Below are 46,883 nucleotides of genomic sequence, written 5' to 3'. Positions count from 1 at the left end.
GAGCCTTCTCTTTTCCGGCGACAGAGAAGCCTCGTCGATCCGTTACCCGCGCCACATCGCTATGGCTTCAGAGCCGAGATTGAAGAATTGTCGGATATGCCGCCATGATCGCAGGGGTCGAGAGGCTTGCGCGCGAATGGGTGTAACGCAACTGGCCTCCGGCCACGGCCCGGAGGTGTTGAACTCACGGGCCGCAGCATATTCCATCCGCCGCGTGGCCGCCTCGTTCCAATGGGCTGCGCATACACCTTGAGTGGACAAGGGTAACTGCCTACCTCGAATATTCACCATGGCATATTGGTGGTTGACGAAAACGTGATCGACCCCCTTAATTTCACTGGTTTGAATGCGCCCTTCAGCTGGGGGCTCCAAGAAAATACCCTGCTTACTCCGGAGCTCTTGGCCCTGGACTAACTGGCCCGCCTCTTGATCCACCGAGAGGCGGGTCTTTTCATACCACTTGCGTTTGCCTTTGCATTAGATGTCGTAGGGCTTAGCGGTTGGGACTGCGAAATACGACAGTTACAGTATTCCGACCGCTCGGCAGAGATCACCCAGAACATGCGGGATCACGCCGAGGACAATGGCAGAGAGAAGTGCTCCGATGGCGTAAGGTGTCAAGTCTTCCGGCATTCGGGCTCTCTAACTTACCGATTGATGGCCTCAATCACAATCCAGACCGGGACGGCGACGGTACCTACGGCGATAGCAAACGCTGCTGACATCTTGATCATGGAGGCTCTGCGAGCTTTCCGCGTATCCCACTCGTACAGCAACAGCCGCTCCTCACTCCGGTTGTGTCGAGCAGTGAAGCGTGCCTTGGGGAAGGAGTCGAGTGCATATTTGCAACAATGCTGAATTAGAAGATGCGAGAGGTCGGCGCGAATGGGCGAAGCAAACCGGGGCTCCGACTACGGCTCATGAAGGGCAGCCTCATCCAACCACTGCGTAATCGCGCCGTTGCTTCGAAATCGGAGACATCGATGAAAACGACCGTGCAGGATCTGCAGCGGCGCTTGATCGCGCTCGGCTTTCCGCTTCCCAAATTCGGACCGGACGGCGATTTCGGAGCCGAGAGCATCGCCGCCATCAACAATGCCCTCGATGAACTTGCCATGTGGCGGGACGTGGGGGAAAAGGAGGCTGCCAAGGAGCACCCTGGCCATTCTCGACATCGCAGGTACCGGATCCACAACCGTGGCCGGCGCTAGGGCAAACCTCGATCTTGGCCAGCCCATTCCCGCAGACTGGATGCCCGACGCGAAGATATCCCGCATCATCTTCCACTGGACGGCCGGCCAGAACAAGGCGAGCGATCTGGATCGTGAGCATTACCATATCCTCATCGAGGGTGACGGGAAGCTCGTCCGCGGCAAGCCCTCGATCGCACTCAACAGCGAGCCGAAGACGAAGGCCGGATATGCCGCCCACACGCTGAACTGCAACACCGGCTCCATCGGCGTATCGCTCTGCGGCATGGCAGGAGCGGTGGAAAGCCCGTTCAATCCCGGCAAGCAGCCAATCACCCGCATGCAATGGGAGGCTCTGACGAGCGTCCTGGCGCAGCTCTGCAAGCGCTACTCCATCCCGGTCGACCGTAAGACGGTCCTCAGCCACGCCGAAGTCCAGCCGACGCTCAAGATCACCCAGAAGGGCAAATGGGACATTTCCCGGCTTCCCTTCGATCCCTCCATCCAGGGCGCAATCGCCATCGGCGATCAGATGCGCGCCATGGTGAAATCCCGCCTCTAACCTCACGACAAGGAACGACCTTATGAAACGCACTGCGATCCTCGCAGCGGCGGCCGTCGCGCTGTCCGCATGCACCACCACCGGCTCGATCGATACCGCGATCAAGAACAACCTGCCGAAGACCTGTGCCCTGATCCAGACGGCGCACGCGGCATTCGTCGCCGCATCCGCCTCCGGCAACATCAAGGCCCCGACCATCCGCAGGAGGCTGCCGCCTACGAAGGCGTGCAGGTGATCTGCGACGATCCCGAAAGCGTCACGGCCGCAAACGCTCTTGTCGTCGCGGCCACGGCATACGCGACCGTCTCTCTCGCCCTCAAGGAAGCCCGTGCGGCTCAGTAAAGGAGAACCACCCATGCAGAAGGTTTCGAAAGCTATCGCGGCTGCCGCCGGCGGCGCACTCACCGGTACGGCCGGTATCCCGTTCATGCCGGATGATACGCCCTGGTACGGCTATCTGGCGCTCTATGCGCTGACGATCGGCCTGCCGGCACTGCTGACCTACTTCGCACCGAAGAACGCGTCGTAATGCGGCTGGCGCTCGACCTTTCCCTCTCCGGGCTCCCCGTCGTCCTCAACGGCGGCGGGGCGCCCTACGATCCGATCGCCGCGCTCGGGGCCAATCTCCTGTGCTGGTGGGATGCGGATCATGCGGATCTGATCACACGGGCTGGTGGTTTCGTCTCCTCCTGGGCCGACCGGGTCACCGGCTTTGCATTGACCGCGGCCGGAGCGATGCAGCCGCAGTATCTGCCTACCGCCTTCAACGGGCGTCCGTCCGTCGTCTTCGATGGTGTGGATGATGTCTTGACCGGATCAGGCTTGCCGCCCGGCGTTCCGAGCGGTTCGAACCCTGTCCGCATGTTCGTGCTCATCGATCAGCAGGCCCTTGCGACGGACACGACGCAGAACCCGCGCCTTGCATTTGCCTATGGTGGCAATGTCGCGAATAGCCGCCGATTGCAGCGTCTTGCCAATACCGGCGTGAACCGGGGCGAGGCATCGCAGGGGAACGGAACGTCAGGCGTGTCGGCCCTCAACCGGGATGTCGATCTCACCGGCCGCCACGTCATGCAGGCGATTATTGCGGCCGATAGCGTCAGCGTTATCGTCGACAATGCGCCTGTCGTCACGACCGCTGTCACCCCAGCAACAAACACGGACCGGACCCGCATCGGTGGCTCGACCGCCAGCCCCACGAGTTCAAACTACTGGCTCGGTGGCGTTGCCGCTGTCCTCATCTGTGCTTTCAACACGCCGCAGGTTCAGCTCGACGGGCTGCACGCGTGGCTCATGTCACGGAGGTAAAAGTGGCGAACAAAGTCGTTATCTTCCCCGAGGGGAAAGAGGCCGAAGCCCGCGCCTATGCGGCCTGGACCGATCAGCACAATCCTTGGACGCCGGAGCCACCCGCCGACCCGACAGGATCATGGTCTTACGTGCGCAACGATGCGTTCGGGCAGTGGGTCGTTCCGTTCCTCGGCGACCCCTTCGAGTTTCCGGTTGGAACTCCATTCCCGGAGCCGGAAGGCGGCGAGGCCATGCGAGCGGATGGTGTCTTGCACGACTATGCGATTTGGCCGCCGGAAGAGCTTTAGGGAACTTGCCTCAGTTCAGCCATCGAAGGGTTCGCCGCGTCACGAGGACGGTGATCTTAAAATTCGGCGTCTCTTAATGCTCGATCGAGTGATGACCAAGTGCATTCATGTTTCAGGGTAGAAAATACCAAAGTAGCGTGGCCACAATCATCCCGGCGACGAAGCCTTGCAGACGATGAATGTGAGGTGCCCATTTCATGGCATCCTCATACTGGCTGATAGTCGTTGCCAACCTCGCCACGTCATCTTCGAAGCGCTTCTCCACATCCAAGTTCTTCATATCGATCTCGTTGATAACGTCTCGCGAGTGCTAACGAAGTAGAGACGGACGACAATGTCGCGCTATTATAATTTCCGAACTATACTGCCATATATTTGCGCCTCGGTCGATATTTCATTTGGTCCATGAGACAGGAACATCCGACCTCATCCCGAAAACAGAGCGGCCGGGCTCACACTAGCCCCGGCCGCCAGAACTCCGATACCTGCGGCTTCGATGGCTGGCGGCAGAAAAGCTCGTTAGTCGTTTGATCACAACTCCCAGTCAACAGAGAAAATAAAGTATCAATCCGGAGGGGACTTTGGGTGATCCGCCAGTCGTCTCCGGATCACCCAAAGCGTTTGAACCTCTCCAATAGGGTCGGAAACAAAGGAGAGGGGCGAATTCTACGCTGCCGTCGGCTGGGTTCAACTTGTCCGAAAGCAGTAGCTGAGGTGCCGCGAGAGCTGCGGATTTAGGATGGGCACATGTTCTGGAGAGAACATTGCTCTCGCGGCTCGTCTCGAACTCTGAATGGAGCATCTGGTTCCCGCCACTTGATGCGAGCGGTGGCTTTTCTCCGAGCCGGGCAATGCGTTTGACGATTCTGCCACCAATGCTTAATTTTTTAGAATGATCTAATAAACTGGGAACCGAAAAGAACGAGCGCCGAACGAATCATCTACAAAGGCTAATGTAACTAGCAATTTCAATTGGTTCTTATACATCTTTTTGTATGTGATAATTAGGTAGTCACTTCAACCGCATCGATGCACTTGCCGGCGCGAGGCAATGGCCTTCAAATCCAGGCCTACAGGTGCTTTCCATCGATGTCGTCATCCCAACCACTGTCGCGTTGCAGATATGGGGATGAATCGTTGCCGCCTGGAGAAAGCGGCCGGAGCTCCACGTTCCGGCCGCTGCGCTTACAAACATGTATCTCACCACGTGCAGGCAAGCGGCTTCAATTTATGGGCAAGGGAGAAGACGTCAACGGGTCCGGCAGCCCGCAATGATTGCCGTCCACGCTTTTTGAATTTCTCGAATGCTGAAAGGGCATGGGGACTGATGGCAGGGAATGACGACATGGCAAACGGAAACGACCACCGCGTTTATACAGATGCCGTCACGGCACAGCTCGGGGAGCGGGTCACCAACCTTGGCCGCCGGCAGACCGACATGGAATCGGAGATGCGGGCAGGCTTCAAGGCGATGGAAGCTGCGGTCACCTCATTGGCGAATGAGACGAGGGCGTCGATCGCGGCCCTGTCCACGAACCTTGCCGAGAGGAACAAGCCGCAATGGCAGGCGCTCGGCGTGGCCCTGACCTTTGCCGCCATGCTCGGCGGCCTTGCATATCTGCCGATCCGGGAAGCCACCAGCGATCTAAAGGCGAGCGTATCAGCGTTGGGGAGCAGGGTAGTCACCCGCGACGAGATGGAATGGCGCACCGCGCGCGCGGCGGAGGATCGGGCGAGAACCGATGCCGGTGTGAAAGAGCTTCGCGATGCCCAGGTGCCCCGCGCGGAGCTCGACCGCATCCTGCTTTATCTGGGAGAGCGAATTGACCGGATCGAGCGTCAGCGGCTGTCGCAGGCGGTTGAATGAACGGCGTTACCATCGGTAAAGGCTCCGTCTTTCCCGTTAGGTGTACATCCCAGCATCGACATCAATTGATGTTCGTCACGGACGCCCATCTGGATAAGGTCGAAGATGTGGGATGCGACAGAGACTGCTGCGGCAGTGTTCTTTTCTAAGCCCCGTTGACGACATGCTGCATCGAAAACGAGTTGCAGCAGCGCCAATTCCTCCGGTTCAAAGACGGCCGTAGACGTGAGATGACGCGTAAACATGGTATCTCGACCCCCGAAAAGTACTCAACATCAGCGTCTTACGAGATTTTTGCGGAACGGCAATATCAAATGATATTTCCCGAGGTCAGTGAATTATTGGGATAGTGATTGGAGCAGGACGGAAGGAAACGCTTGAGGGTAACGGGAAGTTCGTCAGAGAGATGCCCCGAGCTCCCGGCAGTTCCAATCAACGGGGAGTGAGCCGTTCATAGGCGGGGTAAGAAAAGCCCCGCCGGAGCGGGGCTGATACGTCAATGGAAGTTCTGACGACCATACCAGTCGTCAACATCCTTGCGGGTGCGATCCTTCTCATAGCCGTATCGTTCCTGGATCTTGCCCTCAAGCTGATCGCGCTTGCCGGCGATCTGGTCAAGGTCGTCATCGGTGAGTTTACCCCACTGTTCCTTGACCTTGCCCTTCATCTGCTTCCAGTTACCTTCAACTTGATTCCAGTCCATGGCTAGTGTCTCCTCCTATTGTTCAAGGAATAAGCTCCTAACCATCAATTCGCGGAAATGTTCTCACGATGCTATTCCAGCTTCCGCTTCATCGCCTTCAGCAGCGCGTCGAGTTCCGCATTATTGACGTTCACCAGCATGAGGTTGTCCGCGACCTCGATGATTGCCGCCAGGACTTCCGTTTCGTCCCAGCCGACCTGCACTGCTTCTTCGATCAGATCCTGCAACGGTATCTCCACTGCCATCTGGCAGAGCAGGTGGCGGTTCTCTTCGTCAGGGGGAGGTGGGGGAGGGATGTCGCTCATCCAGTAGAGGATAGAGCGTGCCGATCAGTTATCTAGGCATGGGCGGGCGATTGCAAAGCCCCGCCGGAGCAGGACACTCAGCGGGGCCTCTGGAGCGCTGCGAAAGCTTCCCAAGACTAAGCGCGCGCGTCCTGGTTACCCGAACCCGCCGATCCGACAGATGTTCCGTTCGGCGGGTCTCACGCTCTGATGAACAGGCATCCAGCCAATAGAAAAAGCGCGCTCGCCTGCATGATCCACATCGGCCATTCTTGAGCCATTGTTTCCTCCCTTTTGGGGGGGAAAGGCTCAGGGAAAAGGATCGTTCCAAATGTCTGGCGGAACAATGCCGCGACTGCGGGCTTGTGAGTGATTGGAAGTTTGGCAGAGACTTTGCAAATGTTTGGCAAAAAGAAACCCGCCGGAGCCGGCTCAGGTTTTAGTAAGATTTCGATTAAGCGGCTTTCCGGTAGTCTTCCAATGAAGCCTTGGCGGCAACAACACTATCGGCGGATGACGACAGGATTTGTCGCATCGGGGCATCTGTCCTGTCATAATCAGAAAGAACGATAACCGTTCTCGGTCTGTCGAACATAGCAGAGATATCGCCAATCTTCATATGAGCGAAGGCTATCGAGGGCGGGGCGGGGGTCACAAATTCGAATACCGCTTCAACTCTGTTAGCAGCGATAACTGCAGCGTCAACTTCCCATTCCTTGGATGATCCGCGAACCGCAGCGTCAAAAACAGCCCTGTCGCCGAACGCCTCGGTGATCCGATTCACGAACAGTTCTCTCGATGCTTTTATTTTTAGTCGTTCCATCGCCTGAATAGTTCTGTCAACCGCCGATGAGGAGGCATTCGCGATTATGGCGACAGCGGCCGGCAATTGATTACGGCGAACCTGGAGAATGAAGAAAGAGCGCTGATCATACTCGACGGAAAACCGCTTTGCGACCTCGGACGCTATCCTGGCAAATACATGAAGGCCGCCGAACAACTCGGCATTTAGATTGGCTTGGCCATCATCAGACACGAAGAAATATTCTCCATCGTGATCGATCCTGACTACGACCGACGAACCATTAGGATAATTCACTGCCGTGGTGATGAACGCCGACCGCCCCTCAATCATGGCATACGAAAGGGATCGCGCTACCTCATCGGCAATCGATTGCAGATCATCGGCGTTTAGACCAATCGACGCGACCATGGCGGCGGTGGTACCTTTTCAACATCAGGGCATTTCCATATTGCCCCGCAGAAATGAAGATAGTCTGAAAAGGAATCGATGTCATCCGGTAACGGCACAGCCGCGCCGGCAGATCCCTGCAAGAATATAGTGACGCCTCTTTCTTTATTCAAATCAAAAGGATGCCACCGGTCTTTGTACGTCGCTAAAGAGTGCGGGGCCGGAACCCACATTTGATTTCGATGGTCGCTTCGAGGTCTCCACTCCGCAGGATTTAACCTCAGCCGTCGCGGGCCAAGCGCCGGTATAGCCACCTCGATATGCCCGTACACATCAAGTTCCCATACATCTGCCGGCGTCGCAAACCGGATAGAAACGCCGCCGCCTAGGATGCCGTTCAGCCTGACTGCGGCGGTCCAGTACAATTTTCCTGACGGGCGGCTCGTGACCAGAGCCCATTCTGGCAAGCTATCGAGAGTTTTCGGAGCTGCATCGATTTCGGTCAGCCGCTCCATAACTGCTTCTTCGTCCGATGCTGACAATGCCATTAATGCGATGCGCCCCCACGCTGACTATTCGCCGCCGCCTTGTTTTACCCGCTCCCATTCTTCCGCCGATAGCGCGGCCTCAAGGATGACATCCACCTCCGGCAGATAGCTTTCCCACATCGGCCGGCCTTCGAACATGGTATTCTCCGGAACGCCGTTGAAGCGGCAGAGCGCGCGGGCGGCACGTTCGCGGGGAGGCTTCGTCTTCACTGCAGCGCCTCCCCATCAGATTCCTGATCCCCCGAGTTCAGCAAATCCACCACCGCGTCGGCCTTGTCGAGCTTGAGGCCCGCGCGCGGCTTCCCGCCGATTGATACCGTGCACCCGGTCTCAGTGTCGAATATCTCCCAGTGTCGTATCCGTCCTTGCGGAGGTCGAAGCGATGGTTCCGGGAAGGTATCATGTTGGTTTGGTGTTCAGCGTGCTGGCCAGCTTGTCGGCTTCCATCATCGTAAGCCCTGTTGTGGCTATTCCGTCGATGACCGCAAGCTTGCAGGTCGCGACGTCAAAGACGGACCATTTACCGCTACCGGCGCGACGTAACGCAAAGATGCTCCCTTGAGGCGTAGTCATGAATCTCCTCCACGGTAGCCGCCGTCTAGTTCACGTCGGTTCATCAGGTGAAGGTGACAGGATGCACCCGGGAGTCAAGCTTCCGCTTGATCCTCGAAGGCAATGACATCAACCGCGCGTACTCTTAACAGCTTCCCTCCAACCTTGAAGGCAGGAAGGTGACCATTGCGGATAAGGTTGCGGACATGCCGCTCCGAACACTGCCAGCGATGGGCCAGCATCTGCGGGCTGAACACCTTAGGCTGAGAACTATTGTTTTCCATATACCCTCGCATCGAAGACAGGCGGTCAAAGGTGCACGCCTAGGTCAAGCTACAGAGCAAAATCGTCGGGAAGGGGCTTTCTTCGTGCTTTCCATCTCGCTAGAGCCGCCTCTGCTTCTTCTTCCCGTGATAGCTTCGGGACGATCATCTTTGGCGGTCTGAATGGCATCACGCGCATAATTGTGCCATCGCGTTCGAGTTCGACGGTTACGCCTTCAGAGTTCGCCACTTGGGCCATGCGCTTGAGTTCGCCTGCGGAGATCATCGGCTTTCTGGTCATGAACACAAGCTGCCAAAGCTCCGGTTCGAAAGCAATATCTCACTTGGAGGGGGCCTGCTCCGGCGACATGAAGCGGCAGCGGGTGGGGTTACCGTCGTTCAATTTTTCTTAGCAGGTTCAATGCTTCTCGGGTGTCGCTGCCCTTCGAGCGCACCCGTGATTTGCCGGTAACCATCCCGATCGATGATCCGGAGCGCCATCGGCTTGCCTCCAGGATCGCGTCCACATCCTCCGCCGTCAGGACCATACGATTGCCGAGGACCCGGCAGGCGCCTATCTCCCGCGCCTTTGCCCGCAACCGTCGAGGCGACCAACCGAAGTGGGCCGCGACTTCCTCCGGGCTGAACACTGCAGGTAGCTCGCGTTCTTTGTCCTTCATCTGTTCAGACTAGCAGTTGGCGCGGTTCATTTAGCACCGCTTCTCGTCTCCCTTGGATGTCTCCGGCGAGATCCTGCATGTGGTTTCCTCTTTAGCGTTGACCAGACTTGCAACGTGTGCAGCCCATCCACTCAGGGCAACTCGTTTTTCATCTGCATAGTCGTACCGATTATAAACCGCCGCGACCCCTTTGATCGATCCCGATCGGTGGTTAAGTACGGCTTCCACTACATGGACAGGAACGTTAAGGCGAGCCATGCCGCTGGCCGCGGTACGTCGAAGGTCGTGGAATGTCCAAGCGTCCACCTCGACGCCCTCCGGGTCATTACCACGCTTTGTTGCCTCCCGTTGGGCAATCGACAGCATTTCCTTATCGAGCAGCGCTTTGGCTTTTGAGAAACCTGACACAGGCGTCTTGCCGCTCGTCGTGAACAGGAAGATGGGCTTTGCCTTGTCGTCTTCAGATGGCTTGATGCGCGGCAACGCATGGACCAACTCCAGCGCTAGAGAGGCGAGGGGGACGAAATGTTCCTTTCGGTTCTTCGATCTCTCCGGCGGAATAACCCATAGCTGATCATTCCCCTCGATTTCCATCTCTACCCATTGCGCGCCGGCTACCTCGCTGCGCCGCTGGCCGGTCAGGAGCAGCAGCTTGACCATGGGGCCGAACGGATATCCAAGATTTTCAGCCGCAAGCCATATCAGGCGGATTTCCTCGTCTGTTAGAATGCGGTCGCGGCTCTTCTCTTCCGATGGAGCCTTGATCGAAACAACTGGAGAGGCCGCGACGATATCGCGTTCAACAGCCCAAGCGAAGAACTTGCTCAGCAGCGCTCTCACGCGGTTCGCCATGGTGGGTGCGCCTCGGTCAACAATCTCGTCCAGCAGATTGAGAATGTCCCGCTTGGTCACAGTTTTGATGAGCTTCTGTTTCCATCGCGGCTTCAGGTCGGCCTCAATGATCCTCTTCGTCTCGTCGATGTAGGATTGGCGGTTCTTCACCTCGACATACCGGGTAACAAACTCGTCCAGGACGGCGGGCATTAGGTCCATATGCGCCGGCCGCTCTTTTTCCCGCTCCGTCTTCTCGGTTGCCGGGTCTCTCCCCTCCGTCACCATGCGCAGAGCTTTCTGCGCTTCTTTCCTCGCGTCAGCCAAGCCGATCGCAGGATAACCTCCTATCGTCATCTTCCGGGGTTTCCCCGCATGGCGATATCGGACGGCCCAGCTCTTCAAGCCTGATGGCTGGACGATCAGGTAAAGCCCCTGCAACCCTCCATCGGCTATTTCCTTCCGGGAGCTTTCGGCTTTGGCGGCTTCGACTGATTTGACGGTGAGAGGGGCTGGCATTCGGGGTAACACCGGGGTAACAGAATTGCGTGACAGGTGATGAAAGGTCACGCTATCTTATGGCGGTGCGATTTGCCAATAAGCTCTTGTTCTCAGGGCCTTTCAGCGCTGTGGATGAATCGCTATGAAATGCCGCGCAAGGTTCGGTTTCCTGATTTGTAATCAGGGGGTCGCGGGTTCGAACCCTGCCGGGGGCACCACTTCCACGCTGCAGCAGACAGCTTTTCCGCGGTTTCGAAATCGACAGGCCCATGGTGTTGGGCAGGCGCAGAGCTTTGCCCCGCGCCCCGCTTTCGTCATCCGGCCTTGCCTACGCCCGTATAGGTGAAGCCGTGGGCCTCCACTTCGGGCCTGCGGTAGACGTTGCGCAAATCGACGAGGACCGGCGCCTTCATGACGGACTTCAGGCGTTCGAGATCGAGTGCGCGGAGCTCGTTCCATTCCGTGACGAGGACGGCGACATCGGCGCCCTCGGCCGCCTGGTAAGGCCCGCTTGCAAATTCGATCTCCATGAGCTGCCTGGCGTTTTCCATGCCTTCCGGATCGTAGCCGGAAACGATCGCCCCGGCATCCTTCAGCGTCTGGACGACGGCGATCGCGGGGCTGTCGCGCATGTCGTCCGTGTTCGGCTTGAAGGTGAGGCCGAGGACGGCGACCTTCTTGCCGCGCACGTCCCCGCCGGCGGCGGCGATCACCTTGCGGCCCATGGCGCGCTTGCGGTTGTCGTTGATGGCGATGGTCGTCTCGATCAGGCGAACCGGGCTGTCATGGTCCTGCGCGGTCTTGGCAAGTGCCAGCGTGTCCTTCGGAAAGCACGAGCCGCCGTAACCGGGACCGGCATGCAGGAATTTCGAGCCGATGCGGCCGTCGAGGCCGATGCCGCGCGAAACGTCCTGCACGTCGGCGCCGACGCGCTCGCACAGATCGGCCATCTCGTTGATGAAGGTGATCTTCATCGCCAGGAAGCCGTTCGCGGCATATTTGATGAGCTCCGACGTGCGGCGGCTGGTGAAGAGAAGCGGCGACTGGTTGAGATAAAGCGGGCGGTAGACCTCGGTCATGACGCCGCGGGCGCGTTCGTCGGAAAGGCCGACGACGATGCGGTCCGGCCGCTTGAAGTCCTCGATCGCCGCACCCTCCCGCAGGAATTCCGGATTGGAGACCACGGCGAAATCCGCATCCGGATTGGTTTCCCGGATGATCCGCTCCACTTCGTCGCCGGTGCCCACCGGAACGGTGGATTTGGTGACCACGACGGTGAAGCCCTTCATCGCCGCGGCGATCTCGCGGGACGCGGCATAGACGTAGCCGAGGTCGGCATGACCGTCGCCGCGGCGGGACGGCGTGCCGACCGCGATGAAGACGACATCGGCGTCCGCGACCGCGCTGCCGAGATCGGTGGTGAAGGAAAGACGTCCGGCCTTGACGTTCGATTCGACCAGCGCGTCCAGTCCCGGCTCGAAGATCGGGATGACGCCCTTCTTCAGCGCCTCGATCTTTTCCACCGCCTTGTCCACGCAGATCACGTCATGTCCGAAATCCGCAAAGCAGGCTCCCGAAACCAGGCCAACGTAACCCGATCCAACCATTACAATACGCATCAGCAATCCCCGTCATGGTTAAGCAGAACGTCTACTCTCATCTGCAATTTTTCCTATTCGTATCGAGTTTTTATTGCAACGCATCATCCGAGATTACGATTAATTCGAGCGGCATTTGCGTGGGAGAACCTCAGATCTATGCGATTCGGTGAAGTTGGCGTCGTGGGCCCGAAAATCGGCGGTCTCTGTGACCATGGTATGACCGGCTGCGATCCGTTGGCCTGTGACCTCAGGCCGGGTCCGCACGCCGTCCCCAGGCGATGAAATCGGGATTGACGAAATCCACCATGCCGGTCCGCCCGGAAGCTTGCCGTAGCGGAGTGGTCCGCCGTCAAGCTGGAGCGTCGCGCCGCCCGCCGCACGCAGCACCGCGTCGCCGGCCGCCGTATCCCATTCCATCGTCCGCCCGAAACGGGGATAGAGGTCGGCCGCCCCTTCCGCCAGCAGGCAGAATTTCAGGGACGAGCCGATGCAGCGGATGTCCGACGCCCCCGATGTCTTGAGAAAGGCTTCGGTCTCGGCTGAGCTATGGGAGCGGCTGGCTACCGCGACCGGCGGCGTCTCGACCGGTCTGGCCGAGATCGCTTCCCGGCTGGATACCGCCATGTCCTCATCGATGACGAGCTTCACCGCTTCCCCGCCGCCGCCGAGATAGGCGACATGTAGGGCAGGGGCGTAAACGACGCCGAGCACCGGTACGCCGTCCTCGATCAGGGCGATGTTGACCGTGAAGTCGGGATATCCGCTGATGAACTCCTTGGTGCCGTCGAGCGGATCGACAAGGATGAAGGAGCGCCCTTCGATCGCGGGAATGCGTCCGATCGCAACCGCCTCCTCGGCGACCACCGGGATATCCGGACACGCCCGGGCGAGCTCGGCCAGAATGATCGCCTCGGCCTGCTCGTCTGCCTCCGTCACCGGCGAACGGTCGGCTTTGTAGCTGGTATTCGGCCCGGCTTTTTGGACATCCAGAATGGCCTTGCCCGCGACAAGCGCGGCTTTTTCGAACGTGGCGAGCATGGAATTCATGGTGGGCGGTCACATCGATTTGCGAAGGACCTGCAATGACATGTTTGCGCGCCGCTTGGGAGTCTTAAAAACTAGCGGACCCCGCGATTCGGCCTTCGCCAGGCATCGATGTCGATGTTCAGGAGATCGGCCGCATTCCTGCATGTCTCCAGAAGGATCATGCCCAGGATTTCCACCAGCCGCGTGAGCAATTCCCGCATCCCGACCCTCTCGGATCGAGGCGCATGGGACGGCGGCAGATCCCAGGAAATGACAGGACCGGATATCCGCCTTTCCTCGAAGACATCTGCTTGTGGGACAGGTGGCGCCGCGCCGGTATAGGCCGGTTCGAAATGCTCCTGGAGATCATGGCTGAGGCTGGGAAACAGGCTCCATTGGGCGTCCAGGAAGGTTTCCGGCTGAACGTGGTACCCCGCATCCAAAGCCGCCTCTATGAAGTCGGCGCGTGCCAGGCCCGCTATGGCTCTCCCGGTCAGGACATCGCGGCAGGTCGTCACCGCCGTCATGTGTGCCTCGCTCCGCTTTGCGGGCCAGGCGCCGAGAAGCATCAGAGCAGCCTCCAGCGTATCGGAAACGGTCACCAGACCGGGCCGTCCATACATTTCCAGAACGACGGGCTTTCTCCAGGTTCCGCGATCCATCCCCATCTCCCAGCAAGAACATTAGGAAGATTTCATATAAAGCTTGCGCGAAGATGGATTTCGACCGGCAGTTGAGATGAAGGATTATCCCAACTTCAGTCGTGATGCTTTGCGTCGAACACCTGGTGGGAATCAAATGTCAAGTTCGCTCCGCCAGATGCTGCCGAGTGGCATAAAGCGCCACGGCGGCCGCATTCGAGACGTTGAGCGATTTGATCGCGCCCGGCATGTCGAGCCTTGCCAGCGCGGTTACGGTTTCGCGGGTCTTCTGCCGCAGGCCCTTGCCCTCGGACCCGAGCACCAGCGCGATCCGGTCGCCGGCGAACGTGCCTTCCAGCGGCGCCGGTCCCTCCGAATCGAGCCCGATCGTCTGGAAGCCGAGCCGGTGCAACTCGCCGAGCGCATCGGCGAGATTGGTGATCTGTATATAAGGTATGAGCTCGAGCGCGCCGGAGGCCGATTTGGCAAGCACGCCGGACTCCGTCGGGCTGTGTCTCTGGGTGGTGATGATCGCTCCCGCGCCGAAGGCGACGGCCGAACGCATGATCGCCCCGACATTGTGCGGGTCGGTCACCTGGTCGAGGACGAGGAGCAGCGGGCTTTCCTTCAGCGCCTCCAGCCGGCGCACTGGAAGTGGCCGGGTCTCAAGCATGACGCCCTGGTGGATGGCCTCGGGGCCGAGCACCCTGTCGATATCCTGGGGTGATACGAATTCCACCGGGAAAGAAAGGGCGGATGCCTCGCCGGCATCGAGCCGCGCAAAGGCGTTCTGTGTCACCGACAGCTTGATCAGCTTGCGCTCGGGGTTGTCGAGCGCGGCGCGTACGGTGTGCAGGCCATAGAGAAAGACCTGATCCGGCTGAAGCTGCGGCGGCTTCCAGTCCTTGTTGGATTTCGGCCGCTTCTGCGGCGGCGTCGGAATTTCGCCGCGCTCGCGCTTGGCGTCGCGCACGGCACGGCGCAGCGAGGCGTAATGGCTGTCGCGGCCGGATTTGTCCTGTCGGTCTTCCTTGCTCATGGCGCCTTATAGCGGTGCCGGGCCGTTCGGCAAAGCCCTCCCGCGGCCGGGAGGCGCAGGTCGCGGGGCAATTTATTTTTTCGTCATTTTTCCAAAAGCCTCGTGTTGACAGACGGGAACGGTGCGGTCATATACGCGGCGCAGATCGCGGGACGGGGAAACGTTCTTCGGTCTGACGAGCTTGGTCAGCAGATCCAGACGGAAAACTGGAGGGATGCCCGAGTGGTTAAAGGGGACGGACTGTAAATCCGTTGGCTCAGCCTACGTTGGTTCAAATCCAACTCCCTCCACCATTCTGTCGCCGGATCGGACCACCCCGCGGGTATAGCTCAATGGTAGAGCAGCAGCCTTCCAAGCTGAATACGCGGGTTCGATTCCCGCTACCCGCTCCAATCTTCATCCGTTTGGCTATTCTGCATCTCACGCGTTGCCTCGGCCGGTGCTTTGCGTATGGCATCCGGTGAGGCCGCCGGTCGCCGCCGGCGACGTGACCTTCTCCGCCCTGTCCGGTACGGTTTTCGAGGCTCCCCCTTGTCCCGGCGCGTGTCGTAATTATGTCTTGCGCATTCTTTGGGAAAGCCTTAAACGGCGACACCAAACCCGCTCGCCGGGTCCACCTCTTATGTTCACAGGAAGCATTCAATGGCAAAGAGCAAGTTTGAGCGGAACAAGCCGCACGTCAACATTGGCACGATTGGTCACGTTGACCATGGGAAGACGTCGTTGACGGCAGCGATCACGAAGTATTTCGGCGAGTTCAAGGCGTATGACCAGATCGACGCGGCTCCTGAGGAGAAGGCGCGCGGGATCACGATTTCGACGGCGCACGTGGAATACGAGACGCCGAACCGTCACTATGCTCACGTCGACTGCCCCGGCCACGCCGACTATGTGAAGAACATGATCACGGGTGCGGCGCAGATGGACGGCGCGATCCTGGTCGTGTCGGCTGCCGACGGCCCGATGCCGCAGACGCGCGAGCACATCCTGCTGGCCCGCCAGGTCGGCGTTCCGGCGATCGTCGTGTTCCTGAACAAGGTCGACCAGGTCGACGACGCGGAGCTTCTGGAGCTTGTCGAGCTTGAAGTGCGCGAGCTTCTGTCGTCCTACGACTTCCCGGGCGACGACATTCCGATCGTCAAGGGTTCTGCGCTTGCGGCGCTGGAAGATTCGGACAAGAAGATCGGCGAAGACGCGATCCGCGAGCTGATGGCGCAGGTTGATGCCTATATCCCGACGCCGGAGCGTCCGATCGACCAGCCGTTCCTGATGCCGATCGAAGACGTGTTCTCGATCTCGGGCCGCGGCACGGTTGTGACGGGCCGCGTCGAGCGCGGCATCATCAAGGTCGGTGAGGAAGTCGAGATCGTCGGCATCCGTCCGACGACGAAGACGACCTGCACGGGCGTCGAGATGTTCCGCAAGCTGCTGGACCAGGGCCAGGCCGGCGACAACATCGGCGCGCTGCTGCGCGGTGTCGACCGCAACGGCGTCGAGCGCGGCCAGATCCTGTGCAAGCCGGGTTCGGTGAAGCCGCACAAGAAGTTCAAGGCCGAAGCCTACATCCTGACGAAGGAAGAGGGCGGCCGTCATACGCCGTTCTTCACGAACTACCGTCCGCAGTTCTACTTCCGCACGACGGACGTGACGGGCATCGTGACGCTGCCGGAAGGCACGGAAATGGTGATGCCGGGCGACAACGTGACGGTCGACGTGGAGCTGATCGTGCCGATCGCGATGGAAGAGAAGCTGCGCTTCGCCATCCGTGAAGGCGGCCGCACCGTCGGCGCAGGCATCGTCGCTTCCATCGTCGAGTAATCGACGGCGACATCGAAATAGGAAGGGCCTCGCCGGAAACGGCGGGGCCTTTTTGCTTTTCGGGGCGCAGCAGGGCCGGTCGGCCGCCTTACCTTGGGTCAATTCCGGAAAAGAGTTCCTTCTCGTAACGGAAGGATACGGGATCGCGCGGCTTTCGAAAGGCGAGGGGAAGCCTGTCTTCCGTCTCCATGAGCCGTTCGGCAACGTGTTCGACACCGGCGCTGATCGCTTCCCTGCCGATGAAGCCGCCGCGCACCTGCGTGGTCGCCGCGAGCGCCCGCATGAAGGCATCGAAGAGAGCCGGGTCCGGAGCCGAAGGCCTCTGCCAGAAGGCGGCGAGGCTTTCCTGGAAGGTGAGCCCGGGCACATCGTAGATCGCCGATCCCAGGACAATGACCGGCTTTCCGGCGGCGAGCGCCGTCAGCCCCACCGTCGAATTGACCGTCACGACGCCCCTGGACTTTTGGATCAACGCGTCCGTATCGCCGCCGTCCGCGACGAATACCCGACCGGCGACGCCGTGCCGTCCCGCCGTTTTGCCGATGCGATCCGGCCAGCGCGACAGGCCGTTGTCGATCGGATGGACCTTGAAGAGCAGCCGGCTTCCGGCCGGGACATGCCGGGCGAAGGATGCGATGGCCGCGTCGGCGAGCCTGAAGAGATCGCCTCCGGGCGCATGCCGGCGGATCTGATAGTCTCCGGGAAGTTGAAGGGGAAACAGGAAGAAATCTGCATTGCCGTCCGGGTCGGGGGCCAGAGCGGCCGCGATCGCCTTCTCGGCCTCGCGCCGGCGCTTTCCCGCCGTCAGGCCTTTCCAGATCCAGCCGCTGTACTCGACCAGCGGATGGACCGGGCCATGCGTCCGGTAGTGCGGATGAACGAGCCGGCCGAGAACGACGTTCGGAATGTGGAAGGCGAGGTCGTAAAGCGCATAGGTGAGAAAGCTCGACCGGTAAAGGCCGCCGGACGGGACTGCCGGCTTGCCCGCGGCCAGCGCTTCGATCTCGCGCGGCTTCCGCGGGAAGCGGGAATGAGCGGACATGCCGTCGGGTTCGACCGTCAGCCAGTCAGGCCTCAGATAACCGTGTTCCAGGATGTGGACGCGAAGTCCCCCGCGGATGCCGATGTCCGCGGCGGCTGCATGGGTGCGTCGGCCATCACCTAACATGACAATGTCGGTGATATTGTGATCGCGGATGTAGCATTCGAGATACGCGGGCCACTTATCGTTGCGATCTCTGAAGAAGTCGCTTTCCCTCGGCCACCAGAAGACCAGATCCCCGAGGCAGACGCCGATTTTTTTAACGGAAGCGCCTTTCTTTTCAATTGCTTCCGCCAGCAGCCTGAGGAAGGGTGAAGCTGGCCCCTGAAGGAACAGGAACGTGCGTGATTTCATGGCGCGCAACCTGTGGGAATGATATAAGGCGTCGGGTTTGGCATTGACGGAGGAGCTGCCTTGATGAAAATACCCGCGATGTTTAGCGGCAAATCACGCAATTGACACCGCTTTTTGTCCAGTCGTCCGGCGCGTAACCCGAGTCACAAGCAGCATTGGCTTTCGCATGACCAAAGTCCTCTTCCTGCAGGGTCCTCCTTCCGTTTTCTGGCGAGAGCTGGCCGAAGCGTTCGAGGCGCAGGGTATCGGAACGAAACGCGTGAACTTTTCGTTCGGCGACCAGCTCTATTGGCGCCGGCGCGGAGCGATCAACTATCGCGGCACCTTGCGGGGCTGGCCGCGCTACCTGGCGGACCTGGTTCGCCGGGAAGGCGTCACCGATATCCTCTATTATGCGGACCGCTTGCCTTATCACCGGCTGGCGACACGCATGGCCCGCAAGCTCGGTGTTCGATGTCATGCCGTGGAATTCGGCTATTTGAGGCCGGACTGGATCACCCTGGAACGGAACGGCATGGGACGGTTCTCCCATTTTCCGAGCGATCCGGATCACATCCGCCGGATTGCGAAACAGGTGGGCATTCCCGATCTGAAGGCTCATTACGGCCATACCTTCGGGCAGGAGGCGACGAATGAGGTCGTCTACAACCTCGCCGCCTATTTCGGCCGGGCGATGTTTCCGTTTTACCGTTCGGACAAATATTACGATCCGCTTTTCGACTATCTCTCCTGGCTGCCGCGCATGTTCCGTCCGCGGCACGACCTTCCGGAAGGTTTCCTGGAGGACGAGAGCAAGGTCAACTACCTGCTGGCGCTGCAGTTGCAGAGCGACTACCAGATCCGTGCGAATTCGCCCTACCGGCACCTTTCGCAGATGCTCGACCAGGTGATGCAATCCTTTGCGCGCCATGCGCCGGAAGGCAGCCGGCTGATCGTCAAGCAGCATCCGCTCGACAACGATCTGGAGGGATGGCGTAAAGTGGTGGCGCAACTCGCGGCGCGTCATCGCATCGCCGGCCGGGTTGTCTTCATCGAGAAGGGCGATCTCGGCAGGATCCTCAAGAGGTCTCGTGGCGTCGTCATCGTCAATTCCACCACCGGCCTTCAGAGCCTGCGCCTCGGCATACCGACCATCGCTCTCGGTTCGGCGATCTACAACGTCCGGGGCCTGACCCATCAAGATGGGCTGGACAGTTTTTGGCGCCATCCTGAGGCGATCGACACCGAATTGCTAGCCGATTTCGTCAAGGCTCTGGCCGGCACCATTCAGGTGAAAGGCAATTTCTACCACGAAGAAGGCCGCAAGGTCGCCATCGAGACCATCGTCGCTCGCGTGGCCGGGGAAATGGTCAACCAGCCGGACGCTTATGTGGAAAGGCCGCCGCGCCTTTCCTGGCGGCGCCTCCCGCCGATGCCGGGAAGAAGCGCCCAGTCCTCGGGTATCCTGTCGGGCACGGAAATCTTCGTCGGCGGCCCGGAGCCGGCGCTTTCGGTCGGGCGCTTTGCGGACGCTTCCGACCCCCGCAACAGAAACCCGGGATAGAAGGCGGCGATATTCAAAAACGCTCTTGCAAAGCGCGGCGCATCCCCTTAAAGGGAGCGCCTAGCTCGCTGGCGGCAAATGGATTGTCCCAAATGGATTGTCTGATCCGCCGGGGTCGAAGGGGTATAGCTCAGTTGGTAGAGCGGCGGTCTCCAAAACCGCAGGTCGGGGGTTCGAGCCCCTCTGCCCCTGCCATTTCCGATGATTGGCGCGAGATTGACCGCAGCGGAATTGTCTGAAACTGGCGTGCCGAACGAAGCGACGAAATTTCATCGAACACTGTTTTCCCTCTTGTGTAAAGGGGAAGGGGTGTTTATGTAGGGTTCAAAACAGACACGCGGTGCGTGGGGCTGAGCGAGGTCAGCTTTACGCGCCGTAATTGCGTGGGCAGTCGATGGCATCCAAAACCAATCCCGTTACGTTTCTGCGCCAGGTGCGCTCTGAAGCGGCTAAAATTCATTGGCCGTCTCGGCGCGAGACGATGATCTCTACGGCCATGGTGCTGGTGATGGTTGTTTTTGCTGCGCTGTTTTTCTTCGCTGCGGACCAGTTGATCGGCTGGTTGTTACGTCTCGTACTGAACGTCAGCGTTTGATTCTTGGAGAATGAAGATGGCGGCGCGCTGGTACATCGTCCACGCATATTCCAATTTTGAGAAGAAGGTTGCCGAGGATATCGAGAACAAGGCTCGCCAGAAGGGGCTTGAGCATCTGTTCGAGAAGATCCTGGTGCCGACCGAAAAGGTCGTCGAGGTGCGCCGCGGCCGCAAGGTCGATTCCGAGCGCAAGTTCTTCCCCGGCTATGTGCTTGTCCGGGCAGATCTGACCGATGAGGCTTATCACCTCATCAAGAACACGCCGAAGGTCACCGGCTTTCTCGGTTCCGACAACAAGCCGGTTCCGATCCCGGATTTCGAGGCCGAGCGCATCCTTGGTCAGGTCCAGGAGGGCGTTGAGCGGCCGAAGTCCTCGATCACGTTCGAGATCGGCGAGCAGGTCCGCGTCTCGGATGGCCCCTTCGCTTCTTTCAACGGCACCGTGCAGGATGTCGACGAGGAGCGTTCCCGCCTCAAGGTGGAGGTCTCGATCTTCGGCCGCGCGACCCCGGTCGAGCTCGAATACGGTCAGGTCGAAAAGGTCTGATGAATTTCGAAATGGGGCTGGCTGCTCGCGCGGTCGGCCTCGTGCGGCGTTTGCCGCAAATCGCGTGGGAGGCATGGCGCCTTTAGCCGGACGCCTTGGCCGAACCACGCAACCGCAGCCGCCGGAGAAGTCCGGCATGTCGGGCCGGGAAGCCGGTCCATAACGAAAGGCAGAGAGAAATGGCTAAGAAGGTAGCAGGCCAGCTCAAGCTGCAGGTCAAGGCAGGATCGGCAAACCCGTCCCCGCCGATCGGCCCGGCGCTTGGTCAGCGTGGCATCAACATCATGGAATTCTGCAAGGCGTTCAACGCCGCCACGCAGGAAATGGAAAAGGGCATGCCGATCCCGGTCGTCATCACCTATTACCAGGACAAGTCCTTCACCTTCGCGATGAAGCAGCCGCCGGTCAGCTACTTCCTCAAGAAGGAAGCGAAGATCCAGTCCGGTTCGAAGACCCCGGGCAAGGGCGCCAAGGCCGGTACCCTCACCAAGGCTCAGATCAAGTCGATCGCCGAAGCCAAGATGAAGGACCTGAATGCCGCGGATATCGAAGGCGCAATGGCCATGATCGAGGGCTCCGCCCGCGCCATGGGCCTGGAAGTGGTGGCGTAACATGGCAAAGCTTGCAAAGCGTATTCAGAAGATCCGCGAAGGCGTCGATCCGACCAAGCTCGTCGCGCTCAACGACGCCATCAAGATGGTCAAGGACCGTGCGACCGCGAAGTTCGACGAGACTGTCGAAATTGCCATGAACCTCGGCGTCGATCCACGTCATGCGGACCAGATGGTCCGCGGCGTCGTCAACCTGCCGAACGGCACCGGCCGTGACGTTCGCGTCGCCGTTTTCGCCCGTGGCGCCAAGGCTGACGAAGCCAAGGCCGCCGGCGCGGACATCGTCGGCGCCGAAGACCTGGTCGAAATCGTTCAGGGCGGCAAGATCGATTTCGATCGCTGCATCGCCACCCCGGACATGATGCCGCTCGTCGGCCGCCTCGGTAAGGTTCTCGGCCCGCGCGGCATGATGCCGAACCCGAAGGTCGGCACCGTGACCATGGACGTCACCGGTGCGGTCAAGGCTTCCAAGGGCGGCGCCGTCGAGTTCCGCGTCGAGAAGGCCGGTATCGTTCACGCCGGCATCGGCAAGGCCTCCTTCGAGGCCAAGGCTCTGGAAGAGAACATCAAGGCGTTCGCCGATGCCGTTATCAAGGCGAAGCCGGCCGGCGCCAAGGGCAACTACGTCAAGCGCGTAGCGATCTCCTCGACCATGGGTCCGGGCGTCAAGATCGATCCGTCGACGGTGACGGTTTAAGGTTCATCCGGAGCCTCCGGGCTCCGGATCGCATGAATTCCCGGTCCTTCGGGGCCGGGGATTTTCCGGAGAAATCCGGAATTCCTGTCCGAGATTGCAGGTGGTTTCGACCTTAATCACTTGAACCTGCATGAGACGGGTAAGACCCGAGATTAAAGGACGCTGAGGCGTCCCGCAGTTCGGTTCGAGCCTAGTGTGCCTTGTGCCTGGAACCCGAAAGGGGACAGTGCGAGGGGACAGGATCCTCAAGCGTCGCTTGGGATCTTTTAAAGTGGATCCCTTGAGGCAAAGGCAAACCCGGTGGGGCCTGCAGGATTGCGGTCCCGCCAACTGGAGACAGACAGTGGAAAGAGCGGAAAAACGCGAATTCGTCACGGAGCTGAACGAAGTCTTCAAGGCTTCCGGTTCGGTTGTCGTGGCCCACTATGCTGGTGTCACAGTCGCGCAGATGAACGACTTCCGTTCCAAGATGCGCGCTGCTGGCGGCACCGTCAAAGTCGCGAAGAACCGCCTGGCCAAGATCGCTCTTCAGGGCACGGAGTCGGAAGGGATGTCGGACCTGTTCAAGGGTCAGACGCTCATTGCCTACAGCAATGACCCGGTCGTCGCTCCGAAGGTCGTCTCGGATTTCGCCAAGACCAATGACAAGCTCATTGTTCTCGGCGGCTCCATGGGATCGACCACGCTCAACGCGGAAGGCGTCAAGTCGCTTGCGACCCTGCCTTCGCTGGACGAGCTGCGTGCAAAGCTGCTGGGCATGATTCAGACCCCGGCAACCCGCATTGCAGGCGTCGTTCAGGCACCGGCAGGCCAGCTTGCCCGCGTGTTCGCAGCATATGCCAAGAAGGACGAAGCCGCATAAGGCGGAACTTCGCTGTTCATATTAAACCAGTTCGAACCGAACAAAAGGAACTAGTAAAATGGCTGATCTCGCAAAGATCGTTGAAGACCTCTCCTCGCTGACCGTTTTGGAAGCTGCTGAGCTTTCCAAGCTGCTCGAAGAAAAGTGGGGCGTTTCTGCCGCTGCTCCGGTAGCTGTTGCTGCCGTTGGCGGTGCTGCCGGCGGTGCTGCCGCTCCGGCTGAAGAAGAAAAGACCGAGTTCGACGTCATCCTCACGGATGCCGGCGCGAACAAGATCAACGTCATCAAGGAAGTCCGCGCCATCACCGGCCTCGGCCTCAAGGAAGCCAAGGACCTCGTCGAAGGCGCTCCGAAGCCGGTCAAGGAAGCCGTCTCCAAGGCTGAAGCCGCTGACCTCAAGAAGAAGCTTGAGGATGCCGGCGCCAAGGTCGACGTCAAGTAATACCGGAATGCGGTGGGAGAGGGGATTTTTCCTCTCCCACCGGTTTTCCTCCGAACTGATTACCCAAGAACCGCTGAAAACGGTTCTTGGGTAATGGGTTCTCAAGAGGATGGTCCCGAACCGAACCGAAAAGGCAATCCGGCCTGGCGTGTTGGGGAAGTGGGACGAGATTGGGAATACCCATTGATCGACGGGATCGACTGGCCAGCGAACCCCGTCCGTTGCAGGCCCGGATGCAATTTTTGAAGGAGCGACGATGGCTCAGACCCTTTCGTTTAATGGTCGCAGGCGCGTACGCAAGTTTTTTGGAAAAATCCCCGAAGTCACGGAAATGCCGAACCTCATCGAGGTTCAGAAGGCGTCCTATGACCAGTTTCTGATGGTCGACGAACCGAAGGGCGGCCGCCCGGACGAGGGTCTGAACGCCGTCTTCAAGTCGGTTTTCCCGATCACCGATTTTTCCGGCGCCTCCATGCTCGAATTCGTGTCCTACGAATTCGAACCGCCGAAGTTCGACGTGGAAGAATGCCGCCAGCGCGATCTGACCTATGCGGCGCCTCTCAAGGTGACGCTGCGTCTCATCGTGTTCGATATCGACGAGGATACCGGCGCGAAGTCCATCAAGGACATCAAGGAACAGTCCGTCTACATGGGCGACATGCCGCTCATGACCGATAACGGTACGTTCATCGTGAACGGCACCGAACGCGTGATCGTGTCCCAGATGCACCGCTCGCCGGGCGTCTTCTTCGACCACGACAAGGGCAAGAGCCACTCTTCCGGCAAGCTGCTTTTCGCCGCCCGCGTCATTCCCTATCGCGGTTCCTGGCTCGATATCGAATTCGACGCCAAGGACATCGTCTTCGCCCGTATCGACCGCCGCCGCAAGATCCCCGTGACCTCGCTTCTGATGGCGCTCGGCATGGACGGCGAGGATATCCTGTCGACCTTCTATACGAAGTCCATCTACGAGCGGGACGGCGAGGGCTGGCGGATTCCGTTCCAGCCGGAAACCCTGAAGGGTGCGAAGGCTCTCTCCGAGATGGTGGACGCCGATACCGGCGAAGTCGTCGTCGAGGCCGGCAAGAAGCTCACCCCGCGCCTCCTGCGCCAGCTTTCCGACAAGGGTCTGAAGGCGCTGAAGGCGACCAATGACGATCTCTACGGCACCTATCTCGCCGAAGACATCGTCAATGCGGAAACCGGCGAGATCTATCTGGAAGCCGGCGACGAGATCGACGAGAAGACCCTGCCGATCATCCTGAACGCAGGTTTCGACGAGATTCCGATCCTCGGCATCGACCACATCAATGTCGGCGCCTACATCCGCAACACGCTTGCGGCCGACAAGAACGAGAACCGCCAGGACGCCCTGTTCGATATCTATCGCGTCATGCGTCCGGGCGAGCCGCCGACCATGGAATCGGCCGAAGCCATGTTCAACTCGCTGTTCTTCGATGCGGAGCGTTACGACCTCTCCGCCGTCGGCCGCGTAAAGATGAACATGCGCCTCGACCTCGACGTTCCGGATACCGTCCGCACGTTGCGCAAGGACGACATTCTGGCTGTGGTCAAGATGCTGGTCGAGCTGCGCGACGGCAAGGGCGAGATCGACGATATCGACAACCTCGGCAACCGCCGCGTCCGTTCGGTCGGCGAGCTGATGGAGAACCAGTATCGCCTGGGTCTCCTGCGCATGGAGCGCGCCATCAAGGAGCGCATGTCGTCGATCGAGATCGACACCGTCATGCCGCAGGACCTGATCAACGCCAAGCCGGCAGCAGCTGCCGTTCGCGAATTCTTCGGCTCCTCGCAGCTGTCGCAGTTCATGGACCAGGTGAACCCGCTGTCTGAAATCACCCACAAGCGCCGTCTTTCGGCTCTTGGCCCGGGCGGTCTGACCCGCGAGCGCGCAGGCTTCGAAGTCCGCGACGTTCACCCGACCCACTACGGCCGTATCTGCCCGATCGAGACGCCGGAAGGCCCGAACATCGGTCTGATCAACTCGCTTGCGACGTTTGCCCGCGTCAACAAGTACGGCTTCATCGAAAGCCCGTACCGCAAGATCGTCGACGGCAGGGTGACCAACGACGTGCTTTATCTCTCCGCCATGGAAGAGGCGAAGTACTACGTGGCCCAGGCGAACGCGCCGCTCGAGGCGGATGGCTCGTTCTCGGAAGAGTTCGTGGTCTGCCGCCATGCCGGCGAAGTGATGCTCGCTCCGCGCGACACCATCAACCTGATGGACGTCTCGCCGAAGCAGCTCGTTTCGGTCGCAGCCGCGCTGATCCCGTTCCTGGAAAACGACGACGCCAACCGCGCTCTCATGGGCTCGAACATGCAGCGTCAGGCCGTGCCGCTGGTGCGCGCCGAGGCTCCGTTCGTCGGCACCGGCATGGAGCCGGTCGTCGCCCGCGATTCCGGTGCGGCGATCGCTGCCCGCCGCGGCGGCGTGGTCGACCAGGTCGATGCGACCCGTATCGTTATCCGCGCCACCGAAGACCTCGATCCGTCGAAGTCGGGCGTCGATATCTATCGTCTGCAGAAGTTCCAGCGTTCGAACCAGAACACCTGCGTCAACCAGCGCCCGCTGGTTTCCGTCGGCGACGTTCTGAACAAGGGCGACATCATCGCGGACGGTCCGTCGACCGACCTCGGCGACCTGGCTCTCGGCCGCAACGCGCTCGTCGCGTTCATGCCCTGGAACGGCTACAACTACGAAGACTCGATCCTGCTCTCCGAGCGCATCGTGTCGGACGATGTGTTCACCTCCATCCACATCGAGGAATTCGAAGTGATGGCGCGTGACACCAAGCTTGGTCCGGAAGAAATCACGCGCGACATTCCGAACGTTTCGGAAGAAGCGCTGAAGAACCTCGACGAAGCCGGCATCGTCTATATCGGCGCCGAAGTCCAGCCGGGCGATATCCTTGTCGGCAAGATCACCCCGAAGGGCGAAAGCCCGATGACGCCGGAAGAAAAGCTTCTGCGCGCCATCTTCGGTGAAAAGGCTTCCGACGTTCGCGACACGTCCATGCGCATGCCTCCGGGCACTTTCGGCACGGTCGTCGAAGTCCGCGTCTTCAACCGTCACGGCGTCGAAAAGGACGAACGTGCCATGGCGATCGAGCGTGAGGAAATCGAACGCCTCGCCAAGGACCGCGACGACGAACAGGCGATCCTCGACCGCAACGTCTATGGCCGTCTGACGGACATGCTGCGCGGCCAGATGTCGGTTGCCGGCCCGAAGGGCTTCAAGAAGGGCGTCGAGCTTTCGAACGCCGTGATCTCGGAATACCCGCGGTCGCAGTGGTGGATGTTCGCCGTCGAGGACGAGAAGGTCCAGGGCGAGATCGAAGCCCTCCGTGCCCAGTACGACGAATCCAAGTCGCGCCTCGAACAGCGCTTCATGGACAAGGTCGAGAAGGTCCAGCGCGGCGACGAAATGCCTCCGGGCGTCATGAAGATGGTCAAGGTCTTCGTCGCTGTGAAGCGCAAGATCCAGCCGGGTGACAAGATGGCCGGCCGTCACGGCAACAAGGGCGTCGTCTCCCGCATCGTTCCGGTCGAGGACATGCCGTTCCTCGAAGACGGTACGCATGTCGACATCGTTCTGAACCCGCTCGGCGTGCCTTCGCGCATGAACGTCGGCCAGATCCTGGAGACGCACCTCGCATGGGCTTGCGCCGGCATGGGCAAGCGCATCGGCCAGATGCTGGAAGAGTACAGGAAGTCGACCGACATCACCGAGCTCAAGCGGGAGCTGAAGGACGTCTACGAGAGCCTCGCGAACGACGAAGTGGCGAATTTCGACGACGAGTCCCTCGTCCGTCTCGCCGAGCAGTCCAAGCGCGGCATCTCCATCGCGACGCCGGTCTTCGACGGCGCTCACGAGCCGGATGTGGCTTCCATGCTGAAGAAGGCCGGTCTCGATCCGTCGGGTCAGTCGGTCCTGTACGATGGCCGCACGGGTGAGCCCTTCGACCGCAAGGTCACCGTCGGCTACATGTACATGATCAAGCTGAACCACCTCGTGGACGACAAGATCCACGCCCGTTCGATCGGTCCGTACTCGCTCGTCACCCAGCAGCCGCTGGGCGGCAAGGCGCAGTTCGGCGGCCAGCGCTTCGGCGAAATGGAGGTCTGGGCTCTCGAAGCTTACGGCGCCGCCTACACGCTGCAGGAAATGCTGACCGTGAAGTCGGACGACGTGGCCGGCCGTACCAAGGTCTACGAAGCGATCGTCCGCGGCGACGATACCTTCGAGGCGGGCATTCCGGAGAGCTTCAACGTTCTCGTCAAGGAAATGCGCTCGCTGGGGCTTTCGGTCGAGCTGGAGAACTCCAAGATCGAGACCCCGGCCGAGGGTCAGCTGCCCGACGCAGCCGAATAACGACAAGAAAGGCGCGCGCTTTTTGCGCGCGCCGCTCCCGCCGCCGGTTTTGCCGGCAGGATCGGGAACTTTTGCCGCATTTCGCGGCTATGACCATTTAAGAGCACCGGACCGTCCGTCCCGGGAATTTGGACTGTACCGGTCGCAAGCCGAGGGCGTAACCCGCCCCTAAAGGAGATAGGCATGAACCAAGAGGTCATGAATCTTTTCAATCCGCAGGTGCCTGCGCAGCACTTCGATTCGATCCGTATCTCGATCGCGTCGCCGGAGAAGATTCTCTCCTGGTCCTACGGCGAAATCAAAAAGCCGGAGACCATCAACTACCGTACGTTCAAGCCGGAACGCGACGGCCTCTTCTGCGCGCGCATCTTCGGACCGATCAAGGACTACGAGTGCCTGTGCGGCAAGTACAAGCGCATGAAGTACAAGGGCATCATCTGCGAAAAGTGCGGCGTCGAAGTCACGCTGTCGCGCGTTCGCCGTGAGCGCATGGGCCATATCGAGCTCGCTGCGCCCGTTGCCCATATCTGGTTCCTGAAGTCGCTTCCGTCCCGTATCGCGACCCTTCTCGACATGACGCTGAAGGATGTCGAGCGCGTTCTCTATTTCGAGAACTACATCGTCACCGAGCCGGGCCTGACCTCGCTCAAGGAGAACCAGCTTCTCTCTGAAGAGGAGTACATGATCGCCGTCGACGAGTTCGGCGAAGATCAGTTCACCGCGATGATCGGCGCCGAGGCCATCTACGAGATGCTCGCTTCGATGAATCTCGAAAAGATCGCCGGCGACCTGCGCTCCGAGCTTGCCGACACCACGTCGGATCTCAAGCAGAAGAAGCTGATGAAGCGCCTGAAGATCGTCGAGAACTTCATCGAGTCCGGCAACCGCCCGGAATGGATGATCATGAAGGTCGTTCCGGTCATCCCGCCGGACCTGCGTCCGCTGGTTCCGCTGGATGGCGGCCGTTTCGCGACGTCCGACCTCAACGATCTCTATCGCCGCGTCATCAACCGTAACAATCGTCTGAAGCGCCTCATCGAGCTGCGCGCTCCGGGCATCATCATCCGCAACGAAAAGCGCATGCTGCAGGAATCTGTCGATGCGCTGTTCGACAACGGCCGCCGCGGCCGCGTCATCACCGGCGCCAACAAGCGTCCGCTGAAGTCGCTGTCCGACATGCTCAAGGGCAAGCAGGGCCGCTTCCGTCAGAACCTGCTCGGCAAGCGCGTCGACTATTCCGGCCGTTCGGTCATCGTGACCGGCCCGGAGCTGAAGCTGCACCAGTGCGGCCTGCCGAAGAAGATGGCGCTCGAGCTCTTCAAGCCGTTCATCTACGCCCGCCTCGACGCAAAGGGTTACTCCTCGACCGTCAAGCAGGCGAAGAAGCTGGTCGAGAAGGAAAAGCCGGAAGTCTGGGATATCCTCGACGAGGTCATCCGCGAGCATCCGGTTCTCCTGAACCGCGCGCCGACGCTGCACCGCCTGGGTATCCAGGCCTTCGAACCGATCCTGGTCGAAGGCAAGGCGATCCAGCTGCATCCGCTCGTCTGCACGGCCTTCAACGCCGACTTCGACGGTGACCAGATGGCCGTTCACGTGCCGCTGTCGCTCGAAGCCCAGCTCGAAGCCCGCGTGCTGATGATGTCGACGAACAACATCCTGCATCCCGCGAACGGTGCCCCGATCATCGTTCCGTCGCAGGACATGGTTCTCGGCCTCTATTACCTGTCGATCCTGAACCAGAACGAGCCGGGCGAGGGCATGGCCTTCTCCGACATGGGCGAACTGCATCACGCTCTGGAAAACAAGGTCGTCACCCTGCACGCCAAGATCAAGGGCCGCTTCAAGACCGTCGACGCCGAAGGCAAGCCGGTTTCGAAGATCTATGAGACCACGCCCGGCCGCATGATCATCGGCGAGCTGCTGCCGAAGAACGTCAACGTTCCGTTCGACATCTGCAACCAGGAAATGACCAAGAAGAACATCTCCAGGATGATCGACACGGTCTACCGTCACTGCGGCCAGAAGGACACGGTCATCTTCTGCGACCGCATCATGCAGCTCGGCTTCACCCATGCCTGCCGCGCCGGCATTTCGTTCGGCAAGGACGACATGATCATTCCGGACAGCAAGCAGAAGATCGTCGGCGATACCGAAGCGCTGGTGAAGGAATACGAGCAGCAGTACAATGACGGCCTGATCACCCAGGGCGAGAAGTACAACAAGGTCGTCGATGCTTGGGGCAAGGCCACCGAGAAGGTCGCCGAAGAGATGATGGCCCGCATCAAGGCCGTCGAGTTCGACGACAACGGTCGCCAGAAGCCGATGAACTCGATCTACATGATGTCCCATTCGGGTGCACGTGGTTCTCCGAACCAGATGCGCCAGCTTGGCGGCATGCGTGGCCTGATGGCGAAGCCGTCGGGTGAGATCATCGAGACGCCGATCATCTCGAACTTCAAGGAAGGCCTGACCGTGAATGAGTACTTCAACTCGACGCACGGCGCCCGCAAGGGTCTGGCAGACACCGCCTTGAAGACCGCGAACTCCGGCTACCTGACCCGTCGTCTCGTCGACGTCGCGCAGGATTGCATCGTCAACCTGGTCGATTGCGGCACCGACAAGGGCCTCACCATGACGGCGATCGTCGATGCCGGTCAGGTCGTGGCGTCGCTCGGCGCCCGCATCCTCGGCCGCACGGCGCTCGACGACATCGACAACCCGGTCACCGGCGAGAACATCGTCAAGGCCGGCCAGATGATCCTGGAGCCGCACGTCGCAGACATCGAGAAGGCCGGCATCCAGTCCGTCCGCATCCGTTCGGCGCTGACCTGCGAAGTGCAGACGGGCGTCTGCTCGGTCTGCTACGGCCGCGACCTGGCACGCGGTACGCCGGTCAACATCGGTGAAGCTGTCGGCGTCATCGCCGCTCAGTCGATCGGCGAGCCGGGTACCCAGCTCACCATGCGTACCTTCCACCTGGGCGGTACGGCGAACGTGGTCGACCAGTCGTTCCTGGAAGCGTCCTACGAAGGCACGATCCAGATCAAGAACCGCAACCTGCTGCGCAACTCCGAAGGCGTGCTTGTCGCGATGGGTCGCAACATGGCGATCACCATCCTGGACGAGCGCGGCGTCGAGCGGTCCTCGCAGCGCGTCGCCTACGGTTCGAAGCTGTTCGTGGATGACGGCGACAAGGTCCGCCGCGGTCAGCGTCTCGCCGAGTGGGATCCCTATACCCGCCCGATGATGACCGAAGTCGAAGGCACGGTTCAGTTCGAGGATGTCGTCGACGGCATCTCCGTCTCGGAATCGACCGACGAATCCACCGGCATCACCAAGCGCCAGGTCATCGACTGGCGTTCGACGCCGCGTGGTTCGGACCTCAAGCCTGCGATCGTCATCAAGGACGCTTCCGGTGCGATCGCCAAGCTGTCGCGTGGCGGCGAAGCCCGCTTCCAGCTGTCGGTCGACGCGATCCTGTCCGTCGAGCCGGGCCAGAAGGTCTCCCAGGGTGACGTTCTCGCACGTATCCCGATGGAAAGCGCCAAGACCAAGGACATCACCGGTGGTCTGCCGCGCGTCGCCGAGCTCTTCGAAGCGCGCCGTCCGAAGGATCACGCCATCATCGCTGAGATCGATGGCACGATCCGGCTGGGTCGCGACTACAAGAACAAGCGTCGCGTCATGATCGAGCCGGCGGAAGACGGTGTCGAACCGGTCGAATACCTGATCCCGAAGGGCAAGCCCTTCCATCTTCAGGACGGCGACTACATCGAGAAGGGCGATTACATCCTCGACGGCAACCCTGCGCCGCACGACATCCTGGCGATCAAGGGCGTGGAGGCTCTAGCCTCCTACCTGGTCAACGAAATCCAGGAAGTCTACCGCCTGCAGGGCGTTGTCATCAACGACAAGCACATCGAGGTCATCGTCCGTCAGATGCTGCAGAAGGTCGAGATCACCGATGCCGGCGACAGCCAGTACATCGTCGGTGACAATGTCGACCGGATCGAGCTGGAAGACGCCAACGAGCGCCTTGCCGAGGAAGGCAAGAAGCTCGCCTACGGCGAACCGGTTCTGCTCGGCATCACCAAGGCGTCGCTGCAGACCCCGTCCTTCATCTCGGCCGCTTCCTTCCAGGAGACCACCAAGGTCCTCACGGAAGCTGCGATCGCCGGCAAGATGGATACGCTGCAGGGTCTCAAGGAGAACGTCATCGTCGGCCGCCTCATCCCGGCCGGTACGGGCGGCACCATGACCCAGATCCGCCGCATCGCCACCTCGCGCGACGACCTCATCCTCGAGGAGCGCAAGAAGGGTTCCGGCGCCGCGTCGGCAACCCCGATGCTGCAGGACATGGCAGGCGAAAACGCCCCCGCCGCCGAATAGGATTGCGGGGCAGGGCGCTCGTTCGGGCGCCCTCCTTCCAATAAAAAACGCCCGGAGGAATCCGGGCGTTTTTCGTCTCAGGTTCGAGCTTTCAGTTTCGTCCCGCAGGTGTGAACGATGACTGCCGATCCGGCTATTCGAACCGGATGATCGCCACTTCGCCTTCGAGCGCGCCCTGGTAGGCGGAGGCATGCGGCTCTTCCGTAGGCTCGTCGGTGAGCACGCCGATCTGGTCGAGGTCGGCTTCCAGAAAGCCCTCTTCGGAAAGGGCGTTGAGTGCCTCGCGCACGGCGGAATCGTCGTCCGGCGCCCGCAGCATGATATGCAGGTCGACGCCGTCGCCGCCCTTGACCTCGTAGCCCTTGCCGATGATGATGAAGACCATCGGCCCGTCGAGATTGTTGTCGTTGTCCGGGGTGGTAATCATGGTCATCTCCGCGAAGCAAATTATCGATGCCGTCCGAAGACGGAACGATGTGGAATGTTCCCGCACTCTTTAGTGCGATCGGCACCGATTCCCAAACACTATCGGCGCGAAGGCGGAAAATCTCACGAAACCTTGTCCGCGGAGCGTCGTTTGGGGCCGGAATCCCGGGCTTTGCGGGAATATTTTCGGCGTGGGCCTTGACGGGCAGGGGGGAAAACAGTAAACGCCCCGCATCGGAAGCGATGTGAGGCTTGCCCGTCTGGGACGACTCGTTCCGGAGTACGCCTCAGACACGGTTCCATACGCACGTTGAAGACACGAATGCTGCACGCATGACGCATGAGGAATGCGTCCTCTGCCTTTTGTGGTCCATCCGGAAAATCGGATCGGGCCACGTTTTGCGCATGAGGAGATGTGTGTGTCGTCGCCGGAAACGGCATCAGGATGGCCCTGACAAGGGCTTTGGAAGAAGAATTTGCAAGGGATGGTTATATGCCTACCGTAAACCAGCTGATCCGCAAGCCGCGTCAGGCACAGGTAAAGCGCAACAAGGTTCCTGCCCTGCAGGAGAACCCGCAGAAGCGCGGCGTTTGCACCCGCGTCTATACCACGACCCCGAAGAAGCCGAACTCGGCTCTGCGTAAGGTTGCCAAGATCCGCCTGACCAACGGCTTCGAAGTCATCGGCTACATCCCGGGTGAGGGGCACAACCTGCAGGAACACTCTGTCGTCATGATCCGTGGCGGCCGTGTCAAGGACTTGCCGGGTGTTCGCTACCACATCATCCGTGGCGTTCTCGATACCCAGGGTGTCAAGAACCGTAAGCAGCGCCGTTCGAAGTACGGTGCGAAGCGTCCGAAGTGATCTTCGGGTTTTAACTGATCCGGCGCTGCGCGAGGTTCTCCGCGTGATAAAGCGCCCATAACAATTGAGAGACGAGAAGAAGTATGTCCCGACGCCATCGTGCAGAAAAGCGTGAGATCAACCCGGATCCGAAGTTCGGTGATCTCGTCGTCACGAAGTTCATGAATGCGATCATGCTCCACGGCAAGAAGTCCGTGGCGGAAAACATCGTATATGGCGCGTTCGACGCCGTGCAGGGCAAGTCCAAGCAGGACCCGCTGGGTATCTTCCATCAGGCGCTCGACAACGTCGCGCCGCATGTCGAAGTCCGCTCGCGCCGCGTTGGTGGTGCCACGTACCAGGTTCCGGTCGACGTGCGTCCGGAGCGCCGCCAGGCACTCGCGATCCGCTGGGTGATCGCCGCCGCCCGTAAGCGTAACGAGACGACCATGGTCGATCGCCTTTCCGGTGAACTTATGGATGCCGCCAACAACCGCGGCAGCGCCGTCAAGAAGCGTGAAGACACGCACAAGATGGCCGACGCCAACCGCGCATTCTCGCACTACCGTTGGTAATCTTCATCCGATCGAATTTCGAAAGGCAGTCCTATGGCTCGCGAGTATAAAATCGAAGACTACCGAAATTTCGGTATCATGGCGCATATCGACGCCGGCAAGACCACGACCACCGAGCGTATCCTTTACTACACCGGCAAGTCGCACAAGATCGGCGAAGTTCACGATGGCGCGGCCACGATGGACTGGATGGAGCAGGAGCAGGAGCGTGGCATCACGATCACCTCCGCTGCGACCACGACCTTCTGGAAGGGCCGTGACGGCAAGACCCGCCGCTTCAACATCATCGACACCCCCGGCCACGTCGACTTCACCATCGAAGTCGAGCGTTCGCTGCGCGTGCTCGACGGTGCGGTCGCCCTTCTCGACGCCAATGCCGGCGTTGAGCCGCAGACGGAAACCGTCTGGCGCCAGGCCGACAAGTACAACGTCCCGCGGATGATCTTCTGCAACAAGATGGACAAGACCGGTGCGGACTTCTACCGCTCCGTCGAGATGATCAAGACCCGTCTCGGCGCGACTGCCGTCGTCTGCCAGCTGCCGATCGGCGCTGAAAGCGACTTCAAGGGCGTCGTCGACCTGATCGAGATGAACGCTCTCGTATGGCGCGACGAATCCCTCGGCGCCCAGTGGGACGTCGTCGAAATCCCGGCCGACCTGAAGGCCAGGGCTGAAGAATATCGCGAAAAGCTGATCGAGACGGTTGTCGAGATCGACGAAGAAGCGATGGAAGCCTATCTCGAAGGCGAAATGCCGGACAACGACAAGATCCGCGCGCTCATCCGCCGCGGTACGATCGACGTCAAGTTCTTCCCGATGTTCTGCGGCTCCGCCTTCAAGAACAAGGGCGTACAGCCGCTGCTCGACGCCGTCGTGGATTTCCTGCCGTCGCCGGCCGACATCCCGTCGATCAAGGGTATCGACGTCAAGACCGAAGCCGAGATCGAGCGCCATGCGGACGACAGCGAGCCGCTCTCCATGCTCGCCTTCAAGATCATGAACGACCCCTTCGTCGGTTCGCTCACCTTCTGCCGCATCTACTCGGGCAAGCTCGAAAAGGGCTCCTCGCTGCAGAACACGGTCAAGGAAAAGCGCGAGCGCGTCGGCCGCATGCTGCAGATGCACTCCAACTCCCGTGAGGACATCGAAGAAGCCTTCGCAGGCGATATCGTCGCTCTCGCAGGCCTCAAGGAAACCACCACGGGCGACACGCTCTGCGATCCGCTGAAGCCGGTCATCCTCGAGCGCATGGAATTCCCGGAGCCGGTCATCCAGATCGCCATCGAGCCGAAGTCCAAGGGCGACCAGGAAAAGATGGGCCTCGCGCTCAACCGCCTCGCTGCCGAAGACCCGTCCTTCCGCGTCAAGTCGGACGAGGAATCCGGCCAGACGATCATTGCCGGCATGGGCGAACTTCACCTCGACATCATCGTCGACCGCATGCGTCGCGAGTTCAAGGTCGAAGCCAACGTCGGTGCTCCGCAGGTTGCCTATCGTGAAACGATCACGAAGCAGCACGAAGAGGATTACACGCACAAGAAGCAGTCCGGTGGTTCGGGCCAGTTCGCGCGCGTCAAGATCCTGTTCGAGCCGAATCCGGACGGCGAAGACTTCAAGTTCGAGTCGAAGATCGTCGGCGGCGCGGTTCCGAAGGAATACGTTCCGGGCGTCCAGAAGGGCATCGAAAGCGTGCTCTCCTCCGGTCCGCTCGCAGGCTTCCCGATGCTCGGCGTCAAGGCGACCCTTATCGACGGTGCCTACCACGACGTAGACTCGTCGGTCCTCGCCTTCGAAATCGCGGCCCGTGCCTGCTTCCGCGAAGCAGCCAAGAAGGCCGGCGCCCAGCTCCTCGAGCCGATCATGAAGGTCGAGGTCGTGACGCCGGAAGATTACGTCGGCGACGTGATCGGCGACCTGAACTCCCGCCGTGGCCAGATCCAGGGCCAGGAAGCGCGTGGCATCGCTATCGTGGTCGATGCGCATGTGCCGCTGGCGAACATGTTCAAGTACGTCGACAACCTGCGCTCCATGTCGCAGGGCCGTGCGCAGTATTCGATGGTCTTCGACCATTACGCGCCGGTTCCGACGAACGTGGCCCAGGAAATCCAGGCCAAGTACTCCGGTCAGAAGTGACCGGAGTATCCCGCCTGAAACAGTAGAGATTTTTATCCCCGGAAGGGGACAAGAACGGAGAGCCGGAAATGGCAAAGAGCAAGTTTGAGCGGAACAAGCCGCACGTCAACATTGGCACGATTGGTCACGTTGACCATGGGAAGACGTCGTTGACGGCAGCGATCACGAAGTATTTCGGCGAGTTCAAGGCGTATGACCAGATCGACGCGGCTCCTGAGGAGAAGGCGCGCGGGATCACGATTTCGACGGCGCACGTGGAATACGAGACGCCGAACCGTCACTATGCTCACGTCGACTGCCCCGGCCACGCCGACTATGTGAAGAACATGATCACGGGTGCGGCGCAGATGGACGGCGCGATCCTGGTCGTGTCGGCTGCCGACGGCCCGATGCCGCAGACGCGCGAGCACATCCTGCTGGCCCGCCAGGTCGGCGTTCCGGCGATCGTCGTGTTCCTGAACAAGGTCGACCAGGTCGACGACGCGGAGCTTCTGGAGCTTGTCGAGCTTGAAGTGCGCGAGCTTCTGTCGTCCTACGACTTCCCGGGCGACGACATTCCGATCGTCAAGGGTTCTGCGCTTGCGGCGCTGGAAGATTCGGACAAGAAGATCGGCGAAGACGCGATCCGCGAGCTGATGGCGCAGGTTGATGCCTATATCCCGACGCCGGAGCGTCCGATCGACCAGCCGTTCCTGATGCCGATCGAAGACGTGTTCTCGATCTCGGGCCGCGGCACGGTTGTGACGGGCCGCGTCGAGCGCGGCATCATCAAGGTCGGTGAGGAAGTCGAGATCGTCGGCATCCGTCCGACGACGAAGACGACCTGCACGGGCGTCGAGATGTTCCGCAAGCTGCTGGACCAGGGCCAGGCCGGCGACAACATCGGCGCGCTGCTGCGCGGTGTCGACCGCAACGGCGTCGAGCGCGGCCAGATCCTGTGCAAGCCGGGTTCGGTGAAGCCGCACAAGAAGTTCAAGGCCGAAGCCTACATCCTGACGAAGGAAGAGGGCGGCCGTCATACGCCGTTCTTCACGAACTACCGTCCGCAGTTCTACTTCCGCACGACGGACGTGACGGGCATCGTGACGCTGCCGGAAGGCACGGAAATGGTGATGCCGGGCGACAACGTGACGGTCGACGTGGAGCTGATCGTGCCGATCGCGATGGAAGAGAAGCTGCGCTTCGCCATCCGTGAAGGCGGCCGCACCGTCGGTGCAGGCATCGTCGCTTCCATCGTCGAGTGATGGAATTCGGCGCAGACCTGATCTGCGCCGATTGCATGGAAATCTTTTAAGCAAGCGGCGGATAGCCGCTTGCTTATGACATAAAAATGTAGCAAATGGCGCGCGAGCGCGATTTGCCCCTGCTTCGGCTTTCGGGGCAGCAATCAAAACATAAGGTGGGCCTCAAGGCCCGAAGACTGGAAAGGGATGTCGGCAGCGGCGTCCCCTTCGATCTTTGAAACCGGTGGTCCGCCTTAGGAAAGAAAGAAAAACCCGTGCCGTATTCGTTGGCACGCGGATAACAGACAACAAGGATAACGTCGAATGAACGGCCAAAATATCCGCATTCGCCTGAAGGCGTTCGATCACCGGATTCTCGATGCTTCCACGCGCGAGATCGTGTCGACGGCGAAGCGCACCGGCGCGAGCGTCCGGGGCCCCGTTCCGCTTCCGACCCGCATCGAGAAGTTTACGGTTAACCGGTCCCCCCACATCGACAAGAAGAGCCGCGAGCAGTTCGAGATGCGCACGCACAAGCGCCTTCTCGATATCGTTGACCCGACCCCGCAGACGGTGGACGCGCTGATGAAGCTCGACCTCGCCGCCGGTGTCGATGTTGAGATCAAGCTCTGAGACTTCGGTTTCGGGCTGAGTGAGAAGGATTGAACCGATGCGTTCAGGTGTAATTGCACAGAAGGTGGGAATGACCCGCGTCTACAACGACGCCGGCGAGCATATCCCGGTAACCGTATTGCGGCTGGAAAACTGCCAGGTCGTCGCGCACCGCACCGTCGAGAAGAACGGCTATACCGCTCTTCAGCTGGGTGCGGGCACGGCCAAGGTGAAGAACACCACCAAGGCGATGCGCGGCAACTTTGCCGTCGCCAACGTCGAGCCGAAGGCGAAGCTCGTCGAGTTTCGCGTTTCCGAAGACAATCTGATCGATGTCGGCACCGAGCTGACGGCGGCCCATTTCCAGGCCGGCCAGCTGGTCGACGTCACCGGCACCACGATCGGTAAGGGTTTCGCGGGCGCCATGAAGCGCCATAACTTCGGTGGTCTGCGCGCCACGCACGGTGTGTCCGTTTCGCACCGTTCGCATGGTTCGACCGGTAACAACCAGGATCCGGGCCGCGTCTGGAAGGGCAAGCGCATGGCTGGTCACATGGGCCAGACCCGCGTCACCACCCAGAACCTCGAAGTCGTCTCCACCGACGAGAACCGTGGCCTGATCCTCGTCAAGGGTGCCGTCCCCGGCTCCAAGGGCGCCTGGATCGTCGTTCGCGACGCCGTCAAGTCGGCCGCGAAGTAAGGGAGCCAGCTACAATGGAATTTAACGTCAAGACCCTCGAGGGAAAAGACGCCGGCAAGGTAGCCCTGTCGGACGAGATTTTCGGCCTCGACCCCCGCGAAGATATCCTGGCCCGCATGGTTCGTTGGCAGCTTGCCAAGAAGCAGCAGGGCACCCACAAGTCGAAGGGCCGTTCCGAGATCGCCCGCACCGGCGCGAAGATGTACAAGCAGAAGGGTACGGGCCGCGCCCGTCACCATTCCGCTCGCGCTCCGCAGTTCCGCGGCGGTGGCAAGGCCCACGGCCCGGTCGTCCGCAGCCACGAGCACGACCTTCCCAAGAAGGTTCGCGCGCTCGCTCTGCGTCACGCTCTGTCTGCCAAGATGAAGGCTGAAGACATCATCATCGTCGACAGCCTGGTTGCTGCCGAAGCCAAGACCAAGGCGCTCGCCGGCACCTTCGCTTCGCTCGGTCTCACCAATGCGCTGGTCATCGACGGCGCCGAGCTCGACAACAACTTCAAGCTCGCCGCTCAGAACATCCCGAACGTGGACGTGCTGCCGGTCCAGGGCATCAATGTTTACGACATCCTGCGCCGCGGCAAGCTCGTGCTTTCCAAGGCTGCTGTGGAAGCCCTAGAGGAGCGTTTCAAGTGACCGATCTTCGCCACTATGATGTGATCGTATCTCCCTCGATCACCGAAAAGTCGACGCTGGTATCCGAGCAGAACCAGGTCGTCTTCAACGTTGCCAAGACTGCTTCCAAGCCGGAAATCAAGGCTGCCGTGGAAGCGCTCTTCGGTGTGAAGGTCACTGCCGTCAATACGCTGGTCCGCAAGGGCAAGGTGAAGCGCTTCCGCGGCTTCATCGGCAAGCAGAAGGACGTCAAGAAGGCTGTCGTCACCCTGGCCGAAGGTCAGACGATCGACGTCTCCACCGGTCTCTGAGGTAAGATACAATGGCATTGAAAAGCTACAATCCGACGACCCCGAGCCAGCGTCAGCTGGTCATCGTCGACCGTTCGGGCCTCTGGAAAGGCAAGCCGGTCAAGACGCTGACGGAAGGTCTCACCAAGAGCGGCGGCCGTAACAACCTCGGCCGCATCACCGCCCGCTTCATCGGCGGCGGTCACAAGCGTACCTATCGCCTGATCGACTTCAAGCGTCGCAAGTTCGACGTCGAAGGCACGGTCGAGCGTCTGGAATACGACCCGAACCGCACGGCGTTCATCGCGCTCGTCACCTACGCGGACGGCGAACAGGCCTACATCCTCGCTCCGCAGCGCCTCGCTGCCGGCGACAAGGTCATCGCTTCCGACAAGGCTGTCGACGTGAAGCCGGGCAACACCATGCCGCTGCAGTACATTCCGGTCGGCTCGATCGTTCACAACGTCGAGATGAAGCCGGGCAAGGGCGGTCAGATCGCCCGCTCTGCAGGCACCTACGTCCAGCTCGTCGGCCGCGATGCCGGCATGGCGATCCTGCGCCTGAACTCGGGCGAACAGCGCCTCGTTCCGGGCTCGTGCCTGGCGACCGTCGGCGCCGTGTCCAATCCGGACCACGGCAACATCAACGACGGCAAGGCCGGCCGTACCCGCTGGCGCGGCAAGACCCCGCATAACCGCGGCGTCGTCATGAACCCGGTCGACCATCCGCACGGCGGTGGTGAAGGCCGCACCTCCGGCGGTCGCCACCCGGTGACCCCGTGGGGCAAGCCGACCAAGGGCAAGCGCACCCGTTCGAACAAGTCCACGGACAAGTTCATCATGCGTTCGCGCCATCAGCGCAAGAAGTAAGAGAAGGGAAGTCGTTCAATGGCTCGTTCAGTATGGAAAGGTCCGTTTGTTGACGGCTATCTTCTCAAGAAGGCTGAGAAGGTACGCGAAGGCGGACGCGCAGAAGTAATCAAGATGTGGAGCCGTCGCTCCACGATCTTGCCCCAGTTCGTTGGTCTGACGTTCGGCGTCTACAACGGCTCGAAGCACATTCCGGTCAGCGTCAACGAAGACATGGTCGGACACAAGTTCGGTGAATTCGCTCCCACCCGTACCTATTACGGTCACGGCGCGGACAAGAAGGCGAAGAGGAAGTAATCATGGCGAAGGCTAAGACCGAACGCCGGCTGAAGGACAACGAGGCGCAGGCAGTTGCGCGCACGCTCCGTGTCAGCCCCCAGAAGCTGAACCTCGTTGCCGCCATGATCCGCGGCAAGAAGGTCGACCGCGCGCTTGCCGAGCTCGAGTTCTCGCGCAAGCGTATCGCCGGCACGGTGAAGAAGACTCTCGAGTCCGCGATCGCCAATGCCGAAAACAACCATGACCTCGACGTCGACTCGCTGATCGTCTCGGAAGCCTATGTCGGCAAGTCGATCGTGATGAAGCGCTTCCACGCCCGCGGCCGCGGCCGTGCGTCGCGCATCGAGAAGCCTTTCTCGCATCTGACGATCGTCGTTCGCGAAGTCGAGGAAAAAGGGGAGGCCGCATAATGGGCCAGAAAATCAATCCGATCGGTTTCCGCCTCGGCATCAACCGTACCTGGGACAGCCGCTGGTTCGCCGATAACGCGGAATACGGCCAGCTCCTCCACGAGGACCTGAAGATCCGTGCCTACCTGATGCAGGAGCTGAAGCAGGCCGGTATCGCCAAGGTGGTCATCGAGCGCCCGCACAAGAAGTGCCGCGTCACGATCCACTCGGCCCGCCCGGGCCTGATCATCGGCAAGAAGGGCGCCGACATCGAGAAGCTCCGCAAGACGCTCTCGAACATGACCTCTTCGGAAACGCACCTCAACATCGTCGAAGTGCGCAAGCCGGAAATCGACGCGACGCTGGTCGCCCAGTCGATCGCCCAGCAGCTCGAGCGCCGCGTGGCTTTCCGCCGTGCGATGAAGCGTGCCGTTCAGTCGGCCATGCGTCTCGGCGCCGAAGGCATCAAGATCACCTGCGCCGGCCGTCTCGGCGGTGCGGAAATCGCCCGTACCGAATGGTACCGTGAGGGTCGCGTTCCGCTTCACACGCTGCGCGCCGACATCGACTACGGCACGGCGGAAGCCGAAACCGCTTTCGGTATCTGCGGCATCAAGGTCTGGATCTTCAAGGGCGAAATCCTGGAGCACGATCCGATGGCTTCCGAACGCCGCGCGCTGGAAGGCGATGCGCAGGGTCCGGCAAGCCGTGAACGCGAACGTGGCGATCGTGATCGCCGCCGCGAAAACGCTTGATAAGCGCTGGCGAAAGATAAGCTCGGAGAAGTAAGAAAATGTTGCAGCCAAAGCGTACCAAGTACCGCAAGCAGTTCAAGGGCCGCATCAAGGGTGTGGCCAAGGGCGGCTTCGACCTGGCCTTCGGCGAATTCGGCCTGAAGGCTCAGGAGCCGAACCGCGTCAACGCCCGCGAGATCGAGGCGGCCCGCCGCGCGATCACCCGCTACATGAAGCGCGCCGGCCGCGTTTGGATCCGTGTGTTCCCGGATGTTCCAGTCACCGCCAAGCCGACCGAAGTGCGTATGGGTAAGGGTAAGGGCTCGGTCGAATACTGGGCCTGCAAGGTCAAGCCCGGCCGTATGATGTTCGAGATCGATGGTGTTCCGGAAGAGACCGCGCGCGAAGCGCTTCGCCTCGGCGCCGCCAAGCTCTCGGTCAAGACGCGCTTCGTACAGCGCATCGCAGAGTAAGGAGAAGGCACGATGAAAGCCGAAGAAGTTCGCGGCCTCACGGCCGACCAGCTCAAGGACAAGCTTGCGGAGCTCAAGAAGGAGCAGTTCAACCTGCGCTTCCAGAAGGCGACCGGCCAGCTCGAGAAGTCCTCGCGCATCAACGAAGTCCGCAAGGATATCGCCCGCGTGAAAACCATTGCCCGCCAGAAGGCGGCGGAAGCCAAGGCTTAAGGAAGAATAATATGCCGAAACGCATTCTGCAGGGCGTCGTCGTTTCCGACAAGAACGAAAAGACCGTTGTTGTCCGGGTAGAGCGCCGCTTCGCGCATCCGCTGCTTCAGAAGACGGTCCGCCGTTCCAAGAAGTACAAGGCGCATGACGAGAACAACCAGTACAAGGTTGGCGACGTGGTTTCCATCGAGGAATGCGCGCCGATCTCCAAGGACAAGCGCTGGACGGTCGTTTCCGCCCAGGCTTAATTTGCTTCGGATATGCGCCTGGGCCTTGCGTCCGGCGCAGAATCCTGTATGAAGCACGCCACTGGCGTCGAACGCTCGGAAACGGGCGTTCTTTTGCTTTGAGCGCAGGGAAGGTCCCTTTCAGGGAAACCACCTTGGCAAGATCCATCCCGCGCACATCGAAATTCTGTCCATAGCCGGCTCCGGGCGTTTTTGCGCGTGGAATTCCGGTCATTAGAAAAAGGCGACCTGACATGATTCAGATGCAAACAAACCTCGACGTGGCGGACAATTCCGGCGCACGTCGTGTCATGTGCATCAAGGTGCTGGGCGGCTCCAAGCGCAAGTACGCTTCGATCGGCGACATCATCGTCGTTTCGATCAAGGAAGCGATCCCGCGCGGCCGCGTGAAGAAGGGTGACGTGATGAAGGCGGTTGTTGTGCGTACCGCCAAGGACATCCGTCGTCCGGACGGCAGCGTCATCCGCTTCGACAATAACGCAGCGGTCCTCATCGACAACAAGAAAGAGCCGATCGGCACCCGTATCTTCGGACCGGTTCCGCGCGAACTGCGCGCCAAGAACCACATGAAGATCATCTCGCTGGCTCCGGAAGTACTCTAAGGGAGCGGGAAAGATGCAGAAGATTAAGAAGGGCGACAACGTCGTCGTATTGACCGGCAAGGACAAGGGCCGCACGGGCGAAGTTCTCCAGGTCCTGCCGAAGGAAGACCGCGCCGTCGTGCGTGGCGTCAACATGGTGAAGCGCCACCAGCGTCAGACCCAGACGCAGGAAGCCGGCATCATCAACAAGGAAGCATCCATTCACCTGTCGAACATCGCGATCGTCGCGAAGGACGGCAAGCCGACCCGCGTCGGCTTCCAGGTCGTCGACGGCAAGAAGGTGCGTGTGGCCAAGCGTACGGGAGATGTGATCGATGGCTGAGGCAAAGTATGAGCCGCGGCTCAAGAAGGAATATGTTTCCCGCATCCGCGCCGCGATGAAGGAACAGTTCGCTTACAAGAACGACATGCAGATCCCGAAGATCGACAAGATCGTCATCAACATGGGTGTTGGTGAGGCGACTGCCGATTCGAAGAAGCCCACCATCGCTGCTGCCGACCTCGCGGCGATCGCCGGCCAGAAGCCGGTCATCACCCGTGCGCGCAACTCGATCGCAGGCTTCAAGGTCCGCGAGCAGATGCCGATCGGCGCGAAGGTCACGCTGCGCGGCGCCCGCATGTATGAATTCCTCGACCGCCTGATCAACATCGCGCTGCCGCGCGTTCGCGACTTCCGCGGCCTGAACCCGAAGAGCTTTGACGGCCGTGGCAACTTCGCCATGGGCATCAAGGAACACATTGTGTTCCCGGAGATCAACTACGACAAGGTTGATCAGATGTGGGGCATGGACATCATCGTTTGCACGACGGCTACCAACGACGAGGAAGCCCGGACTCTCCTGAAAGAGTTCAACTTCCCGTTCCGTCAGTAACCGTAACGACGAGCGTTAAAAAGGAACTCCGATATGGCGAAAACCAGCGCAGTTGAAAAGAACAAGCGCCGCCGCAAGACCGTCGCCCAGCATGCCGCCAAGCGCGCTGCTCTGAAGGCGACCATCATGAACCAGGAACTTCCGATCGAAGAACGGTTCAAGGCAACCCTGAAGCTCGCTTCGCTGCCGCGCGATGGCTCGAAGACGCGTATCCGCAACCGTTGCGAAGTCACCGGTCGTCCGCGCGCTTTCTATCGCAAGCTCAAGATGTCGCGTATCGCGCTTCGTGAGCTGGGCAACCTCGGCAAAGTGCCGGGCATCGTCAAGTCGAGCTGGTAAGGAGATCGTTAGATGACCATGACTGATCCCTTGGGCGATATGCTCACCCGTATCCGCAACGGTGCCGCTCGCCGCAAGTCGACCGTGTCCACGCCGGCCTCCAAGCTGCGTGCGCGCGTCCTCGACGTCCTGCAGGCCGAAGGCTACATCCGCGGCTATTCCCAGGTCGATTACGGCAACGGCAAGTCCGAGCTGGAAATCGAGCTGAAGTACTATGAAGGCGCGTCGGTGATCCGTGAGATCGGCCGCGTGTCGAAGCCGGGCCGCCGGGTCTATGTCTCGGTGAAGTCCATTCCGCAGGTCGCGAACGGCCTCGGCATCACCATCCTTTCGACCCCGAAGGGCGTGATGGCCGATCACCAGGCTCGCGAACAGAACGTTGGTGGCGAGATTCTTTGCTCCGTCTTCTAAGACGGGGCAGGGAACTCCATGGCGAACAGACAGGATTGAAAAATGTCTCGTATCGGTAAGAAGCCCGTTCAGGTTCCTGCAGGTGTTACGGCCGCCGTCGACGGCCAGAAGGTGACTGCCAAGGGCCCGAAGGGCGAGCTGTTCTTCGTCGCAAACGACGAGATCAAGCTGGAATTCAAGGACAACGCCGTTTCGGTGACCCCGGTCAACGAAACCAAGGATGCTCGTTCGAAGTGGGGCATGTCCCGCACGATGATCGAGAACATCTTCAAGGGCGTGAAGGACGGCTACGAGCGCAAGCTCGAGATCAACGGCGTCGGTTACCGCGCGGCCATGCAGGGCAAGAACCTGCAGCTCGCGCTCGGTTTCTCCCATGACGTGGTCTATGAACCCCCGCAGGGCATCACCATTGCCGTGCCGAAGCCGACGGAAATCGTCGTCACCGGCATCAACAAGCAGCAGGTCGGTCAGGTGGCCGCGGAAATCCGCGAATACCGCGGTCCGGAGCCCTACAAGGGCAAGGGCGTCAAGTACGCCGAGGAACGGATCGTCCGCAAGGAAGGCAAGAAGAAGTAAGGATCACGCGATATGGCTAGCAGGAAAGAAGCACTTGCAAAGCGCGCGAGCCGCGTGCGCCGCCAGCTCAAGGCGGTCGCCAACGGCCGTCCGCGCCTGTCGGTTCATCGCTCGTCGAAGAACATCTATGCCCAGATCATCGATGATGTGGCCGGCCGCACCCTTGCTGCCGCTTCCACGCTCGATGGCGATCTGCGCTCGTCGCTCAAGACCGGTGCTGACGTCGCGGCTGCCGCGGCCGTCGGCAAGCTGGTCGCCGAGCGCGCCTCGAAGGCCGGTGTGAAGGAAGTCGTGTTCGATCGCGGCGCCTTCATCTATCACGGCCGCATCAAGGCGCTGGCGGAAGCCGCCCGTGAAGGCGGTCTGAGCTTCTAAGAGTTTTCGCCCGGTTTCCCCGCAAAGGGGAGGCCGGGCGAAATGCGGCTTGCCGCAAACCGCCGGCTGATCCCGGCGATCCAATTGTAATCTGCCGATTGCACCCGGAAAAGAAAAAGGAAAAGGACAATGGCACAGGAAAGAAGAGGCCAGCGCGAAGATCGCCAGAGCCGCGAAGAGCGCGATAGCGAATTCGTCGACAAGCTGGTCGCGATCAACCGCGTCGCCAAGGTCGTCAAGGGCGGCCGTCGTTTCGGTTTCGCAGCCCTCGTCGTCGTCGGCGACCAGAAGGGCCGCGTCGGCTTCGGCCATGGCAAGGCACGCGAAGTGCCGGAAGCCATCCGCAAGGCGACCGAAGCTGCAAAGCGCGACCTGATCTTCGTACCGCTGCGCGACGGCCGTACGCTGCATCACGACGTCAATGGCCGTCACGGCGCCGGCAAGGTTCTGCTGCGCTCGGCCAAGGCCGGTACCGGCATCATCGCGGGCGGCCCGATGCGCGCCGTTTTCGAGACGCTCGGCGTTCATGACGTCGTCGCCAAGTCGACCGGTTCGTCGAACCCCTACAACATGGTTCGCGCCACGTTCGACGCCTTGAAGCACCAGGTTCATCCGAAGGACATCGCAGCCCAGCGCGGCATCAAGTATGCAACGCTCCAGGCTCGCCGTGCCGCTTCCGGTGTCACCTCGGAAGAATAAGGAGAGCGGATAA

At 60.5% G+C, this 46,883-nt stretch carries 58 protein-coding genes, 3 tRNA genes and 1 pseudogene (1 of these 62 running past the window's edge); 44 read left to right on the top strand and 18 right to left on the bottom strand.

Features of this window, described 5'->3' with window-relative positions; all coding sequences use genetic code 11:
- Window positions 1-983: 983 nt before the first annotated feature.
- From QTA58_RS23960 to QTA58_RS23935, 6 genes are all read left to right on the top strand, one after another.
- Entirely contained in the window at window positions 984-1,211 is a 228-nt protein-coding gene (locus QTA58_RS23960) for a hypothetical protein (RefSeq protein ID WP_289671214.1), read from the top strand.
- On the top strand, window positions 1,198-1,752 hold the full coding sequence (locus QTA58_RS23955) for an N-acetylmuramoyl-L-alanine amidase (RefSeq protein ID WP_289671213.1): 555 nt from the start codon (window positions 1,198-1,200) through the stop codon (window positions 1,750-1,752). The genes QTA58_RS23960 and QTA58_RS23955 overlap by 14 nt, the downstream gene beginning before the upstream one ends.
- Window positions 1,753-1,774: 22 nt before the next feature.
- Window positions 1,775-1,987 (top strand): hypothetical protein, encoded by a 213-nt coding sequence (locus QTA58_RS23950; protein ID WP_289671212.1) that lies wholly within the window; start codon window positions 1,775-1,777, stop codon window positions 1,985-1,987.
- A 120-nt stretch (window positions 1,988-2,107) separates the two neighbouring features.
- Complete coding sequence (locus tag QTA58_RS23945) at window positions 2,108-2,281, top strand: hypothetical protein (RefSeq protein WP_289671211.1); 174 nt, start codon at window positions 2,108-2,110, stop codon at window positions 2,279-2,281.
- A complete protein-coding gene (locus QTA58_RS23940; RefSeq protein ID WP_289671210.1) occupies window positions 2,281-3,060 on the top strand; it encodes a hypothetical protein in 780 nt (259 codons plus the stop codon). Before QTA58_RS23945 ends, QTA58_RS23940 begins: the two co-directional genes overlap by 1 nt.
- Before the next feature lie 2 nt (window positions 3,061-3,062).
- Entirely contained in the window at window positions 3,063-3,350 is a 288-nt protein-coding gene (locus QTA58_RS23935; RefSeq protein ID WP_289671209.1) for a hypothetical protein, read from the top strand.
- A gap of 112 nt (window positions 3,351-3,462) precedes the next feature.
- Here the strand turns inward: QTA58_RS23935 and QTA58_RS23930 are convergent, their stop codons facing one another.
- A complete protein-coding gene (locus QTA58_RS23930) occupies window positions 3,463-3,630 on the bottom strand; it encodes a hypothetical protein (protein WP_289671208.1) in 168 nt (55 codons plus the stop codon).
- Between the two features lie 1,065 nt (window positions 3,631-4,695).
- Here QTA58_RS23930 and QTA58_RS23925 point away from each other — a divergent pair.
- Window positions 4,696-5,217, top strand: a complete 522-nt coding sequence (locus QTA58_RS23925) for a hypothetical protein (protein WP_289671206.1) — start codon at window positions 4,696-4,698, stop codon at window positions 5,215-5,217.
- On the opposite strand, the gene QTA58_RS23920 is transcribed toward QTA58_RS23925, so the two are convergent.
- From QTA58_RS23920 to QTA58_RS23850, 15 genes and pseudogenes are all read right to left on the bottom strand, one after another.
- Window positions 5,190-5,462 (bottom strand): hypothetical protein, encoded by a 273-nt coding sequence (locus QTA58_RS23920; protein ID WP_289671205.1) that lies wholly within the window; start codon window positions 5,460-5,462, stop codon window positions 5,190-5,192. The genes QTA58_RS23925 and QTA58_RS23920 overlap by 28 nt on opposite strands.
- Window positions 5,463-5,713: 251 nt before the next feature.
- On the bottom strand, window positions 5,714-5,920 hold the full coding sequence (locus tag QTA58_RS23915) for a CsbD family protein (RefSeq protein ID WP_289671204.1): 207 nt from the start codon (window positions 5,918-5,920) through the stop codon (window positions 5,714-5,716).
- Between the two features lie 71 nt (window positions 5,921-5,991).
- Window positions 5,992-6,147, bottom strand: a complete 156-nt coding sequence (locus QTA58_RS23910; RefSeq protein WP_289671203.1) for a hypothetical protein — start codon at window positions 6,145-6,147, stop codon at window positions 5,992-5,994.
- 511 nt (window positions 6,148-6,658) lie between these two features.
- The gene (locus tag QTA58_RS23905) at window positions 6,659-7,417 is read right to left on the bottom strand and encodes a hypothetical protein (protein ID WP_289671202.1); all 759 of its coding nucleotides are present in this window, start codon (window positions 7,415-7,417) and stop codon (window positions 6,659-6,661) included.
- Window positions 7,396-7,911, bottom strand: a complete 516-nt coding sequence (locus QTA58_RS23900; protein WP_289671201.1) for a hypothetical protein — start codon at window positions 7,909-7,911, stop codon at window positions 7,396-7,398. The genes QTA58_RS23905 and QTA58_RS23900 overlap by 22 nt, the downstream gene beginning before the upstream one ends.
- 57 nt (window positions 7,912-7,968) lie before the next feature.
- Window positions 7,969-8,154, bottom strand: coding sequence for a hypothetical protein (locus tag QTA58_RS23895; RefSeq protein WP_289671200.1), 186 nt, complete (start codon window positions 8,152-8,154; stop codon window positions 7,969-7,971).
- 189 nt (window positions 8,155-8,343) lie between these two features.
- Complete coding sequence (locus tag QTA58_RS23890; protein WP_289671198.1) at window positions 8,344-8,517, bottom strand: hypothetical protein; 174 nt, start codon at window positions 8,515-8,517, stop codon at window positions 8,344-8,346.
- Window positions 8,518-8,591: 74 nt separating this feature from the next.
- Window positions 8,592-8,780 (bottom strand): helix-turn-helix domain-containing protein, encoded by a 189-nt coding sequence (locus QTA58_RS23885; protein WP_289671197.1) that lies wholly within the window; start codon window positions 8,778-8,780, stop codon window positions 8,592-8,594.
- Between the two features lie 49 nt (window positions 8,781-8,829).
- On the bottom strand, window positions 8,830-9,060 hold the full coding sequence (locus QTA58_RS23880) for a hypothetical protein (protein ID WP_289671196.1): 231 nt from the start codon (window positions 9,058-9,060) through the stop codon (window positions 8,830-8,832).
- 88 nt (window positions 9,061-9,148) lie between these two features.
- A complete protein-coding gene (locus QTA58_RS23875) occupies window positions 9,149-9,439 on the bottom strand; it encodes a hypothetical protein (RefSeq protein WP_289671195.1) in 291 nt (96 codons plus the stop codon).
- A 30-nt stretch (window positions 9,440-9,469) separates the two neighbouring features.
- Window positions 9,470-10,789: a site-specific integrase gene (locus QTA58_RS23870; RefSeq protein ID WP_289671194.1), complete on the bottom strand. Its 1,320-nt coding sequence runs from the start codon at window positions 10,787-10,789 to the stop codon at window positions 9,470-9,472.
- A 296-nt stretch (window positions 10,790-11,085) separates the two neighbouring features.
- Window positions 11,086-12,390, bottom strand: coding sequence for a UDP-glucose/GDP-mannose dehydrogenase family protein (locus tag QTA58_RS23865; RefSeq protein ID WP_289671193.1), 1,305 nt, complete (start codon window positions 12,388-12,390; stop codon window positions 11,086-11,088).
- 229 nt (window positions 12,391-12,619) lie between these two features.
- Window positions 12,620-13,410, bottom strand: a pseudogene (gene cysQ, locus QTA58_RS23860) (3'(2'),5'-bisphosphate nucleotidase CysQ).
- Window positions 13,411-13,490: 80 nt separating this feature from the next.
- Window positions 13,491-14,060: a DUF982 domain-containing protein gene (locus QTA58_RS23855; protein ID WP_289671191.1), complete on the bottom strand. Its 570-nt coding sequence runs from the start codon at window positions 14,058-14,060 to the stop codon at window positions 13,491-13,493.
- A 139-nt stretch (window positions 14,061-14,199) separates the two neighbouring features.
- Window positions 14,200-15,078 carry an RNA methyltransferase gene (locus QTA58_RS23850; RefSeq protein WP_289671190.1) on the bottom strand — a complete coding sequence of 293 codons (879 nt, stop codon included), beginning with the start codon at window positions 15,076-15,078 and terminating at the stop codon, window positions 14,200-14,202.
- A 208-nt stretch (window positions 15,079-15,286) separates the two neighbouring features.
- Here QTA58_RS23850 and QTA58_RS23845 point away from each other — a divergent pair.
- From QTA58_RS23845 to tuf (QTA58_RS23835), 3 genes are all read left to right on the top strand, one after another.
- Window positions 15,287-15,371, top strand: a tRNA-Tyr gene (locus QTA58_RS23845).
- A gap of 25 nt (window positions 15,372-15,396) precedes the next feature.
- A tRNA-Gly gene (locus QTA58_RS23840) sits at window positions 15,397-15,470 on the top strand.
- A 250-nt stretch (window positions 15,471-15,720) separates the two neighbouring features.
- Entirely contained in the window at window positions 15,721-16,896 is a 1,176-nt protein-coding gene (tuf, locus tag QTA58_RS23835; RefSeq protein WP_085423122.1) for an elongation factor Tu, read from the top strand.
- Between the two features lie 88 nt (window positions 16,897-16,984).
- Here tuf (QTA58_RS23835) and QTA58_RS23830 read toward each other — a convergent pair whose 3' ends face one another.
- Window positions 16,985-18,292 (bottom strand): capsular biosynthesis protein, encoded by a 1,308-nt coding sequence (locus QTA58_RS23830; protein WP_289671189.1) that lies wholly within the window; start codon window positions 18,290-18,292, stop codon window positions 16,985-16,987.
- Window positions 18,293-18,458: 166 nt separating this feature from the next.
- On the opposite strand from QTA58_RS23830, the gene QTA58_RS23825 reads away from it, so the two are divergent.
- The 10 genes from QTA58_RS23825 to rpoC all read left to right on the top strand — a co-directional run bounded on the left by QTA58_RS23825 (window position 18,459) and on the right by rpoC (window position 32,374).
- Window positions 18,459-19,835, top strand: a complete 1,377-nt coding sequence (locus tag QTA58_RS23825; protein ID WP_289671188.1) for a capsular biosynthesis protein — start codon at window positions 18,459-18,461, stop codon at window positions 19,833-19,835.
- Between the two features lie 119 nt (window positions 19,836-19,954).
- A tRNA-Trp gene (locus QTA58_RS23820) sits at window positions 19,955-20,030 on the top strand.
- Window positions 20,031-20,229: 199 nt separating this feature from the next.
- Window positions 20,230-20,430, top strand: coding sequence for a preprotein translocase subunit SecE (gene secE / locus QTA58_RS23815; RefSeq protein WP_289671187.1), 201 nt, complete (start codon window positions 20,230-20,232; stop codon window positions 20,428-20,430).
- A gap of 16 nt (window positions 20,431-20,446) precedes the next feature.
- Window positions 20,447-20,977, top strand: coding sequence for a transcription termination/antitermination protein NusG (nusG, locus tag QTA58_RS23810; RefSeq protein WP_289671186.1), 531 nt, complete (start codon window positions 20,447-20,449; stop codon window positions 20,975-20,977).
- Window positions 20,978-21,156: 179 nt separating this feature from the next.
- Entirely contained in the window at window positions 21,157-21,588 is a 432-nt protein-coding gene (gene rplK, locus QTA58_RS23805) for a 50S ribosomal protein L11 (protein WP_085423127.1), read from the top strand.
- Between the two features lies 1 nt (window position 21,589).
- Window positions 21,590-22,285: a 50S ribosomal protein L1 gene (rplA, locus tag QTA58_RS23800; RefSeq protein ID WP_085423128.1), complete on the top strand. Its 696-nt coding sequence runs from the start codon at window positions 21,590-21,592 to the stop codon at window positions 22,283-22,285.
- Between the two features lie 343 nt (window positions 22,286-22,628).
- A complete protein-coding gene (gene rplJ, locus QTA58_RS23795) occupies window positions 22,629-23,147 on the top strand; it encodes a 50S ribosomal protein L10 (RefSeq protein ID WP_085423129.1) in 519 nt (172 codons plus the stop codon).
- A 58-nt stretch (window positions 23,148-23,205) separates the two neighbouring features.
- Window positions 23,206-23,589, top strand: coding sequence for a 50S ribosomal protein L7/L12 (gene rplL / locus QTA58_RS23790; RefSeq protein WP_085423130.1), 384 nt, complete (start codon window positions 23,206-23,208; stop codon window positions 23,587-23,589).
- A gap of 256 nt (window positions 23,590-23,845) precedes the next feature.
- Window positions 23,846-27,982, top strand: coding sequence for a DNA-directed RNA polymerase subunit beta (rpoB, locus tag QTA58_RS23785; protein WP_289671185.1), 4,137 nt, complete (start codon window positions 23,846-23,848; stop codon window positions 27,980-27,982).
- Window positions 27,983-28,165: 183 nt separating this feature from the next.
- Entirely contained in the window at window positions 28,166-32,374 is a 4,209-nt protein-coding gene (gene rpoC / locus QTA58_RS23780; RefSeq protein WP_085423132.1) for a DNA-directed RNA polymerase subunit beta', read from the top strand.
- Between the two features lie 133 nt (window positions 32,375-32,507).
- Here the strand turns inward: rpoC and QTA58_RS23775 are convergent, their stop codons facing one another.
- Window positions 32,508-32,801, bottom strand: coding sequence for a transcriptional regulator (locus QTA58_RS23775; RefSeq protein ID WP_085423133.1), 294 nt, complete (start codon window positions 32,799-32,801; stop codon window positions 32,508-32,510).
- Window positions 32,802-33,293: 492 nt separating this feature from the next.
- Between QTA58_RS23775 and rpsL the strand changes: the two genes are divergently transcribed.
- The 24 genes from rpsL to rpmD form a co-directional block, all read left to right on the top strand.
- Window positions 33,294-33,665, top strand: coding sequence for a 30S ribosomal protein S12 (gene rpsL / locus QTA58_RS23770; RefSeq protein ID WP_003507760.1), 372 nt, complete (start codon window positions 33,294-33,296; stop codon window positions 33,663-33,665).
- A gap of 83 nt (window positions 33,666-33,748) precedes the next feature.
- The gene (gene rpsG / locus QTA58_RS23765; RefSeq protein WP_085423134.1) at window positions 33,749-34,219 is read left to right on the top strand and encodes a 30S ribosomal protein S7; all 471 of its coding nucleotides are present in this window, start codon (window positions 33,749-33,751) and stop codon (window positions 34,217-34,219) included.
- A 33-nt stretch (window positions 34,220-34,252) separates the two neighbouring features.
- Window positions 34,253-36,352, top strand: a complete 2,100-nt coding sequence (gene fusA, locus QTA58_RS23760; RefSeq protein WP_085423135.1) for an elongation factor G — start codon at window positions 34,253-34,255, stop codon at window positions 36,350-36,352.
- A gap of 68 nt (window positions 36,353-36,420) precedes the next feature.
- Window positions 36,421-37,596 carry an elongation factor Tu gene (gene tuf / locus QTA58_RS23755; protein WP_085423122.1) on the top strand — a complete coding sequence of 392 codons (1,176 nt, stop codon included), beginning with the start codon at window positions 36,421-36,423 and terminating at the stop codon, window positions 37,594-37,596.
- Window positions 37,597-37,899: 303 nt separating this feature from the next.
- Window positions 37,900-38,208 (top strand): 30S ribosomal protein S10, encoded by a 309-nt coding sequence (gene rpsJ / locus QTA58_RS23750; RefSeq protein ID WP_003547547.1) that lies wholly within the window; start codon window positions 37,900-37,902, stop codon window positions 38,206-38,208.
- 37 nt (window positions 38,209-38,245) lie between these two features.
- On the top strand, window positions 38,246-38,887 hold the full coding sequence (rplC, locus tag QTA58_RS23745; protein ID WP_085423136.1) for a 50S ribosomal protein L3: 642 nt from the start codon (window positions 38,246-38,248) through the stop codon (window positions 38,885-38,887).
- Window positions 38,888-38,901: 14 nt separating this feature from the next.
- Entirely contained in the window at window positions 38,902-39,522 is a 621-nt protein-coding gene (gene rplD / locus QTA58_RS23740) for a 50S ribosomal protein L4 (RefSeq protein ID WP_085423137.1), read from the top strand.
- Window positions 39,519-39,812 (top strand): 50S ribosomal protein L23, encoded by a 294-nt coding sequence (locus tag QTA58_RS23735; RefSeq protein ID WP_046792692.1) that lies wholly within the window; start codon window positions 39,519-39,521, stop codon window positions 39,810-39,812. Before rplD ends, QTA58_RS23735 begins: the two co-directional genes overlap by 4 nt.
- Before the next feature lie 11 nt (window positions 39,813-39,823).
- The gene (gene rplB, locus QTA58_RS23730) at window positions 39,824-40,660 is read left to right on the top strand and encodes a 50S ribosomal protein L2 (RefSeq protein ID WP_289671140.1); all 837 of its coding nucleotides are present in this window, start codon (window positions 39,824-39,826) and stop codon (window positions 40,658-40,660) included.
- Between the two features lie 18 nt (window positions 40,661-40,678).
- Entirely contained in the window at window positions 40,679-40,957 is a 279-nt protein-coding gene (gene rpsS / locus QTA58_RS23725; RefSeq protein WP_085423139.1) for a 30S ribosomal protein S19, read from the top strand.
- 2 nt (window positions 40,958-40,959) lie between these two features.
- Complete coding sequence (gene rplV / locus QTA58_RS23720; protein ID WP_085423140.1) at window positions 40,960-41,349, top strand: 50S ribosomal protein L22; 390 nt, start codon at window positions 40,960-40,962, stop codon at window positions 41,347-41,349.
- A complete protein-coding gene (rpsC, locus tag QTA58_RS23715; protein WP_085423141.1) occupies window positions 41,349-42,083 on the top strand; it encodes a 30S ribosomal protein S3 in 735 nt (244 codons plus the stop codon). The genes rplV and rpsC overlap by 1 nt, the downstream gene beginning before the upstream one ends.
- A gap of 38 nt (window positions 42,084-42,121) precedes the next feature.
- Window positions 42,122-42,535, top strand: a complete 414-nt coding sequence (rplP, locus tag QTA58_RS23710; RefSeq protein WP_085423142.1) for a 50S ribosomal protein L16 — start codon at window positions 42,122-42,124, stop codon at window positions 42,533-42,535.
- Window positions 42,536-42,547: 12 nt separating this feature from the next.
- Window positions 42,548-42,748, top strand: a complete 201-nt coding sequence (rpmC, locus tag QTA58_RS23705; RefSeq protein ID WP_085423143.1) for a 50S ribosomal protein L29 — start codon at window positions 42,548-42,550, stop codon at window positions 42,746-42,748.
- Between the two features lie 11 nt (window positions 42,749-42,759).
- The gene (gene rpsQ / locus QTA58_RS23700; protein ID WP_003495195.1) at window positions 42,760-42,996 is read left to right on the top strand and encodes a 30S ribosomal protein S17; all 237 of its coding nucleotides are present in this window, start codon (window positions 42,760-42,762) and stop codon (window positions 42,994-42,996) included.
- Window positions 42,997-43,229: 233 nt separating this feature from the next.
- Window positions 43,230-43,598 (top strand): 50S ribosomal protein L14, encoded by a 369-nt coding sequence (gene rplN, locus QTA58_RS23695; RefSeq protein WP_007770138.1) that lies wholly within the window; start codon window positions 43,230-43,232, stop codon window positions 43,596-43,598.
- Between the two features lie 13 nt (window positions 43,599-43,611).
- Window positions 43,612-43,920, top strand: a complete 309-nt coding sequence (gene rplX / locus QTA58_RS23690) for a 50S ribosomal protein L24 (protein ID WP_085423144.1) — start codon at window positions 43,612-43,614, stop codon at window positions 43,918-43,920.
- Window positions 43,913-44,470 carry a 50S ribosomal protein L5 gene (rplE, locus tag QTA58_RS23685; protein WP_085423145.1) on the top strand — a complete coding sequence of 186 codons (558 nt, stop codon included), beginning with the start codon at window positions 43,913-43,915 and terminating at the stop codon, window positions 44,468-44,470. Before rplX ends, rplE begins: the two co-directional genes overlap by 8 nt.
- 33 nt (window positions 44,471-44,503) lie before the next feature.
- A complete protein-coding gene (rpsN, locus tag QTA58_RS23680; RefSeq protein WP_085423146.1) occupies window positions 44,504-44,809 on the top strand; it encodes a 30S ribosomal protein S14 in 306 nt (101 codons plus the stop codon).
- 12 nt (window positions 44,810-44,821) lie between these two features.
- Window positions 44,822-45,220, top strand: coding sequence for a 30S ribosomal protein S8 (rpsH, locus tag QTA58_RS23675; RefSeq protein ID WP_085423147.1), 399 nt, complete (start codon window positions 44,822-44,824; stop codon window positions 45,218-45,220).
- Window positions 45,221-45,262: 42 nt separating this feature from the next.
- Window positions 45,263-45,796, top strand: a complete 534-nt coding sequence (gene rplF / locus QTA58_RS23670) for a 50S ribosomal protein L6 (RefSeq protein WP_289671139.1) — start codon at window positions 45,263-45,265, stop codon at window positions 45,794-45,796.
- A gap of 12 nt (window positions 45,797-45,808) precedes the next feature.
- On the top strand, window positions 45,809-46,171 hold the full coding sequence (gene rplR / locus QTA58_RS23665; RefSeq protein WP_289671138.1) for a 50S ribosomal protein L18: 363 nt from the start codon (window positions 45,809-45,811) through the stop codon (window positions 46,169-46,171).
- A gap of 129 nt (window positions 46,172-46,300) precedes the next feature.
- Window positions 46,301-46,870: a 30S ribosomal protein S5 gene (gene rpsE, locus QTA58_RS23660; protein WP_085423150.1), complete on the top strand. Its 570-nt coding sequence runs from the start codon at window positions 46,301-46,303 to the stop codon at window positions 46,868-46,870.
- A gap of 12 nt (window positions 46,871-46,882) precedes the next feature.
- Window position 46,883, top strand: partial view of a 50S ribosomal protein L30 gene (rpmD, locus tag QTA58_RS23655; protein WP_085423151.1) — a 1-nt sliver only. It continues 206 nt past the right edge of the window; a 1-nt sliver of its 207-nt coding sequence is all that appears in the window; the start codon is cut by the window's right edge — 1 of its three bases falls inside, at window position 46,883; its stop codon lies beyond the right edge, outside the window.

It is taken from the genome of Neorhizobium sp. CSC1952 (assembly GCF_030378245.1).
Lineage (GTDB): Bacteria > Pseudomonadota > Alphaproteobacteria > Rhizobiales > Rhizobiaceae > Neorhizobium > Neorhizobium oryzae_A.
The sequence above is the reverse complement of the archived record's forward strand: the minus strand, read 5'-3'. Positions and strand labels throughout refer to the sequence as shown.

Excerpts from the sequence above, each read along its gene's own strand:
- rpsS (WP_085423139.1), top strand. The coding sequence starts at position 40,679 with ATGGCTCGTTCAGTATGGAAAGGTCCGTTTGTTGACGGCTATCTTCTC.
- rpoC (WP_085423132.1), top strand. The coding sequence starts at position 28,166 with ATGAACCAAGAGGTCATGAATCTTTTCAATCCGCAGGTGCCTGCGCAG.
- QTA58_RS23850 (WP_289671190.1), bottom strand. The coding sequence starts at position 15,078 with ATGAGCAAGGAAGACCGACAGGACAAATCCGGCCGCGACAGCCATTAC.
- rplC (WP_085423136.1), top strand. The coding sequence starts at position 38,246 with ATGCGTTCAGGTGTAATTGCACAGAAGGTGGGAATGACCCGCGTCTAC.
- QTA58_RS23830 (WP_289671189.1), bottom strand. The coding sequence starts at position 18,292 with ATGAAATCACGCACGTTCCTGTTCCTTCAGGGGCCAGCTTCACCCTTC.
- QTA58_RS23930 (WP_289671208.1), bottom strand. The coding sequence starts at position 3,630 with ATGAAGAACTTGGATGTGGAGAAGCGCTTCGAAGATGACGTGGCGAGG.
- QTA58_RS23865 (WP_289671193.1), bottom strand. The coding sequence starts at position 12,390 with ATGCGTATTGTAATGGTTGGATCGGGTTACGTTGGCCTGGTTTCGGGA.
- QTA58_RS23890 (WP_289671198.1), bottom strand. The coding sequence starts at position 8,517 with ATGACTACGCCTCAAGGGAGCATCTTTGCGTTACGTCGCGCCGGTAGC.
- QTA58_RS23905 (WP_289671202.1), bottom strand. The coding sequence starts at position 7,417 with ATGGTCGCGTCGATTGGTCTAAACGCCGATGATCTGCAATCGATTGCC.
- rplF (WP_289671139.1), top strand. The coding sequence starts at position 45,263 with ATGTCTCGTATCGGTAAGAAGCCCGTTCAGGTTCCTGCAGGTGTTACG.
- tuf (WP_085423122.1), top strand. The coding sequence starts at position 15,721 with ATGGCAAAGAGCAAGTTTGAGCGGAACAAGCCGCACGTCAACATTGGC.
- rplE (WP_085423145.1), top strand. The coding sequence starts at position 43,913 with ATGGCTGAGGCAAAGTATGAGCCGCGGCTCAAGAAGGAATATGTTTCC.
- fusA (WP_085423135.1), top strand. The coding sequence starts at position 34,253 with ATGGCTCGCGAGTATAAAATCGAAGACTACCGAAATTTCGGTATCATG.
- QTA58_RS23875 (WP_289671195.1), bottom strand. The coding sequence starts at position 9,439 with ATGAAGGACAAAGAACGCGAGCTACCTGCAGTGTTCAGCCCGGAGGAA.
- rpsH (WP_085423147.1), top strand. The coding sequence starts at position 44,822 with ATGACCATGACTGATCCCTTGGGCGATATGCTCACCCGTATCCGCAAC.
- rpmC (WP_085423143.1), top strand. The coding sequence starts at position 42,548 with ATGAAAGCCGAAGAAGTTCGCGGCCTCACGGCCGACCAGCTCAAGGAC.
- rplN (WP_007770138.1), top strand. The coding sequence starts at position 43,230 with ATGATTCAGATGCAAACAAACCTCGACGTGGCGGACAATTCCGGCGCA.
- QTA58_RS23945 (WP_289671211.1), top strand. The coding sequence starts at position 2,108 with ATGCAGAAGGTTTCGAAAGCTATCGCGGCTGCCGCCGGCGGCGCACTC.
- rplB (WP_289671140.1), top strand. The coding sequence starts at position 39,824 with ATGGCATTGAAAAGCTACAATCCGACGACCCCGAGCCAGCGTCAGCTG.
- QTA58_RS23940 (WP_289671210.1), top strand. The coding sequence starts at position 2,281 with ATGCGGCTGGCGCTCGACCTTTCCCTCTCCGGGCTCCCCGTCGTCCTC.
- rplL (WP_085423130.1), top strand. The coding sequence starts at position 23,206 with ATGGCTGATCTCGCAAAGATCGTTGAAGACCTCTCCTCGCTGACCGTT.
- nusG (WP_289671186.1), top strand. The coding sequence starts at position 20,447 with ATGGCGGCGCGCTGGTACATCGTCCACGCATATTCCAATTTTGAGAAG.
- QTA58_RS23880 (WP_289671196.1), bottom strand. The coding sequence starts at position 9,060 with ATGACCAGAAAGCCGATGATCTCCGCAGGCGAACTCAAGCGCATGGCC.
- QTA58_RS23825 (WP_289671188.1), top strand. The coding sequence starts at position 18,459 with ATGACCAAAGTCCTCTTCCTGCAGGGTCCTCCTTCCGTTTTCTGGCGA.
- rplX (WP_085423144.1), top strand. The coding sequence starts at position 43,612 with ATGCAGAAGATTAAGAAGGGCGACAACGTCGTCGTATTGACCGGCAAG.
- QTA58_RS23915 (WP_289671204.1), bottom strand. The coding sequence starts at position 5,920 with ATGGACTGGAATCAAGTTGAAGGTAACTGGAAGCAGATGAAGGGCAAG.
- rplV (WP_085423140.1), top strand. The coding sequence starts at position 40,960 with ATGGCGAAGGCTAAGACCGAACGCCGGCTGAAGGACAACGAGGCGCAG.
- QTA58_RS23950 (WP_289671212.1), top strand. The coding sequence starts at position 1,775 with ATGAAACGCACTGCGATCCTCGCAGCGGCGGCCGTCGCGCTGTCCGCA.
- QTA58_RS23920 (WP_289671205.1), bottom strand. The coding sequence starts at position 5,462 with ATGTTTACGCGTCATCTCACGTCTACGGCCGTCTTTGAACCGGAGGAA.
- rplD (WP_085423137.1), top strand. The coding sequence starts at position 38,902 with ATGGAATTTAACGTCAAGACCCTCGAGGGAAAAGACGCCGGCAAGGTA.
- rplP (WP_085423142.1), top strand. The coding sequence starts at position 42,122 with ATGTTGCAGCCAAAGCGTACCAAGTACCGCAAGCAGTTCAAGGGCCGC.
- rpsE (WP_085423150.1), top strand. The coding sequence starts at position 46,301 with ATGGCACAGGAAAGAAGAGGCCAGCGCGAAGATCGCCAGAGCCGCGAA.
- rpsJ (WP_003547547.1), top strand. The coding sequence starts at position 37,900 with ATGAACGGCCAAAATATCCGCATTCGCCTGAAGGCGTTCGATCACCGG.
- QTA58_RS23855 (WP_289671191.1), bottom strand. The coding sequence starts at position 14,060 with ATGGATCGCGGAACCTGGAGAAAGCCCGTCGTTCTGGAAATGTATGGA.
- QTA58_RS23925 (WP_289671206.1), top strand. The coding sequence starts at position 4,696 with ATGGCAAACGGAAACGACCACCGCGTTTATACAGATGCCGTCACGGCA.
- QTA58_RS23885 (WP_289671197.1), bottom strand. The coding sequence starts at position 8,780 with ATGGAAAACAATAGTTCTCAGCCTAAGGTGTTCAGCCCGCAGATGCTG.
- rpsG (WP_085423134.1), top strand. The coding sequence starts at position 33,749 with ATGTCCCGACGCCATCGTGCAGAAAAGCGTGAGATCAACCCGGATCCG.
- rpsL (WP_003507760.1), top strand. The coding sequence starts at position 33,294 with ATGCCTACCGTAAACCAGCTGATCCGCAAGCCGCGTCAGGCACAGGTA.
- rpsQ (WP_003495195.1), top strand. The coding sequence starts at position 42,760 with ATGCCGAAACGCATTCTGCAGGGCGTCGTCGTTTCCGACAAGAACGAA.
- QTA58_RS23775 (WP_085423133.1), bottom strand. The coding sequence starts at position 32,801 with ATGATTACCACCCCGGACAACGACAACAATCTCGACGGGCCGATGGTC.
- QTA58_RS23870 (WP_289671194.1), bottom strand. The coding sequence starts at position 10,789 with ATGCCAGCCCCTCTCACCGTCAAATCAGTCGAAGCCGCCAAAGCCGAA.
- tuf (WP_085423122.1), top strand. The coding sequence starts at position 36,421 with ATGGCAAAGAGCAAGTTTGAGCGGAACAAGCCGCACGTCAACATTGGC.
- QTA58_RS23960 (WP_289671214.1), top strand. The coding sequence starts at position 984 with ATGAAAACGACCGTGCAGGATCTGCAGCGGCGCTTGATCGCGCTCGGC.
- rplR (WP_289671138.1), top strand. The coding sequence starts at position 45,809 with ATGGCTAGCAGGAAAGAAGCACTTGCAAAGCGCGCGAGCCGCGTGCGC.
- rpsC (WP_085423141.1), top strand. The coding sequence starts at position 41,349 with ATGGGCCAGAAAATCAATCCGATCGGTTTCCGCCTCGGCATCAACCGT.
- rplK (WP_085423127.1), top strand. The coding sequence starts at position 21,157 with ATGGCTAAGAAGGTAGCAGGCCAGCTCAAGCTGCAGGTCAAGGCAGGA.
- QTA58_RS23900 (WP_289671201.1), bottom strand. The coding sequence starts at position 7,911 with ATGGAGCGGCTGACCGAAATCGATGCAGCTCCGAAAACTCTCGATAGC.
- rpoB (WP_289671185.1), top strand. The coding sequence starts at position 23,846 with ATGGCTCAGACCCTTTCGTTTAATGGTCGCAGGCGCGTACGCAAGTTT.
- secE (WP_289671187.1), top strand. The coding sequence starts at position 20,230 with ATGGCATCCAAAACCAATCCCGTTACGTTTCTGCGCCAGGTGCGCTCT.
- rplA (WP_085423128.1), top strand. The coding sequence starts at position 21,590 with ATGGCAAAGCTTGCAAAGCGTATTCAGAAGATCCGCGAAGGCGTCGAT.
- rpsN (WP_085423146.1), top strand. The coding sequence starts at position 44,504 with ATGGCGAAAACCAGCGCAGTTGAAAAGAACAAGCGCCGCCGCAAGACC.